We start from the raw sequence: 57,671 nt of genomic DNA, 5'->3' as shown, positions 1-57,671 counted from the left end.
GCATCGTATTATAACAAATTTCAATGCCGAAGCTGAAGGAAAGACGTCATCGCATGTTATAGACCAATTACTCGCCACTATCAAAGAGCATTCGAAATAAAAACACAGGACCAGTGAGTTGCATGAAGGCTAACCCTTTTGATCCCATAACGCTATCTAAAATCTCCAATATGGAGTTACGCGCAAGATATATTGTCGACGGCGTTTTGTCTGGTATACACAAAAGTCCATACGACGGTTCTAGTATCGAATTTCTGGAACACAAAGAATATTCTCCCGGTAATGAGATAAAACATATCGATTGGAAAGTACTGGCGAAGACCGACAAGTATTATGTCAAACAATTTGAAGAAGAAACAAATCTAAGATGTTATCTCTTTCTTGATGCCAGTGGGTCGATGGGTTACAAATCAACAGGCATCAGCAAGTTTGAATATGCCGCTACTCTGGCTGCATCATTGTCCTATTTATTCTTAAAACAATCCGACCTTGTTGGGCTAGTCAGTTTCAGCGACAGGGTGTTGCATTACACACCACCCAGATCCCGCATTACGCACCTCCACACTTTGCTCAAAGTCTTAGCAGAATTAAAAACTGCAGGAAAATCAGATACCAGTACCGTATTGAACAATTTTATCGAAAAGATTGGCCATCGTTCTTTAATTATTATCTTTTCTGATTTTTTCGATAAGGTAGAAAAAATAATCCATCGGCTACAACATTTTCAATTTAAAAAAAATGAGATTATTTTATTCCACATCCTCGACCCGTATGAACTGACGTTTCCTTTCGAGTCGGTAACTTTTTTTGAATCAATGGAAGACGAAAGACATATTCTAGCAGACCCAAAATCTATTAAGAGACACTATCTCTCTGAGATGAATTCCTTTCTTGAACAATTCAAACAATCCTGCTTTGAAAATAAAATTGATTACTGGCTTGTTGATTCGTCAGCACCGATGGATCAGGTATTAATCAAGTTTCTCGTCAGAAGAGAAAGTTCCCGACGACTGGTCAATAAGGCTTGATACGATCAGTTGTTATAGTTGCTATTCCTGCAGGCGCTTTAAAGGACAAGAGCAGCTTTCTCAGATATTTTTGTTTTTTCCTTTTTAATTTTTGACTTCAGCAAATAAGGCATGTTATCCTTCCTTAACCCTATTTTGTTGTTGGGTATCCTTGGTATAAGCATCCCCATCATCATCCATCTCATAAATAAAAAAAAGGCAGTATCTCATAAGTTTGCGGCTATTGACTTTTTATTAGAAACGAATAAGCGTATTTTAATAAAATACAAAATTCGTCAACGTATTCTTTTAATCCTGAGGGCTTGCTTGCTCCTGTTTCTTGCCCTGTCTCTTGCTAAGCCTTTTATAAAAAATTCTGGTGGAAGCGCTGAAGAAAAAAACATTCCTACGAGCAACGTCATTATTATTGATGATTCGTTCAGTATGCGATATTCCGATCGTCATGAGTCATTTTTTTTATCCGCTAAAACAGCTGCAAAACAGATCGTTGACGCCTTAAAAAAAGATGATGAAGCTGCAGTTATTACCTGTTCCAGCCAGGAATTTCAAATTCCCCAGGAACTCGAAAATGACAAAAAACATCTTTTAAACGTTATCGATCGATCTCAACCCAGTTTTATGACAACCCACATTGCTCATGCATTAGATACAGCAGTGGAAATTTTAGCGACTGCCAGGACATCTGTTAAACGGATATTTTTGCTTACCGATATGACACGAAATGGATGGGATCCTCATTGGTTCAAGAGCGGATATGAAAAACTACGGAGACATGTATCCAGAATGCACATCCTGGATATATCAGAAGGTAAGACACTAAAAAATATAGCTGTTACATACGTTAAACCCCAGATTACCTTATCCGAAAAAAATCTGGAAGCTCTTATCAAGGTAACCATTTCTAATTTTTCTTCGGTACCGGTGAAGGATCTCCCTGCAAGCATTTTTATTAATGGGAAAAAATTAAGTCAGGGATTTTTCAACATCGAAGCCAATGCGTCAGAAACAAAGGAATTTTTCATTACTGTTGAAAAAGGGAAAGATTATTACGGTTGGGTCGAAATCCCAGAAGATAATTTGTTTGTTGACAACAAACGATACTTCACGATCAATGCACCACAAACCATTGATGCCCTTCTGATTGATGGAGACCCCAAGACAAATATTTATGAAAGCGAGACCTTTTATTTGGAGAAGGCATTAAACCCCGGCCGTGAACACATATCTTCTATAAAGCCATCCATCTGTTCTGTCCACGAAATTAATAATATTACCTTTGCCAATTTCAATATTATTTTTTTATGTAATGTGGAAACTTTACCACCAGAAAAAATCCATGAGCTTGAAAAGTTTGTGCAAGAGGGAGGATCGGTTGTTTTTACCCTTGGCAACAAGGTGAATGCCGATTACTACAATAATGCATTGAGTTCTCTCCTTCCGCATCGGCTCCACTCGATAAGGACTTTTTCTAGTAACAGCTCCCTATCGGAAGAACAGCCTCTCCATTTAAAGGCCACTGAACGTGTACATCCTGTTGTACGCATTCTTTCAGAGACCCAGATAAATACTTTGTCCACGGTAAAGTTTTATCGGATATTTTATATCGACCCAAACCCCTTGGGAAGTTGTAAGACGATATTCTCATTTTCTAATGATACCCCTGCACTTATTGAACGACAAGTCGGGAGAGGAAAGTCAGTACTCTTTACTGCATCAATTGATCGGGATTGGACGGATTTTCCCGTAAAATCTTTTTTCCTGCCGATTATGCAACAATTATGCAGATATGTAACAGGAAGTATATCAGAGGAAATCTCTCAGGAAATTCTCGTTAAACAGGTCTGGCGATATCCCTGCCCATACGACATAAACACCATAGAAATAACAAATTCTGAAGGGACACAAACTATCGTTCAACCGCAATTTGATGATAATGAAAAATATTTTGAATACAAAGAAACAGATACACCAGGAATTTATGCCGTTACTGCTAATGGGAGATTGCATCCACAATTCCCAGCGTATTTCCCTGTAAATATAGATACTGCAGAGTCGAACCTTGAGAAAATAGACCAAAAGGAGATTACGGCATTTATGGGCGGTACAAAACTTAGCATGACAGCCGTTCGTGTGAGTAAAGAATCCGATGTGCTCTTAGGAGAAACAAAAAAAACATTTTGGGGATATTTATTATTTCTTACTTTTTGCATCCTTTTTGTCGAGTCTTTCGTTTCAAGAAAATAATCTTAACGACTATTTTTGCAACATCGTTGTCAAATATATATACACGTGTGTACAAATATTAAACACATAATGTCACTAATTGCGAGTAGAACTTTAACAATGAACCTTACAAACACCGCCTTCCTGAAAACAAAACTTTGTAAATTTAAGCAAAAATGATCAACAACAATCACAACCTATTGTATTATAATTATTTATGTATGATGTTACATAAATACATTATTCTAACAAAGGATTAGTTGATAATTTTTTTTATGAAATCAAAATATTTTGCAATTGGCACATTCAATGCTAATTATATCTTACGGTAAATCGGTAGTTAATAATCAAAACGCGGATACCGAATTACCTCTCCTCCTATCCTTCCTTCTTGCTGGGATGTCGTTATAATAATGATGACATCCCAGCAAAAGGTAGCCATGCGACTGTAATGCTTTTATGATAGTATGCTAACACCGCTTAACGACAACGGAATTGGGAGCCGATTGGATATAAAAGTTGGGTATAAGTTAAATTTCTAAACGGCTTAATGCATAATAATACGGTTGACAAGCATGCTTACATTGTAACCCTCGTGTCTTATTAGCGCTTTGCTCTGTGACGCTCACACTTGCAACCATTTTCTGCTTTTGATGCTATGTGTCCGCAATGATCACAAATTCTTTTTTCTGCCATGGTGGAACCAACAAAAACGGTATTTGCAACACCGGCACCAAACATTAACGTACTCATTACTGCAAAACTGTAACAAAATCCTTTCGACAATTTATCTCCTTCTATCTAAAAGACCATGTTGCGCGGCAGAGAACACTCTTAGTCTGACCGGTTCCTCAACATGCACTTTTGAGCATGCCTTTATTATTGATACGTTGTTCATGACAACTCATAAGCTGGCTTAATCTTAACAAGGCATTTTTTTCAATCTTTCTCACCCACTCACGACTAATGTTGAGCTTCTTACTTATTTCCCGAAGGGTCATGGGTTCAGCATTATCAAACCCGTAACGCATTTTTAACACCTTTGATTCTTGTTGATCAATTGTTTCAAGCAATTTTACTAATTTTTTTTTGTCATAAGATTCTATTAACTCCTCATCAGGCATTTTTACATTTACGTCAGGAATATGCTCACTTAGTTCCGCAGAGTCGTCTTTTGCTAAATTCGACTCTGCCTGAATATGAGCGTGCATTACTGCCCTTTCGACCCATCGGGCTTGTTTCTCATTAAGATTCAATGCTTGAGCAATTTCATTTCGATCCGGTGGCCTACGAAGGTTGTTTGTCAAACTTGATGATGTTTTTTTCCATTTTGAAACTCGCCCTGCCATATAAATGGGAATATGTATGGTCTTTGAATTGTTAATTAAAGCGCGCTGAATAGTCCATTTAATCCACCACGAAGCATACTTGCTAAATCGCTGGCCTAGCGTGTGGTCAAATCTTTCCATAGCACGGATAAGCCCGATATTCCCTTCACTAATTACATCCAAAAGTGAAGTGCCATAATAGATAAACCTACTGGCAATCTTTATAACCAAAGGAAGATGTGCCGTAACAACGGACTCCCTCGCTCTTAAATCGCCACAGATAATCTTTTCAAATAACACTCGTTCTTCTTCCATAGTAAGCGGAGATATTTTTTTCAGATCTTTTAGATAAAGCTGAAGCGCAAATTCCATTCTTCTATTTCCCTCCTGTGTCTTTATCAATTCAAGAGAAACATCAGGAAGGTATATGCCCCTGACTTCTCTCAATATGCAGATCATCAAAAAAAATATGAGAAAAAGTGATCTGCAGATAAATAAAATAAGATAATATGCAATAATGATTTATTATTGTGTCGAGATAAAGAGCAGATGCTATGCCACGAACCATTAATAAGCATACTATTTTATTTATGAGTTATAACATTATGTAACAATTAATGTTATGAACAATCTAAAAAATATGATGACATGAGACTTACAAAAAATTTGCATAACTAATAGTAACATTTTCTGAGTAGATTATGGTTAAATGATACGCAATTACTTGTAATAATAACTAAAACGAAGGAGTTACTTTTTGTGACGCAACGAATTTGTAACGATTGCACACACAATCATTCTATTAAATGAAAGTGTTTACAGAATTGACGTTAATGAAGATGTTTTTGGCAAAAAACGAGAAAAAAAATCTTTAAAACAGATGAGAAGGCTTGGAAATGAATATTTTTTAAAAAATTTGATTTGTCCTGACTCAAACAAGTAATGTCTTCGGTTGCCGGGTGGCATGGACAAACTTATTTGTCTATGTTATTTGAATATATACATGGATGTGGAATATATCATACTGACAAACAAAGTTTGTCAGTACCACCCTATAACCCGCTTAAATAAAATAAAAATTCCTATACCATTGAGTTAGAAAAAACTGAATCAGAAGCGCGAAATTCGTATACCAACCCCGTCAGGGTCAATTCCATTCATCATTATTGTTAACGATGCCGGAATTATCTTTAGAAGATGCTTATCATCTTCAAGCCAAAGATTTCTTGTGCCAGATTCGTCTTTTTATTCATGGCACGAACGATAGCTCCACTTTATGTGATTCATAGTCATTTTCTTCCAGAGGGATGACAAATCCATTTTGAGCAGCAAATTCCAAGGTGCCTTTGGGGAGAAACCGGTAGATAAGCCTGGCCGTAACAGTAATAGCATCGTTGTTCAGCGTTTGAAATTCATAGTGAGTTATATCCGTTTGGTTGGCCTTAATCCTCGTGTCATACAGCTCTTCAACTGCCTGGGCATACAGAATATCATAAAAGAAAGGAGCCAGTTCCTCGTTATCCACGAGCATCCTGTTGTGTTTCATAAAGATTTTGCCTGGTCTTCCAGCATAATCTCCCTCACCCTTGTAGTAGCCATTAGGGAAATTTCCACCGGGCGTGTCTATGGTCTGACCATTTTTCTGTGTAAGGATTGTTCCGGATTGTATGGCCTCCACGAGAAGGACGACGTTTCTCTGGGTCACTCCGGAAGGAAATGAGTGTCCTGTATGGGAGTTTGTTACGTTCACATCGAAGCTTAAGATGCCGCCTTCCTCGCTCTCATTGGTAATCTTCAGGTCAACTGCCCAATCTAAATACCGTTTTCTTTTTCCCGGCGGCAGATTCTGATTAGTTCCCTCAAAACGATGGGGATAAACGGTCCTGGGATCACGTTTGGTGGCATACTTACTTTTCTCTTTGGAAATAAGAAAAAATGGGTCCATTATTTCTGAATAATCTGCTATCGATTTGCCGGTGGATGGATCAGACGGCGGGTCTTTCATGTGACAATCCTGACATTGCAATACCTTTCCGGCATAGTTAGCGACCGGATACGCAGGCTCAAGTCCGCTATACCCACTAAAACGCCACTCACGATAGGTGTCCTCGCTCCATAAAATACGCTCAACCACATCACCGTTTTGCTGTCCATTTTCATCTACCGGTTGCAGATAGAGCTTTCTTGCATCCTGATGGCAAGGTGAACATATTTCACTTTTTGTAAATTGAGGAACAACGGATGCCTGCATTCCTTGATAGATAACGTCGTCGAAGGGTCCGAACATAACTTTTCCTTCAGGAGACGATCCCCGCAATAGATCGGGTCGTAAGAGATGTACCTTGTAATTCACACCCGGTTCCGTCCAGTATTCCTCTTCGTCGCGAACCTGACATATTTTATGGCAGAAATCACAGTGAACTCCCTGCTTGTCTATGACGGAAAGCCTATCGTCTTTTGTCAGTATGCCTGCCCTCATATCCCACTGAGGTGTAACACCATCTGCCTGAGTTTTTGAGGCGTGTGATGGGGAATGGCAATCGGCACAATCATGGATATGTCCTGCATCGCCCAGAATCTTGTACCTGCCCGTTGCGTCCTCGAATATCTTTCCCTTGTCTCCTACAAAAGGCGGATTTGGATTGTCAAAAATGGAACTGTCCATAAAATTGCTCCGGTCACCGGTAACGTACCATGATGTATAAAGGAAAAAGACAAGCTGGTTGACTGGATTAATGGCAGCGTGGGCCATATCACTTTCTTCCCATTCGTTGTAAAAATTGTTGTGACATTTTTTACACGACCCAGGTGACCGGTATTCATAGTCCTGATGGTCTTCCGCAGGAACTGAGATGAGGGTGATGCTAACATCTTTTTCCTGACCCAGGATGATTTTCTTCCCTGCGTTTTTAAAGCCTTCCTTGCCTGCGGTAACCGTAACAACATGACCGGAGATACCTTCATAATACATAGAAAATTTTCCCTGACCATCTGAAAGGGTAAATTTGTCGTCATCTTTGGGATGGTAACTGGTGTCTTCGGTGTTAATATCTGCCACCCCCTGAACCCGCACACGCGCATTTGCAAGTAATGTTGTACCCATATCTCCTTTTCCGGAGATGATGCCCTTCAATGACCATTTTCCAGCGCTACCAACAACAAACTGGTCAATCCTCGTAATTTCATTCTTCGCCTTCTTTCCCCGCAAGGTCATCTTGATGGTGATCTTATCGCCAACCGGGTAGTTTTCGAGGAGGGCAATTCCGGTAAACGCAATCAGATCGCTGTTCCAATATAACGGATATTTTGTTTTGCTTTTTGTTATGTGAGACCTTAAGGTAAAGAAGGGTCTCTTTATTTCCCGGTAGTCGAGAATATTCTGTGATACCTTAATGTACAGAGTATCTGCAGGAATAAGGGCTCGGTCATCGGTCGAATAGTCCGGATTCCTGCTAAGGGTATAGGACACTCCGGCAAAAGTTGCTCCCAAACTGGAGAATACTATCGCAACCAAGGAAATGATAGTGCATATTCTGAAAAAATAGTTCATAGTTTATGATTTATTAAAGTGATACGGATCGATCATTCAACAAGAGCGGCATGAACAAGCTGGAATTGTCCGCGTCACCCTTTATAGAATTCACATTTTTCGAGCATCTTAAGTACGTCTGTTCTGACTTTAAGACGATAAGGTAAAACACATGTCTTGCATATTAACATAAAAATGGTTTATTGTGGCATTAATGCAAAAGAACTTGTAATCCTACTTTTGCCAATTGTTTCCGGCATTCTCTCATTTTCTGATAAATGGAGGACCATGACCTTTTTGCGTATACAATGGGGATTTTTCTTTTCTCACCAAAATTCTTTATCTTGCTAGCGAGATTATGATTCACAAAGTCATAGAGTACGATAATAAAATCCATGGTCTCCGGAATTCCGTCACGAATCTTTTGCCCACTCCTCCCCGTTATGTGACGAATTTCTGTAACCCCGATTTTATCAAGTTCCCTGGGGATACTTCCTAAATGATCACCTCCTACAATAAGCACCGACATGTTCATCCTCCTGCAAAAATTTATATTGCAATTGAGACCAATTCTCAATTGGTTAATACTTTAAGAAATAATTTATGTAATGTCAATAAAAATATTTATATTTTTAATTACGATACGGACAAAGGGATTTAGCCCTGCAGGGCATGACTGGTATTGAACAAAATAGATGCTTGGCGGAAGTGTGCGTTTTGGAGGCAAGGCCGATTCGCGTATCGGTTGTCATGTTATGGCTGCTGGAAATAACCATGTATTTACCAGCAGCATAAAGTATTATTTTTATATCATAATTCTCTATAATGCCCCTCTGTTTTCTTGAAAACAAAGGCATGATTTTCAAAATTATGTAAGTGATAAAACTGTCCGAAATTTCTGTAGTATTCCAAGCGGAATCCAAGTTCCTTCATTTTTGCGAAAAGACAATCATCGACAATACCCCACTGCCAGATATTATGAATGTCCCGCCAGATACGGTTATGCTGCGGATGCATTTCATACATTTTTTCAAATACTTCTTTATAAAGCGGATCATCCTTGGCACGGGGAACATTTTGAAAAAATCCCTCGTATCCCAGGTCGAACAGTCTGACCGTCTTGTCCGATCCTATAAACTGCTGGTTGTAAATGATAAAGATGTCGGTGAAAGGGGCGTACATTTCCAGAACAGTATCCCAATCAGGATCCACCTGGTGGAGCAGCACGTCGAACAAGATTATGGCATCTACTTTGCCAATTCTCCTGGCAATGTCTTTCATGCCAAAGTTTTCATTGATAATAGTCAGGACAGGAAACCTTTTTGCTTTCAGACGCACTTCTTCGGTGACGTCCGTATCAACCAGAAACGCCCGTTTAATCCCATGCTTTTTCAATGCATAGAAGGTATATCCTCCGTTTACACCCCAAATCCCACCCAAATCAGCTAACGATTTAACATGGTAGTTTTGGCAGACAAGATCAATTAAATGCAATTTGTCTAATTTTAGTTTGTCTGCATTGCGAGTACGTTTCGTTCTGTTAAAAATACCAGCGATTTTCAAGGTTCTCCCCTTCCTCCATTTCCTGACAATGAGTATTCAATACTTCATATCTGATTTATTACAGTGCCCGTGAAATCTGTGGGTTTCAATCTTCAGAAACATTGTTCTGATAAATTTAAATCTCAAGCATAACTCCTGTAATCAAGGCGTGTCTTGTTACAGGACCAAGCCAGAAATGGTAGAATCTCCTGAGGATTTCAAGTTATGTCTTCGGTTACAAGGTGGCACTGACAAACTTTGTTTGTCAGCGTGATATATTCTAAATCCGTGTGTATATTCAAACAACATGGACAAACAAGTTTGTCCATGCCACCCTGTAATCCGCTTAAATAAAATGAAAATTCCTCAGTGTTGTCCGGTTAGAAATTTACGCGTCTTGTTTTATTGCTTTCGAGATGTCATTCCCGCATGTTTTTAGCGGGAATCCAGGAAGTTCAGGGTTCACTAGATACCCGATAAAAGCGTTCGAGTATGACAAAACCGTACCCGCAAATTTCTAACCGGACAATGTTGAAAATTCCTATACAATCAAGATATTTTGAGATCAAAAACACCGAAAAGTAGGTTTACCTTTTCTTTAAAGAATGTAGCACAAAATGAGATGCAAAAGCAAGGCATCGGCTTGTCGATACAATACAAATGGCAATAGAGTGGGAAAAGAGAGACCTGAGTAAAGAAAAGCCCTCTAGAAAGCGTCTGAACGATTTTTCACGCTACCCATCGTCCTTACTCTTACCTTCTCAGGTCCATGCATGATACTTAAGCCGTTGTAATCTATATCCTCCAGTTTATAATAATACGTCCCCCTTGCTGGTATCGTATCTATATAGCTGTAATCAGCCCCTGACACAGCATCGCCTTTCGCAAGTATGAGGCTATCGTTGATCTTTTTGTATTCGCCATCCCTGTGTCTGGAGCGATAAAGATTGAAGCCGGCATTTTTCGTCTCTGTCGCCGTTTCCCAGGAGAGAAAAACTTTGCCTCTCTTATCCGCTGAGACGGTGAAGGCAACTAATTCGACAGCAACGACTGGGTCAAGAAAGATGCTGGCTGTCATTGTATCACTATATGCAGAAATATTGTTTATATGAATATCGGTAGAAGTGCCATCCTTGAGTCTTGATCCCGGCGTAGTGGTGTCGGTAAAACGGTCGTTGTTTCCCTTAAAAAAAAACATATTGGTATGCGCCCTGGCAATCTTATTATCTAGCATACTGCTCCCGAAACTTCCCTCATTGGCCTCTTCCACATCTACACCCTTATTGTCCACGTCAGCATTTACCATATTGTAGTTTGGCCACATATTTGTTTTTAATGTATCAATATGGTAAATAGCCAGACCACCGTGACCCGACTCACCCGTCTTCTGTTGAAAACCTTTGTCGTATCCGGTAAATTGCCTGTTTTCTATAAGGAAGTATTGGTTCAAGTCTTTGGTGTTTATACGAAAGATGGAATTGCTATTGCCGTCTGTCTTCGGAATGGAAAGATTTTGGTCTGATGAAATGGTGGCTACATCCCCCCAAGAAAGATATTCCTTGTTCCATGCAGATAACTGGGTTGGGGATGATCCGGCGTTTGCACCTGACGCCGCACCCCAGCCCCCACTCCCCATTAAATCAAGATATCCCACACCTTCAGAATCGCCGTTGCTTTTGTCGGTATCATATAAATCCGGCAACGAGAACAACAAATGCCCCAATTCATGGGCCATGACACCAAAGGTGGCCATATGGTAATTATCGTCAGGATTGTAATGTGTTTCTCCAAACTGCGCATAAAATTTTATAGTTTTGTCATCGACCACCGGAAAACCAACAGCATTCATATTCCACTGATGAGCCCACACAGATGGCGTTTTGGCCCAATATGATGCCTCATTTCCAGCCACTATGATTATAATGGAAAGCTCTGTCGGCTCAATGACACCATTCGCATTTGTATCATAGTCAGCATAGTTAATATAAGGATCCGCGGCTATGATTGCATCCTTTGCAATTTGTTGATTTTTCGTATTGGTGGATGAACCTGTATTTGGATGACTTCCGCTCAACCGCAGCCATCCGATAAAGCCGTCATTGGATGTTCCGTAGGATTCTGACGCAGGAAGGATTTTTACAGCGGAATAGGACGTCCTGTCATAATAATCCGCAACGCTGTTGCTTGCTCCAAAAAGCTGCGGCTGTATTTCTGCATCTGTATACTTGGCAGTTGTCGTGGCATAATCTACGCCGATAACCAGGAGGTGACTGTCGGCGTTTTTTGCAGTTGTCCTGGCTAACCTGTATTCCGTGAGAAAAGCAGTCTGATGACGTCCCGGCTGGCGAACCCTTGATGGATGCAAACCCTTCGGAATACCAAGCAAGAAGGGATCAACCTCACCCACAACGGCGCCCGCCTTCCTGCCAGCGAGAGGTAGATTTCTTTTGGTTTCGGTATCATTACTATCGGAAACTTCTTCTGGCCCATAGTATTGCCAATCACCCGTCTGTGCATGCTGGTAAATCCCATAGCCATCGGTTGTCTCAATCCAGTTATGCCATTCATCTCCGAATTGTCTGGCAGAAAACGAATAACCCGAAGATTGCTTCAGCCCGAAGGTACCATCAAACGCCGGCATGGCAAATACCCCGAAGGGCAAAATCAACATGATCATTGCAAACAACAGTAAGCCGCACCAAAACAGACCTGTATATTTTTTGTCCATGAGCACTCCTTCCATCGTATGGAACCTTTCTTGCGCCGTACGAACGTATGCATTACCTGAAACCCTTGTTTTTATTGGCTGGGGAACTAGGATTCGAACCTAGACTAAATGATCCAGAGTCATTTGTGCTACCGTTACACTATTCCCCAATATTTGAAATGACGCATCATCCAGTCATTCGTCATTGTATGATGCCGCTCTTTGGCATGAAAAGAGAAATTTTGATAATTTGTTAAAGACTCCGATTCTATGGGCAACTGCATTCTCAAATCCTGCCTATCCTGCTAACCCTGTCTCCCTTAAATCTGAGTAATCATCCGACGAAACGCTCACGATGAAATCTGCATTTGTCAGCCTCCAACAGATACAGTACAGCATAATACAAAATCTTCTTGGTCGAGTCAAGCCTATTGATGTTTATTTAATTACGAGGTTTTCGACCAACATGAACGGTAACGATACCCAGTGTCTTTGCGTATATCTTCACATCTTCAAGACCACAGGATTCCATCTGTGCCCGGAGTCCATACCGGTCGGGAAAGTTTAATACCGATGATGGCAGATAGGAGTATGCATGGTACTTACTGCGAGAGATGAGTTTTCCGATAAGGGGAAGCATCTTTTTAAAATAAAAATAATAGACCGCTTTAAATAAGGAATTTACGGGTTGTGAAAATTCTAAGATTACCACACATCCACCCGGGGCGGTTATTCTCACCATTTCAGCAATGCCAGCCCGGAGGTCAGCTACATTCCTGATCCCAAATGCCACGGCAGAAATCTGAAAATAATTATTCTGAAAGGGCAAATGTAACGTATCAGCCTCGATTACTCTTATTTTATCCGAAAGCATCCTTTTTTTTAATTTGAAATCTGCTAGTCGCAACATCTCGTGACAAAAATCACTTCCAATAACCCTTCCGCTACTGTTTAAAACCCTGGAATAAGCAATTGCCAGGTCGCCCGTGCCGGTGCAAACGTCCAGCACCCTTGCATCCGGAGCGACATTGCTTACCTTTACGGCAAACTTGCGCCAGCTCTTGTCAAAGTTAAAGCTTAAAATAGTATTTAAGAGATCGTATACCTTTGCAATCGATCCAAACATTTGCTGAATATATACGCCTTTTTTCGTTAGCAAGTCACTTTGTGTAAGCATACCAAAAAACCATAAAAAATGTGCACATCCAGAAGCCATAATACCATAGAAAAGCAAAACACTATTAAAATACCGTTTCGTAAGGAAAAAAACAAATGATATTTATCATCTCTATGTTATAATTATGCAACAAAACCTTTTGAGTAAATCAACAAACTTTTCCTTTTAGAATGAAAATATAAGGCGCTCGGATGAATCCCAGTTTCTTTGTGCGAGATATTCCTATACACGGCGAATTAATCCTGTCCCCTATGGCAGGATTTTCAGATATTCCGTTTCGGCTTATCTGCAAGGAATATGGCATGGCAATGAGCTACACCGAGGTAATTTCGATGGATGGGGTGCTGTGGAAAAACAAAAAAACCTGCAAGCTCCTTGAGTTCAGGCAAAAAGAAAGACCTGTCATCTTCCAGATACTCGGTAATGATGAGGATAAAATTGTTGAGGCATGCCGTATGATAGAGCCTTTAGGTCCAGACATCATAGATGTTAATATGGGTTGTTCGGTATCAGATATTGCCGGCAAAGGAGCCGGCGCCGGTCTTCTGAAAAATCCAGCAAAGATCAGTCGTATTTTTCATAAACTTACCAAAACCTTGCGGGTTCCGGTAACAGGCAAGATTCGGCTGGGATGGGATGAAAAATCACGGAATTATCTGGAGGTTGCACGCATACTCGAAGACAATGGCGCTTCCCTCATTGCCGTTCACGGCAGAACGAGATCGCAATTTTTTTATGGCAGGGCTGACTGGAATGCAATTGCTGAGGTCAAGCAGGCTGTGAAGATTCCCGTTATCGGAAACGGCGATGTCAGATGTGTAGCTGATATTGCGCGTATCAAAAAAGATACGGGTTGCGATGGGGTAATGATTGGGCGTGCGGCCATAGGCCATCCATGGATCTTCCAGCGCAAGGACAGGGATCAGATAACGATCACTGACAAAATAGAACTTATTCAAAGGCATTTATCGCTTATGCTGGAATACTATGGTCAGGATATTGGCATTATCCTTTTCCGTAAACATGCAACAAAATACATTATGGGTATGCCTAACGCCTCAGAACTACGACCGCGCCTTGTAACCTGCGATAGTCCCGAAGAGATTATTGATCTTATTACCTCTCATTATAGCCGTATAAAAAAACACGTAGCTGCGTGATATAAAGTTCAGTGTAACATTCCGGATTTTTTTTACCTGTTCATACGTTTTAGGGAGGTATCTGTTTATCACGTTCATCCTGAGTTAGTCAAAAGATGAGGACGGGTGATCAAGATTTACTTTTGCTGTTTAGGCGCTATCATGGGTGTTTTACATAAGTACACTCGTAAATATCCCTGTGAGCAGAGCGAAACAACCTCTGCAGCAGAGATTGCTTCGGACTGTCGCCCCTGTAGTAACTTTTTTTGTCATCCATTATGTATGATCATCCGCATTTATCAGCAAAAAACAGCGTTCTCTACAAAAGGAACTAATAATGAAGACTGGCGTCATCTTAATTTCTCATGGCAGTAAATTGAGCAGCGGTAACGATGGATTATTTCAGGTGGCAGATATGCTCCGCTCGATGAACCGATGGGATATGGTGGAAGCGGCCTTTTTGCAACTGGCAGAACCAGAATTTTCCGAAGTTGTAAAAAAAACTGTATCGAGCGGTGCAAACCGGCTTGTTATCATGCCATTACTATTGTTTAAGGGAAATCATGTTTATAGAGACATTCCCGAAATGATTGAAGAAGAAAAAAGAAACTACCCTCAGGTCGAGTTTGTCTATTCTAACAACATCGGCGCTGATGAGCGGATTGCCCTCATTGCAGCCGACCGTATTCATGAGGTATTGGTAGAAAAACAGCATGGAAACAGAGAACGTATTGAACAACCTCAGGCGATCGTTAACGAGAGTTTTGAAATTATCGACAAATTGGTCAATTTAGACTCCGTGCCTGAATTGCACCGGCCAATTATCCAGCGTGCAATTCATGCCACCGGAGATACAGAATATGCGTATAATCTGGTCTTTCATCCACTTGCCGTTGAAACAGGCATCCGTGCAATAAAAAGTGGCAAGAACATTATTACCGATGTGAATATGGTAAAGGCGGGGATCACGAATGGCCCTGTTGAAAAATTCGGAGGAAAGATCATTTGTAAAATATCGGATAAATCTGTTGTCGACGAGGCAAATAGATTAGGAAAGACCCGTGCGATTGCAGCCATGCAACAGTCCATACACGAGATGCAAGATGGGATTGTCGCAATTGGCAATGCACCCACCGCTCTGTTTGAACTCATTGACCTGATAAAAAAGGGACTAGCACAGCCTGCCCTGGTAATCGGTATCCCTGTAGGCTTTGTTGGCGCGGTAGAGGCAAAATCCGCTCTGAAGAATACAACCATGCCCTATATAACCAATACCAACAGAAAGGGCGGCAGTGCCGTTGCCGTTTCTATCGTTAATGCTATAATAAAATTAGCAAAAGAAGGACAATAAGTAATGGATAAGACGCAATTTTGAGTACGATACCCCTGAAATAAACAAAACGTACTGTTAGATGTCTTACGTACAAAATTTAGGTTATGTGCGGAAACTTAATGAGTATTTAGTTTTATTATGCTCTCCGCTTTCAAAGATTACCTTTACCCAAAAAGCACTGATTAAAGATAAGTATGTACCTTACTACAGAGGGTGTTTAAGGAATCTGTGACAAAACCTGGTACTACAAAACAGGCATCCCGTGCATGCTTTAGGGTACAGCTTTGCCATTCCTCTTTTGTAGAATGAACGTGACACCAGGACAATTCAGGAGTTGTTCGGCAACTTGAATCTTCAAACCACCATGATATATACCCGTTTTGCTTCTAAAAATGTATTAGGATCTCAGAGCTCTCCCAATACTATAGCAGCCTGATGGTGCAGGAATTTTCATTGTATGTATACTGATTTTGGGGCAACACGGACAAACCGTATCCCTGTATGTCTTGAACAGTGACCGTTTGTCCGTGTTTAACTTGATTTTTTAGATAGCATATGAAATTTGGCTATACAACGGGAAGTTGTGCAACTGCCGCTGCCAAGGCGGCGGCAATCGGATTGTTACAGGGTGTAATTCCTGACGAGATAGAAATTAATACGCCCGCAGGCATTACGCTCAGACTTAAAATAACCGACAAACAATTATCCGACAGCTCTGCGGGTTGCGCTGTTCAAAAGGATGCCGGCGACGATCCTGATGTAACCCATGGCTGTAAAGTACATGCCCGGATTGAACGAATTTTTGGTGAAGCCATTGAGATTGATGGCGGTGAAGGCGTAGGTCGAGTAACAAAACCAGGGCTACAAGTGCCCATCGGCCATGCAGCAATTAACCCCGTACCGAGACGCATGATTGAGCATGCGGTGAGAGCAGTTATCGGCAAAAAAAAACGGAGCAAAGGTTGTAATTTCTGTGCCTAATGGAAGGGTTTTAGGTGAAAAAACATTCAACCCAAAACTCGGCATCCTGGGAGGCATATCCATAATTGGTACCACAGGGATTGTCAGGCCAATGTCAGAAGATGCCTTTAAGACCTCGCTTTTGTGCGGACTCGATATCGCTAAGGGAATTGGATACGAAACCGTAGTACTCGTGCCGGGCAGTTTGGGTGAGCGCTCCATATTGAATTTAGCTGACATTCCCAAAGATCAGATTATTCAGACCAGCAATTTTGTGGGCTTTATGCTGAATACCGCCGGAGAAAGACGCTTTAAAAAGATCATACTTGCTGGACATCCGGGTAAATTAGCAAAATTGTTGCGTGGTGATTTTCACACCCATAGCGCAGTCTCCAGGCCTGCAAACGATATCCTGATAGATATTATCAAACAACATGCGCAAAGCAGGGATCAGATGTCAGGGATCAGATGCCAGAAGCCTGAAACCAAAAATCTGCCTGTTGAAATCCAATCACCGGATCCTATAAATAAACATGATGAAAACAGGAATACTTTCGATGGTCATACCAATGACAAAAGTCTCCCCCTATCAGACGCTATGTTTAATAGTTTAAAAGAGGTTACTACCATAGAGGGAATGCTAGAATTGTTGCAAGAACACGGGAATTTGTCTATAATGGATAAAATTGCAGAGATGATTGAGGCTAAGGTATGTGCATTTTATAAGGATGGACAGCAGTTCTCTCCCCCAGAGGTTGGTGTAATATTATTTAATATGAAGGGTGTGATCGCAGGTATTTCAGATAGCGCACAATCATGGTTGAATCAAACAAAAACAAAGTCATTATTGTAGGTTGTGGGCCAGGGCTAAAAGCGTATATATCTCCAAAGGCCCTCTATAACATAAAAAAGGCTGATATCCTGGTAGGAAGCAGGCGCTTATTAAAACTTTTTCCTGGTGTTGATGCAGAAAAGATTGTTCTGGAGAAGAATTACCGTATTATGACACAAAAGATTGCCGAATGGAGCTGCTTAAGACAGGTTGTAATTCTCGTGAGCGGTGATCCGTGTTTCTTCAGTTATACACAAATGGTAGTCAGGGAGATGGGGCGCGAACGTTGTACCATTATTCCGGGCATTAGCAGTATACAGCTTGCCTTTGCAGCCGCAGGGGAAAGCTGGGACGATGCCTGTTTCATAAGTTTACATGGAAGAAATGATAAATATGAGCATCTCATTAAAAAGGTTCGCGAACATCACAAGGTCGGCATCCTGACAGATCATAAAAATACACCTGCCGTTATTGCACATCAGTTACTAAAAAATGGAATACAAAAGAGACAGATGTTTATCTGTAAAAACCTTTCCCTTCCTGAAGAATCTATTCATGAGACAGATTTAGCTTCAGCGACACAGGTACCAACCAGCGGCACAACAGTAGTTATTATAAAGAATACGAACCATGAAACCCGGTAACTTCCATGGAATTGGTTTAGGTCCAGGTGATCCTGAGCTTCTCACCTTAAAAGCGATTCACGTCATTCAAGGAGCTGACCGCATCTTTGTCCCAAAGTCTGATACCAAAGAAGAGAGCATGGCATTGGAGATCGTTAAGGATTACGTGGAAGAAAAGAAAATAATTGAACAGATTTATCCGATGACAAAGGACAAATCCCTGCTCAATACTGCATGGCGTAAGGCTGCGGAAGAAGTTTGCACAGAAATCAGAAACGGATACGATGTCGCTTATCTAACCTTAGGTGATCCCATGACATTCAGCACCTATATATATTTATTGCGTTATCTGCTTACGATGCTGCCAGAGCACGCCATCCATACCGTTCCCGGTATCACCTCGTATAATGCGGCTGCATGTATGGCCAACTATCCTTTATTGACAGGTGATGAACGAATGGCCGTGATCCCCATGCCAAAGGATATAACGGAATTGCGTCCCATCCTGGAAACCTTTGATACCGTGGTTTTGATGAAGGTAGCCAAAAAGCTGGATGAGGTGATTCAACTGCTCGAAGAAATAAACCTCACAGAACATGCCTTATTCGCCTCTTATATCGGACAAAAGAATGCGTATCTCACGTATGATCTTGTATCACTGAAGGGAAGCGGACGAGGCTACATGTCCGTGCTGATTGTAAAACGGAAGATGCCTTAGCGAAAGGCTTCACAACAATTTAGTTTTTTGAAAAAATCAAAATTCCTGGTTCGATCTGCAAGACCGAACCGGCATGAGCACAAGACAATGAAAAATGCCTTTACAATCCCCTTTTTCCCCATGTCTGACCGACATGGCAGGTTTTTTTATGGGAGGGGATTTAGTTGCGGTTATGCTGTGTTGTAGAAATCCTTACGTGAAAAAAATTGTACCAGATGAAACTCTCTCACATACCAATATATTTTGCATAAAGCCCTTTTGCGGTCGCAATATCATTTGTGCCTGAAATAACCGAACGTCCATCAGGAAATACGGTCATTTCATACTTCTCTGTCTTCAATCGTAATAAAAAACTGTTATAGGACACTTCTCCTGCCTTTGCCAACCGTTCGGCAAGTTTCGGCAGATCTAAGCTTGACCCGTCCGGATGGAGAATCTGTACGGCATTTCTGCCACACAGGGTTGTGGTCATTGAGTATCTATCCTTCGACAGGAATTCATAGTAGTTTTGATTACAAGTTATGCAATCGGTCTCTCCCTTGATTTCCTCTGTGTGCATCCTTTTTATTTCGTTACGCCAAAGGTCGATTCTTAGGAGTCCCTTGCTCAGGGCATCATGATTATTCGTGAGAATTTTCAGTGCTTCTGCCGCCTGAATAGAGGCAATCATACTGGCGATGGGTGCAATAATTCCTTCTGTATCACATGTTCCGTAAGTACCAAATAACGGAATAGTTCCAAGTATGCAGCGGAAACACGGGGTCTTTGACGGAATAATATTCATCGTTAAACCTGTACTTCCTATACAAGCACCATAGATCCATGGTATCCCATTTTTCACACAATAATCGTTGATGAGGAACCGCGTCTCAAAATTGTCGGTCCCGTCGACGACAAGATGTACCTGGCGCAGGAGGGTATCGATATTCGATGGATTCAGGTCTGCAACAAGAGATTCGATTTGAATGAGGGAATTGATTTTTTGAAGTTTTTTTTGTGCAGCAACAGCCTTTGGGAAGTTTTGTTTTATATCTTCTTCGTCAAATAAGGATTGGCGCTGGAGATTGCTTTCTTCAAGATAATCTCGGTCGATAATCCTTAAATGCTTTATTCCACTACGAACGAGAAGATTTGCTGAAGTGCATCCTAATGCACCGCAGCCTACCAGCACGGCAGTCTTCTCCATAAGTATTTTTTGACCTTCTTTACCTATGCCGTAAAACAGTTCCTGCCGTGCATAGCGTTCAGACATGCTAACTTTTTATTTTGAAAACACTCAGACAGGAGGGGTCTCCCGTAGCAAGGGCTTTTTCACGCTTGTATTCGATACAGGGATTTATTCCCTCACCAAAACCTGCAATCCATTCATTAACGACGTCACACATTGTTAAGAAATCCGCCCCTGCATCTTTCCAATAGGGCTCGTGTACACAGCTTTCGTGATCCCACGATGTACTTTTTTCAGATTCCGCCACGACCTGTGCACCCCGGTCGCATGGCATTCCATCACAAAGATATTCTCCCATTACCTCGAAAGCCTTTGCCGTATTATTACAATCTGCTGGTGTTAATCCATTTTTTTTGATTGCTTCTTTTCCGCAATTCACACCATGGTTATGAGCTGCTTCAGCCGCTATCTTTGCGGCGTCTTTATATTTCGCACAGAATGCGGCAATCGTCGCCGCTTCTCGTGTTTCCACTCCGACAATGAGGCTTTGAATGCCTTGATGAATGGGTTTGTTGGCTAATAATTCTTCAAGAGATTTGTGTGCATCCGATTTTGGGTATTTTTTATATACCTGATCAAGAATCTTGTCTGCCTCTGAACCATAGTTTGATTTAAATGCGGAAACAATGGCAGATTCCCGCGCCCCTGAAGTTTGAATTTTACCGTACATCCAATGATGGATTGGCCCTAATACTAAACTCATCCAAAAACTCCTCAGTGTGAAATATAAATAAAATTATACCTGCTTACCTATCACCAAGACAACAGACACTCCATCACACAAAATAGAATATGTTCTTTTTTTCTGTGAAAGATTCATCCGCACTTAGAATAATCGTTATGCAAGTTCTACGGACTTTACTTCCGGAATCTCTTCTTTGAGACGTTCTTCAACGCCATATTTCAGCGTCATGAGCGCACTTGGGCACGAACCACATGCGCCCCTTAAACGTACCTTTACAACACCGTCTTCGAAATCTACCAATTCTATGTCACCGCCATCCGCCTGTAGTGCGGGTCTGATATTTTTCAACGCCTCTTCTATTTTCTCTTTCATAAAAGTCCTCCTGATTTAAGGGTTAGTTTTTTTCTTTTCAATAACGTCGTTCAACTCTTTAATAATCACTTCCGGATCGATATTATGCATGGTGGCTCCGAATGCAATGTCTTCCGTTTTTGAACCTGGACAGGTAAAACAACCGGCCCCAAAATATTTTTTTACGACAGCCTCTGTTTCAGGATACTGCTTAATTACCTCTCCTATGCTCGTTTTTTTTTTAATTTTTTTTATATCTTCTGTCATACGTTTAGATTCCTCACAAAAAAATCTTGGGGTTAAAAGTCGTCAGACTTAACTACCCTTTTCTTTCATGTCAAAAAATAACGCAATAAATTTTTAAAATTAATAGATAAAGATCAAAACTTATCTATAGAAAATGCAATAAATAAACATACATGCCAGTGTCATTGCGTTCACTATAGTATTGATATAAAATTGCAAATTTGGTACAGCCTTTTCTCTTTCCATGAGTAGAGGAGGTTCGGTTTCGGCTTAGCTGTACAAAGATTTCACCTATCCTTTTTAGGTTATCGAGCAATGGGGTTTTTGTCAATTAAAAAAATACGATCACCGTATCTAAAAAGCGAAAATTACCGCTAAAAATTTCATTGATTAATCAATAGTTATTTTTTACACTTACTTGCCTATGATTATTTTCTCTCATATCCCATTTATCATTGCGATACTCTTATATTTTACTTCCTCCGTGTGGTCAATTGGCCACATTATAAAACCTGTCTTTTTCAACAAGACCGTGGGTAAGTGGTCAATGATGATGGGCTTTCTCATTCACAGCGGGTTTTTAATATTTTTGGGTCTTGAATCCGGTAATATCCCTATAACGAATGTTTATGAATCTTTCGTATTATTAATTTGGTGCATTTTGTTTGTTTATATCAATCTGGACTATCTTTATAGATTACCATTGCTAGATACTTTTTTAGTTCCCATTGTTACAGCACTCTCCATCTGGGCGCTTACGTTTGACGGTGGAAACTTGTTGATTACCGTAAGTCTTCAGAATTTCTGGCTCATAGCTCACATCATTCCTATATTTATTGGCTACGCTGCTTTTACGATATCTTTTAGCCTGAGTATCATGTATTTAACTCAGCAGAGGCAACTAAAACTTAAATTGTTTGGGCCACTTTTTACAAAATTACCATCTCTGGCGGAGATAGACAGACTCATGTGGAAAACAATTTCCTTTGGTTTCCCTCTCCTCACCCTTGGTTTGGTTTTTGGAACATTTTGGGTTAAGACGCAAAACATTTTAGGTGAACAGTGGTATCTGGACTACAAGGTTGTCTTGGGCCTCGCCACATGGCTTATTTATGCGGCACTCCTGCACATGCGGCTAGTTTCATCATTTCATGGCACAAAGATCGCATGTTTGACGATAGCAGGTTTTTGTCTCGTGCTTTTCACTTTCATAGGAACCTTCTTTATGGGTTCCAAACATGCCTTTCAAAAGATGAGCACACAAATACACGAAGAGTTTTGAATGTACGGTAAACAAGAATATATCTCCATTATGTAAGGATTCGTCATGAGTATTCTGGTTGTTGGACTCAATCACAAATCGGCCCCGGTAGAGGTTAGAGAAAAATTAGCCTTTAACGCTAGCAATATTTCCACGGCGTTATCTTTATTTCTCCACAGATATCAATCGGCAGAGACCGTTATTTTATCAACCTGCAATCGCGTAGAAATGTATGTATCGTCTCTGGACGGCGCCGTAAAAACGGAAGACATCCTTTCATTCTTTGCTGATTTTCATAAGATTGCTTTAAACGAATTTTCTCCTTATATGTATCACTATGCTGATGACCGTGCCGTGAATCATCTTTTCTTTGTCACAGCCAGTCTCGATTCCATGGTACTGGGTGAATCGCAAATCCTTTCGCAGGTGAAGGAAGCTTACACGATGGCATCCATGGATGAGGCAACGGGAAAGGTTATGAACCAGTTATTTCAGCAGGCGCTCAATGTCGCAAAAATCATCCATACGAGAACAAACATTGGGAAAAGAAAGGTTTCTATAAGCTCTGTCGCGGTAGAATTTGCCGAAAAGATATTTCAGGAGTTTACCGGTAAGACCGTCCTCGTGGTGGGCGCCGGGGAGATGTGTGAGCTTTTGCTGAAACATCTCTATGAAGAAGGCGCACGCACAATTGTAGTTGCAAATCGTACTTTTGAACGGGCACAGGAGATTGCCAACGCTTTTCAGGGACAGGCTATTAAATATGAACTACTGGGTGAGTATCTTGCAAAGGCCGATATTATTATTAGTTCAACCTCTGCCCCTCATTATGTAATTCATACAGATCAGGTAAAAGATGCTATCCGGCATCGAAGAGGCAATCCCATGTTCCTGATCGATATTGCTGTTCCTCGTGATATCGAACCTGAAATTGCCAATATTGACAATGTTTATCTCTACAATATCGATGACCTGCAGTCCGTTGTAAGCCAGAATATTGACGAAAGAACCAGAGAGGTGGAAAAATGCCGCTCCATTGTTGAAGAAGAGGTTGAACACTTCATGGCAAGACTTGAAGAAATGAAGATAGAACCCGCAATAACTCTCCTCCGCAACCATTTTCATGCCATTGGGAAAGAAGAGCTTGCCCGTTTAAAAACAAAGCTTAAAAATATTGATACTGGTGACTGGGAGCAAGTAATCTACACGGTGGAACGTACCATAAACAAACTGCTCCACCACCCTGCAAAAGTTGCCAAACAGGAAGCAAAGAACGGTGGTGGGTATCGGTATGTTGAAATAATCAGAAAATTATTTGGTATATTTCATCACACGGATCATTCCTAACATTTCCTGACGAATAGGCACTCCCTTCCTCTGTAACTTTTTATCCGCAGATTCTATTGCCACCTAATTTTTTAGCTTTATACATCGCCTTGTCCGCATGAACCAGCAATGACTTTATACTTAGGTTACTCTGTTGGCTAATTCCGGCAATACCAATGCTGATTGTTTTTTTTATTGCTTCATTTTTTCGTGGAATACGGAGTTTCATATTTCTGAAACCCTTAAGTATGCGATTGGCCACAATAAGGGCTCTGCCGTTTGAGGTCTCCGGCAATATTATGGTAAATTCCTCACCGCCATAACGGCACGGCACATCAATCCCCTTTCGTATGTGTGTTTGAATTAAGTTAGCCAGGTATTGCAATACCTTATCACCCATAGCGTGCCCATAGATATCATTGAAGTGCTTGAATTTATCTATATCAATAAAGAGGAGGCTTAAATCGTGACGAAGTCGCCTTGTCCTCACTACCTCTTTTTCTAAAACATCATCAAAATACCTTCGGTTGTACATGCCGGTAAGTTTGTCAGTAATAGACAATTTTTCAAGTTCATTCTGAAGCTGCTTCCTCCCCGTAATATCTCTTAAAACTTCCATCTTATAAAGATCCTTGTCACCATATACAAAAGGTGCGACCAATGAATCATATACCTTCCCTTTTATGGTTCTTTCCAGTTGTACCGCTTGTCCTTTGAAAACATTTTCCATACCATTTTGCTGACATAGCATTTCCTGATTACATATTACACGGTAACAATTTTTCCCCAGTGATTCTCCATACTCGTCTGACGCAGCTTTGTTCATGTACATAATCTTGTTTTCTTTATCCATGATAAAAATCATATCTTTCATGTTTGAAAGGATGGTATTGAATAAATCCTTTTGTTTATTAAGCATCGTGAATAATTGCAGGAGTTTGTCATACGATCTGCTTAATCCTGGAGTTATCGGCTCAAAGGCTTGAAAAAGACTATCCCAAACAGGTGGTGGTTTCTTGGTGATTTGTGACATATTACTCTTCACATATTTCTTTTTGTTCTCTTCGACAGTCTTCATGATCGTCCATATAACAGGTATATACAGTTATATCGTTGTATAACATTTAATGGTTTAAATGGCATATCTCATATCCTCTGGCAACAAGAATTTATTTTACCCTGCTTTTCAAATTTCCATTCAAACACAATAATTTTTTAAAATGTATAACCAGGAAAATAAATTAAATTTGACATACACAAACAATTATTTTAAATTATTCAGTTAACAGTGTCTTATATGTAAAAACACCAAAAGCCGTTCTGCAATTGAATGCCATGAATGATAACCAGAGACAAGAGGAGACAAATATCTGGAAAATACTTAATGAGTATGCAACACATAGCCCTTGCAGGCTCAATCCGGATGAGAAAATTGTTGAAAGAGTAGTCAAGGGTTTGACAATGCGCAAGATTAAATTCGGTTACGCATATTGCCCCTGTCGTTTTGTTACGGGAGACACGGAAAAAGACAGGAAAATTATTTGCCCGTGTGTTTATCATATTGATGAAATTGCGCGTGACGGAGAATGTCACTGCAATCTTTTTGTCGGTGCCAACTATCAAACAAAAAATGAAAAAGGAGAATGATTATGTCCGGAGATGTTATCGTTATAACCGATGCAAATTTTGATGGAGAGGTATTGAAATCGAGTATTCCGGTATTAGTTGACTTTTGGGCTTCCTGGTGCGGTCCTTGCCGGCAACTTGCCCCAATAATAGACGAACTGGCAACAGAATATAAGGGTAAAGCAAAGGTGGGAAAACTTGATACGGAGGAAAATAATGATACGCCAGCAAAGTTTGGGATTACTGCGATACCCACAATTATTTTATTTAAAAATGGGCAGGCTGTGAATAAGATGATTGGCGTTAAATCAAAGAAGGACTTAAAAGCCGCACTGGATGGTCAATTAAAATGATTACGCCTTTCCCAGAAGTTCGTGGAGCGTGGCTGGTATATTGTTGCTTTTCATTAAGGTTTCACCAATCAAAATAGCGTTGATTCCTTTATTGAACAACCGGAGTATTTCCGTACGCGATTTTATACCGCTCTCGCTGACAATAATTTTTCCGTCAGGAATCATGGGCCTAAGCCGCAACGTGGTTTCCAAATCAATCGTAAACGTTGCGAGATCACGATTGTTTATACCAATGATGCAGGCGCTTGTTTGTAAAACTTTTCGTAACTCTGATTCCGTATGCACTTCGACCAAACAATCCATTTCTAATTCTTTTGTCAGATCTAAAAAACGCTGAATCTCATCTTCTGAAAGAAGTGCGGCAATGAGCAGTATGGCATCTGCTCCGGCAGACCTGGCCTCATAAATTTGATACGGGTCAATTATAAAGTCCTTTCTCAGCACGGGCAAATCTACGATTGCCCTGACATCGGTCATGTACGATAATTTCCCCTGAAAATATTTTTCATCGGTTAGGACTGAAATGGCCGAGGCCCCCCCTTCTTTATAGAGAAGGGCAATCTTCATAGGATCAAAATCTTTTCTGATGATTCCCACAGAAGGCGATGCCTTCTTGATTTCTGCAATGACACTGATGTTCGTATCAGATTTCAGCGCCATGCAAAAAGATTTCGTTCCCTGCCTTTTTTGAATATCCTTCTCTAATATTCTGAGAGGAATACGTTTTTTATTTTTTGCAACTTCAGATAATTTATGCTGATAAATAGTGTCCAAAATAGTCATAGTCACTTCTGTTTCAATATAAGTTTCATAAAACGGTTGTTCTTATCGGGAAAGACATTTGTGGCAATGAGTATTTGCATTGAAGGAAGAGCATGAATGAGACGAAAGGACATCCAACAGCATAAAGCGAATCGGAAGATAAGATACATCGTATGCTGGATAAAGAATTTGAAAAAAAAAGTTGCATGAAAGCGTCACAAACAGGACCATGGTCGCATATAAACAATATTTAGAGCGGTAGCGAATACCATATCCCAAAGCCATCATGCATAATCCTATCGTAAGATAGCTGAATCCATAGCCTCGTTGAGCAAGCCCTTTACTTATCGTAAGCGCAAGAAAGCTGAGGATGATTCCCAAGATACCAAGAAAAATGGTCAGATTGGCCACCTTTCCTACACGTTGTGCATGATTTATCGGTTGTTTTCCATTCATCTTAAATTTTACCAAGTAAAATAAGAATACCAACAATAATAAATGCAATAGCCGCTCCCACCTTGATGAAATTGATGGGTAAATATCTGGTTATAACCGCACCCACTGCTACTCCAATAACCGTAACGACAGCAAACGCAAGCATAGTACCCAGGAAAACCAGTGTAGGTTTATTTGTCTTGCTGGTCATAAGTATGGAGGCGAGTTGTGTCTTGTCACCAAGTTCTGCCAAAAAAATAGTAATGAAGGTGCTTATGACGATCTTCCAATCCATAATGCCGTAACTCCTGTAACAAATTATTGCAATTCAATTCTGAAAACAAAGATATATCAGAATATGACCATAGAGTCAACGCTCAATCAAGTAATTCTTTCATGGCATTCGTCTGCTTTTTTGTTCAACCGACACTTTTTCTATCAGTTTGAGGTTCTTTATTATATTGAAAATAAAAAACCTCCCGTATTTTAAATATACAGGAGGTTTTATTGTATTTACCTTATGACAACGTTTTTCCAGCGAGTCTTTCAGTGCACTCTTATATTCCCCTTTGCAAAAAGTGAGAGAGCGCTTTCAAGCTTCGACTTAACTAGGCTAAGGAGGTCAACCTTTTAAAGAATAATCTTAGTGATGCTCTTCTTCGACAATAAATTCCACGGCATCCTCATAAGACTGTTTTCTGTAACCGAACAGTGAAACAATTGTTCCCGTAGCAAGGCCGGTAATCCATGCAATAATAAGGGTGATGAATACTCCCTTGATTTGTAACCCCGGCACAACATTTTGCGCCACAGCGATAGCTACCAGGCCTCCAAAAATGCCAGGCATTCCATGGAGATTGTGGACACCACAGGTATCAATCCCCTTTAATGCCCTTTGAACACGTGGCTGAATGATAGTGAAACCGATAACACTCAAAATGCCGGCGACAAAGCCCACGATGAGTGAAGCCTTCGGTGTTGTGTGAGCACATGAAGAACCAATTGCTACAGCGCCAGCAAGGGTAGCATTAGCCATATCTTCAATAGCGATTTTTTTCCGAATCATCGTGCTTGCAATATAGGTCGACACGGTTGCGCCACAGAGCGCAAGAACTGTGTTTACTGCTGCCAGAGGCATTTTTGATATTTCTGCTGGCGCGGAGCAGAAGGACGGCCAGAAGACCCACAGAACCATACTCCCTAACATGGAGAATTGATTACTGATCTTATCGGATTCGATTTTTTTATTAAAATCCTCACTTGTTGTCATTCTCACAATAACACCCAATCCAAAGTAGGCACCAAATTGATGAATAACAATGGAACCGCCCGTATCAATCAATTGTCCTTTTGGGATGAGGCCCATACCATTATCTAACATAATCCATTCGTTCAGCATATAAGATGGAACGAATATCAGCGTCATGATGATATATTGAGCCATCTTTAATCTGCCTAAGAATGCCCCAGTGGCAATCAGTACACTTACCGCACAAAACTCAGCAAGAATGAACTGATCCATGGTTAATTCAGCAGGCTCTCCGAAGATATGCATCTCCTTGAAAAACATATAATAGGGAATGGCTATGCTTACCGCAATATACGTTGCAGTAACAGCACCGTAACCGTATCTTTTTACAAAAACCATTAAAAAACCAAAACCGATCATCAACATGGCCAAGACATGAATGGCTTTGCCATATTTGAGTAATTCAAGAAAATCATTCATAACTATTCCCTGAGATTCACCTTGAGCAGACGGTAGCGCAGTCTTGATTGTCGTCTGAGTTTCTACGTTATTGCTGGCAAGGAGAATTCTATGATTTTCTGCATTTACCTCAGAACTCCGCTCTATGGATGACCATGCATATGAATCATCCAAGTCGTCATGAATCGCAAACTCCGCGTGATCCAATAATTGATTCTTTAAGACTTCTGCACCATAGCTGTGTCGCATTACCCCGCACAAAGAAATGCTTAAAAGACTAATACATACTACGACGGACAAATTCAAAAACTTTTTTACTGTCATCTGGTCACCCTCCTTCTCCTTATAATTAATACTGCATGAAATTAATACATGGTATTTCACAATGCGCAGAATAAAAAAATAACAGATTGCTTTGTAATTTCGACAGGTGCATGGTTTCAGCCATTTAGCAAGATTTTTTTCACTTCTTTCTTAGCTATCCGAAGAGCAATTTTATCTACATAACCATCATGAATCCAAAAGATACTGTAGTTTTATACGCCTCAAACCACTGCTTTGTATTGATATTTCTGGGAAATCTATAGCTTGTTCGGCTAAAAATATCAAGCGAAAAAGGCTCTGTTTGTGCTCGTACCTGAAAATAATAAATACTTCTATAGAAAACAGGAGCGAAATACATGCCAGAATCAATTTTGATGAGAACAACACGAAGGTGATTCGGAATCGACAGGAGAATGTCTGAAGAGATTGAGAATTATTGCTTGATAAAATGCTTGGGAGGACGCGTACCTATTTACCCATTAATTGCGACTTTTTAAACTCATAGTCTTCCTCTGAAATAACTCCTTCTTTCTTCAGTTCCTTTAATTCCGCAAGTTTGTCGTTTTCGGTTTCTTTTTCAGAGGAAATATCTGATGACTGGATCTTCTTTTCATCACCGATAAGTTCTTTGAGTTTGAAATTATAATCGTCTTCTGTAATAAGCCCCTGGTCATACAGTTCTTTAAGATCTTTTACTTTTTCGCTTTCTGTTACCGTATCAGATAATGACAAATCAGATCCCTTCTCATGCGAAGGAATCGTTAATGAACTATCCCCCGTTTGCAAAGAAGTAATTTCTTTCAGTTTATGCTGATAATCTTCTTTTGTTATAAGTTCCTGATCATATAGCTCTTTTAGTTCTGCTACCCGTTCATCTACGGAGATACTTTTAGACGTCACTGGCGCTGATTTCGTTTTCATGGCATCGGCCAGCTCTTTTACCTTGTTTCCAAAATCCTCTCCAGCAACTAAACTCTCTTGCTTCGCTTCTTCCAAAAACTTGAGATTGTCTTCTGATGGTAGTTCTTGAGCGGAATATTTATGTACATCTGCTTCCTTTTCATCAAACAAACCGGACATTCTGTTTGCCGCCTTATCAGAGAACTCTTTACCCGTAATCCTGGGCTTCTCAGACTCTTGTAAAACATCTGCGTCTTCGAATGAAATTTTCTTTTTTGTATAGCCTTTTGTTTCTGGAAGCGCACCAATCTCACCACCTCGTATAAGGGCATCTTTTTTTTCCTCATATTCATCAGCGGAGATTGTTCCTTCTTCTTTAAGTTGCAATAATTTGGTTAGTTTTTCATGCAAGTCGTTAATATTTACCGAAGACGTCTCAGAAATTATTGTCCCCTTTTGTTTCTTTTTCCTTTCTGAAGATGAGATTTTTTTAGGAAGTTCGGGAGGTTTTTCCATCGGGGAATTCATTTCTTCAGAAAGAGATTCTTCTTGTAAGTTCTCTGCAACTTTCTGCGATTTGGCTACCGCACTTTGGGTTTCTTCTTCAGCAACTGTTTCTCCTGATGATGCCTGATTTTGTTCAGAGGGCTTTTCCGATTTTTTTATCGCGAGCCTTTTTTCCTCTTTCCCGCCACGAGCCACCACCCTCTTTTCCTTGATAAATTTTTCATCTCTTCCGTCAAACGGCGGAGAAAAGATGGAAACCGCCATAAATGGTTCACCACCCGTATTAATAAATTTATGTACCGTTCTGCTAGGAATTTGCAAGATGGAACCAGATTTTATCAGATATCTCGTTCCATCAAGTGTGGCAATTCCGCTTCCTTTTTTCACATAGATAACCTCATCATGCCGCTTGTGGTAATGAGGTTGGAATTCTCCATTTTCACGAACCTGAATGAGATGCATGCTTGAATTTTTGTTTTCGCCCACATTTGTGATCTTTACATCTTCATCTTTACCAAGAGGGTTCTTACTCGCAACTTCTTCAATGTTTTGTACGTTAGCCGAAAAGACTTCAGGGAATTTTGTAGGATGCTGGAGTGATTCAACAAAATTACCAGGATAATACTTTACGGTGGTACACCCAAGAAACGCGGCAGGCAAGAGGGAAATTAACAGACGGGGAAAGGAGGTTCTCTTCATCACTATTTAAAACAATTTACAAAAAACCATGCTTATCCAGAGATAACGTGTATTTTATAATCCTCTCTATATACTCATCAGCCAATTAAAGCAAAAGATATATATTATTGCAAGTGCGTATTTTAAATTACCCAAGTTTTTTCCTGACAATCAACGTTTCCAAAACAAATAACTTGATTGACAATTTCACAGTTTATTTTTATCATAAGTTTTATGAAGATAAACAAGGATCGAAGACTATTTTTTAAAAAAGCACTGTCCACAGGAAGTGGCGTTTGCACTTCGACTTTCGTTGGAAAGCATCGCATAAATTATTCCCTTCCGATCAGCCGGGGAGGAGATAATCTCACATTTGACCCTTCCACGGTAATCATTGCACATAATGACAATTTGTTTGAAGCAATGGGCGTGGTAAAAGAGATACCGGTTGCATATTTACTTCATAAAGATCTCATGCAATTGACTAACACCACCTCAAAGGAAAAGGCATGGCAGTCTCTTTTTAAGCTACATGATATTGTCGGTATAAAATTGAACTGTTAATCGGAGACCTAAATATATCTCCACTGCCGCTACCGGGTTTGGCCATAGAAGAACCATCAAAAATAAATTTGATACAGATATAAAAGTATAATACATACAAACTTACTAAGGAAATACGATGTCATCACCATTTACAGAAGAACAGATAAAACGGTACTCACGGCATATTATCCTTCCAGAGATAGGTGGAAAGGGACAGCAAAAGCTTCTCAACGCAAAGGTGTTCTTGGTGGGTGCCGGAGGCCTGGGATCTCCTGCGGCATTTTACCTTGCCGCAGCAGGCATAGGAAAGATTGGTATTGCCGACAGTGATTGTGTTGACCATTCTAATCTGCAACGGCAAATCTTGCACTCTACCAAAGATGTCGGTCGTTCCAAGGCGATCTCTGCCAAGGAGACCCTGGAGGCATTAAATCCGGACGTGGAGGTAATTCCTTATACGGAACGCTTAAATTCAGAGAATATTTTGCAAATTATCAAGGACTATGACGTAATCCTTGATGGGGCAGATAATTTTCCTACGAGATATCTTGTGAACGATGCCTGTGTCTTCCTCAAGAAACCACTGTCACACGGTTCTATCTTCAGGTTTGAAGGGCAAGTCACAACCATTATACCATTTGAAGGTCCCTGTTACCGATGTCTTTATGAAACCCCTCCCCCGCCTGGCCTGGTACCTTCGTGCCAGGAAGCAGGAGTCCTGGGTGTATTACCCGGCGTGGTTGGCTCTCTTCAGGCAACGGAGGCAGTGAAACTTATTTTGGGCAAGGGAGAGATTTTAAAAGGAAAGTTGCTTATGTACGATTCCTTAGCAATGGACTTTAAAAAGGTCAAAATACACAAAAATCCTACCTGCCCGGTATGCAGCGAAAAGGCTACGATCAGAGAACTTATTGATTATGAGGAATTTTGTCAGGTTCGCAATTCATAGATTACAACGGAATTTTCGTAATAACTCAATTTTTAAGTAAAAAATGAAAGGGATGGTGGGATGAGTATACCGCAAAATTCATCAGATATTCTCATTTTGACATGGTTTGCTGGTATAATTTTCTTTTTACATACTGCAACAGGTACCTACAACTCCGGAAAACTCTATGCAGCGGAAGGATGTGCGCAAACACGAGCTGCAGTAAAGAACATATCTGCAAAACGGGCCAGGGAGATTATGGGTATATCAAATGACGTATTCATCCTTGATGTGAGAACAAAAGAGGAATACAATGAATGTCATATTAAGGGAGCGAATCTGATTCCAATCCAGGATCTCGAACAAAACGTCAATAAGATACCCAAAGATAAAACCGTGATTGTTCATTGTGCAAAGGGAAAGCGAAGTGCTAAGGCATGCGGGATGCTGGAAGACAAGGGGCTAAAAGAATTGTATAACATGGAGGGGGGCATTAATCAGTGGAAAGCCGAAGGATTTCCTGTTGAAAAACCCTACTAATTTTATAAACGGTTTGTGGACATTATCGCTGGATAGAAATGGAAGACCTGATGTGCTGTTCTCTCTTTCTCAAAATTTAATTCATGAATAATCTTTCCAAGACGAAGATCGTTTGTACCATTGGTCCTGCCTGCAATTCCCCCAATGTGATAGAAGAGATGATAACAGCAGGGATGAATGTAGCCCGCTTGAACTTTTCTCACGGCACCCTATTGGACCATGAACAAAATATCAAAAACATACGTCTTATTTCGACACGGTTAAAAAAACCTGTTGCCATTATTCAGGATTTATCCGGTCCGAAAATTAGAATAAAAACCTTCTATAAAGAATCCGTCATCTTAAAAGCTGGTGACCAATTTACCTTAACGAGCAAGGTCATAAAAGGAAATGAAAAGATCGCGTCCGTTACTTATCCACTTTTACCCGATTATGTATTTGCAGGTGATCCCATATTACTTTGTGATGGGGAGATTGAATTAAATGTGCTTCATAAAGACAACACGGATATTGTCTGCCAGGTCATTGTCGGTGGTGAGCTGTCTGCCCACAAGGGCATCAACATACCTACAAGAAGTCTGCCAATACCTTCTCTTACAGAAAAGGACAAGGGAGACCTCGACTTTGGAATTGAGCATGACGTAGATTACGTAGCGCTGTCTTTTGTGAAAAATGCAGATGACGTCTTGCAGCTTAAGGAACTTTTGCAGCAAAAAAATAAAGACATACCGGTTATCGCCAAGATTGAAAAGCATGAAGCACTCAGTCGGCTTGAAGATATCATAAAAACTGCAGATGCCATTATGGTTGCCAGAGGTGATTTAGGAGTAGAAATACCTTTGGAGCAAATTCCCCTCGTTCAAAAGCGGATCATACACCTCGCCAACAGATATTGTAAGCCTGTTATTACTGCCACTCAAATGCTGGAATCTATGGTCAACAACTACAGACCTACCCGTGCAGAAACTACCGATGTAGCCAATGCCATTTTTGACGGTAGTGACGCCGTCATGTTGTCAGAAGAGACTGCCAAAGGCCGTTACCCCGTACAGGCCATTCGTATGCTATCGAAAATTGCCAGAGAAGTCGAACCAAATTTGATCCGAGAAAAAGACTTTGAATCCGTACATTCCCCAGAAGATCCAACAGCGGTACCTAATGCTATAAGCATTGCGACTTGCCAGGTAGCTGACAACCTTAATATAAATGCCATTATAACATCCACACGAACAGGAAGTACGGCACGTTTTATTTCCAGGCATCGTTCCAAACAGCTTATTCTTGCCGTTACCCCCTCGTTACATACTTACAGAAGACTTGCCTTGGTATGGGGAGTTATCCCCATTCTTACGGAACTCACACAAAATACCGACGACATGATGAAGAAGAGCATTGAAGCCGCGAAGGAGGCCGGTTACATTCATGAAGGAGAAAAGGTCGTTATTACCGGTGGGATCCCTGTCTGGGAGCCGGGCTCCACAAACCTCCTGAGGGTCTACTAAATCAAATCCAAAAATCCTTTTCAACTCAAATCCGAAGCACCCCTTTATTATGAAAAAAGCTTTAACCCGTGAAGAGATGCGGGAATTGGATAAGAAGGCTATTGAAGAATATAAAATTCCAGGCGTCATTCTTATGGAAAACGCTGGAAGGAATGTAGCCGAAGAGGTCTTAAAAATGATAAATACCCATCGGCAAACGAGAGTAGCAATCCTGTGTGGGAAAGGGAATAACGGTGGAGATGGGTTTGTTGTAGCACGGCATCTTTACAATAACAATATTCCTGTAACTGTTTTTCTCGTTGCAAAGATTTCCGATATTTTAAAGTACGGAGATACAGGCACAAACCTGCAAATACTCCTTCATATGAGAATCCCTGTCAGAGAAGCCCTTGATACCACCGCGGTAAACGGCGTCTTGAAGGAATTGAATAATTGCGATATCATCATCGATGCACTGTTTGGAACGGGACTTTCCGGCGAGGTGCGAGAACCGTTTAAAACTCTTATTCATGGTGTTAACAAGCTCAACAAACTCATTATATCGGTGGATATACCCTCGGGACTTGACTGCAACGATGGCAAGATATTAGGTAGTGCAATAAAAGCATATAAAACAGTAACCTTTGCGGTAAATAAGAGAGGATTTTATCTGGAAAGTGGGCCAACACACACAGGAGAAATTATTGTAACGGATATCAGCATCCCGAGAGAAATATTACCGTAAGACGTAATTATTTATCATGCCTTATGATTTACATTGCGCCGATCTTTATACCGACACACAATTCTTGCCGGAGGACTTCGCCTGATGCATCAAGTGGTTTATTCTTTTTAATAAAGAATCGACTGTATCTTTTGATTGTGCAACCGTGGCCGACACGGATACCGTCACGCGAATAGCATCAGACCCCACAAAAAAGCCTGACTGTTCATTAAGAACACGAATTTTATTTGCAATGGTGTACAGATGATTCTCGGCAACATTCATGGCGATTACCATAAATTCTTCCCCCCCCCACCGACCTACCATATCCGACGCCCTTACGCTATGTAAAATCGTCTTTGACACCATTTTTATTACTGCATCCCCAATTTCAGAACCATACAAATCATTCACCCTTTTTAATCCATCGATATCAACTAAAAAAACCCCGTATGACCAGCCGTACCTATGCATAATATCAAACATGGTTCGCAAGTTCATTTCCAACCCGCGTCTTTTCACTAATCCGGTGAGAGAGTCAAGCAAGGCGCATTTCTCGAGTTCTTCAATCTTGCGGACATACTCGAGCTTTGAAGAATTGTCATGAAGTTCCTCAATAGCACCGATAATCTGCCCATCTATATTTTTCAGAGGTAATATGCGAACCAAGACCGGCACACGATAACCCTTTTTATGATGAGCATATACTTCCATACTCCGCGGGCTACCGTCATTCATTGTTCCCGTTGCCATACATTCGTTTTCACAAACACCCCTCCCCTGCTCATCTACATACATCAAAATATCATCTCTGCAACACTTTCCCATGGTATCAGAATTCTTGTGTCCGGTAAGAGTTTCCGTAGTTTTATTCCAGTAAGTGATTACCCTGTCCCTGTCAATAGCACAAATTCCCCCAGACAAGCTATCCAATAAGCTTTTATGTATATCTGCGTCTGCCATCACTGCCATTTCCCTGATTTAAAAACCCCGACACCGATTAAAAAACGTTATAATATTTTTGTATTATCGGCCAACCATAAAAATACTAAAGACGAAAAACATCTAAAATGTCGATTTGTCTATGAGGTCAAAATCTTGCAGGATTGCATGTGCGCATGATAGGAACTCCGTACAAGCGGCCCTGATTCAATAGAATGGAATCCCATCCTTTCCCCTTCCAACCGGAGTCTTTCGAATTCTTCTGGTTTATAATAACGATGTACCGTCAGGGCATTTTTGTGGGGGCTCAGATATTGTCCAATCGTAAGCATATCACATTGTGCATTCTTTATATCACCCATGACGTCAATTATTTCGTCCCAGGTCTCACCCAGCCCTACCATAAATCCTGATTTTGTTATTAACGAGGGATTTTTCTTGCGTATATCTTTCAACAATTTTAATGAATACCCATAGTTGGCCATTGGCCTTACGAGGGAATAAAGGCGGGGCACCGTTTCTATGTTATGATTAACGATGTCGGGTCTGGCATGAATTACCATATCTAATGCGTCTGGTGAGTTGCAAAAATCAGGTATTAATACTTCGATTCTACAGTTTTTAATGTACTCCCGAATGAGAGTGATTGCCTCGGCATAAATGGATGCACCACCATCGGGGAGGTCGTCTCTCGTTACTGAAGTAAGTACTACATATTCCAGCCCTATTTTCTGTATAGCTTCCGCAATCCGACGCGGCTCTTCCTTGTCTACTCCAGAAGGGCTTCCCTTCTTTACAGCACAAAATCCACACGATCTTGTACAGGTATTGCCGAGCATCAAAAATGTTACGGTTCGTCGTTCAAAGCATTCACCGATATTCGGACACATTGCCTCCACGCAAACGGTATGAAGCCGATTTTCCTGTAAAATACCTCGTATCTCATTGAAATTTTTACCACTGGGTAACTTTATTCTTAACCAGTTTGGGCGCATATGTCTTTTAATACTAAATTATGATAAATATCAAATAACAAGCGCCGGATATTTACTTTCTTTTTTTGAGTATATCTTGTATTTCTTCTTGCAACCCTTTTCTCCATTCCCTATATTTCCTGGAAAACGGTCTATCCCTCTTTAGCATATTATGCAGATAATTAATTCTTGACTCCACCATAAGCTTAGCCAGTTCTGTATTATCGTGTATGTATTTATCTATCAAATTTAATATCATATCTTTACTGTAATAAAACTTTTCTATAAATTCTACAATATGAGGCATATCATGAACAACGTGCCTGCTAAAGAAATGTATTATTGAATCTGAAAATGACAAAATATCCTCGTCTTTTTCAATAATAAGGCATGCACCATTATCTATAGCATGTAACTTATCGTCACCGGTAAACAAGACATTTCCCAGGTGCCTGTCGCTATTTCCAATAACGAAATCAAAAATCTTTAGTTGTTCAAAAATTTTTTTTTCTTCGTACGTAAATCTTTCTATCTGGTAGCCATCTTTAGCGCCTTTAATCCACTCCTGGACCGAACCGTCATATCGTACGTTATCGATCATGTCATCAATTACCATCGTCTTGGGCACTGCTCCAAGCCCCACAATTTTATCGATTTGATAAACAATCGCTTCCCGAATCGGGGTATCAGGATTTTGCGCCTTCCAGTAACGTCTGACATCACACTTAAATATTACAGCGCTTCCGTCTTTAAATATTATCTTTTCAGGACCGCGCGGTCCTCCCATCAATCGATCACGGACTACCTGATCGACTTCCCCCCTGTCTTTTATACTGCCAAAGATTCCTGCTTTTATCCCTTCCTCACGAATGCTATCACTATCATTTTTTTTATTTGTAATTTCCTGTTTATCCATAAATAATGATATTTATACCCTCACATAATTTCCTGCAAGGCCAATACCTTGCATTAATGTCTTCATCTCAACAGGTATCAATCGTACCTGAAACACATCTGAATAAAGATTTGCGAGTTTATCATAAACCTCTTTTACGCTGATACTTTCGTTTAGCAATTCCTGGATAGAAGTAATTCTCACCCCTTGAATTCCGCAGGGAGTGATGAAATTGAAAGGCGTTAAATCATTGTTTACGTTAAGAGAAAATCCATGCATGGTGTAACCCAATGCGACCCGAACACCAACAAACCCAATCTTTGCCTTATTTACCCAAACTCCTGTATATCCTTCATTCCGTTCTGCAACAATACCAAAGCATGACAATGTTCTTATAATCACATCTTCCAACATCCGTAGATATTGATAGTAATCATTTGTGTATGTGGACATTTTCATGATGGAATAACCAACTGCCTGACCAGGACCGTGATAAGTTGCTAACCCACCCCGATCAGTTTTATAAATAGAGAAACCATTATTCTCGTAATATTCACGGTTTGCTATTAAGTCGTCTTCTTTGTATCTACGTCCGTAGGTAAAGGTGGGCGGATGTTGAAGCAAAATAAGACAATCTCCTGTCGTATCAGAAATTCTTGCCTCAAGCAGCGCCTTTTGTAATTCCCAGGCCTCACCATACTCCACCGTATCCAGTTGAAGAAGAAGACCGCTTCGTATCATAAGCTAAAACCTCCCATTTTTCTAACCTCTCTTTTATTGCACGAAGAAATGCATCGGCGTTGGCACCATCCATGACCCGATGATCAAACGAAAGAGCGAGATACATCATCGGTCGAATCGCAATCGCATCATCTACGACGACTGGCCTTTTGACGACTGTACCGACACCCAGGATTGCGACCTGCGGAAGTAAGATAACTGGTGTCCCAAACAGGCTTCCATTAATACCATAGTTCGTAATAGTAAACGTCCCTTCCTGGACATCTTCTGGTTTTAACTTTTTAGCACGTGCACGCCGGGCAATGCCTTGAATATCTTTTGCCAATTGCAACAGATCTTTCTTGTCAGCATCTTTTATTACCGGAACGATTAATCCGTCTTCAAGAGATACCGCAATTCCAATATTGATATTGTTCTTCTGGACAATACCTTCTTCCGTCCACGAGGCATTCATGATAGGGTGTTCCTTGAGGGTGCGCGCCGTAGCTATAGTTATAAAAGGAAGATACGTAAGATGAATGTCCTCACGTTTCATACCGTCCTTGTTCATCTCCCGACACTTTATAATCTTTGTCATATCGACCTCAAATACCGTTGTCACATGAGCAGCTGTCCGTTTGCTCTGGATCATCTTGTCCGCGGTAATTTTTCGTTTCGGGCTTAATGGAATAAGCACATCCTTCTCAAAAACCTTTTCTTCAGTTACCGGCGGGGGTGCAATAGCGCCCGATTTTGCTGCGACATAGTCCATAATGTTTTTTTTGGTCACCCGACCACCTTCACCCGTACCCTGTATCTCTTCTAAATTAACCTCGTATTCCTGAGCCAATTTTTTTACCAGGGGCGAGTATCGTTTTTCTCTCTCTTCTGCTCCTTCAATTTCTTTTGTCGCCTCAACTGTTTCAATCTTCTTTGTGGTTTCAAGCAGGGGCGAATAACCACTCGCTCCTCCAGCATTGACCACGCCTTCTTTTGCTTCAATGGACTCAATTTGAGCAATCACTTCCTGAACAGGAAGCGTCTTTCCCCCGGGATAAAATATTTTTTTTACAATGCCACTTGCTGGAGAAGGTACCTCGGTATCAATCTTGTCTGTACTGATTTCAACAAGGGGTTGTTCTTTTTCAACCCTATCTCCTTCATGTACCAACCATCGAATAATGGTCCCTTCTGCAACACTTTCACCCATCTGCGGCATGATTACATTCACAAACATACGAAAAACCTCTTTATTAATAACGCATTAATTTCTCTACTGCCGTGATAAGATCCTTTGGCTGGGGTATAAAGGCCTCTTCCATCTGAGCACTATAGGGCACCGGGGTATCCGGAGCAGCTATGCGAATAATTGGTCCATCTAAATAATCAAAACAGGATTCGCTGATTAAGGCAGAGATCTCGGCACCAACACCGCCCGTTTTCGTTTGTTCATGCAATACAACGACCTTGTTCGTCTTCTTTACCGTAGTAAGAATTGATTTTCTGTCCAATGGTAAGATTGTCCTTAAATCAATAATTTCGCAGGAAACACCACTTTCTTTAAGCGTTTGTGCAGCCTCAATTGCAGTATGAACCATTGCCCCGTAGGTAATAATTGATACGTCATTTCCCTCAATAGCAATTCGTGCCTTTCCTATTGGCACGGCATAATCTTCTTCAGGAATGTGATCTTTAATGCGCCTGTAGAGATATTTATGTTCGCAATAAATAACAGGGTCGTTATCGCGAATAGCAGCCTTTAACAGACCTTTGGCATCATATGCCGTTGAAGGGGCAACGATTTTAAGTCCGGGCACATTAAAAAAGAACCCTTCGATACATTGTGAATGAAATGCCCCGCCATGCACATTTCCTCCATACGGCGCCCGCACAACAAGGGGAGTAGCAGCACCCCATCGGTAATGATTCTTTGCTGCCACATTTACCAATTGATCAAAGGCACAGGAGACAAAATCGGCAAACTGCATCTCGACGACAGGCCGCATTCCCACAAGTGCTGCACCAATGGCAGCACCGGTAAAACCGGATTCCGATAACGGGGTATCAAAGACACGCCATTCACCATACTTCTCTGAAAGGCCTTCCGTAACACGAAATGCACCACCATATACCCCTACGTCTTCACCCAAAATAAATACGTCTGGATCTCGTGCCATTTCTTCATCCAATGCCTCTTTGATCGCCTCAAGATAGGTCGTTTCTTTCATGACATCTACTCCTCTACTGGTGTTGCATAAAGACCCTTCAAAACATCTTCTGGTTCAGAATACGGGCTTTCCTCAGCAAACACCTCCGCCTCTTCAATCTCTTTTTTCACCCGTAAATCGATACTATCCAGTTCCTCCTTTTTAGCGATCTGATTTCCCACCAAATATGTCTCCATGTACAAGATAGGATCCTTTTTCTTCCATTCTTCCAGGAGTTCGCGGGGAACGTATTTGGCGCTATCGTGTTCTGAATGACCATGCATCCTCATGGTCTTACATTCGATAAAGGTAGGTCCACCCCCGTTTCTCGCCACCTCGTATGCTTCTTTTGCCGCCGCGTATACTTCCACCACATTATTTCCGTCTACGATCTTGCTGGGCATGCCGTAAGCCAGGGCACGTTCAGCAACATTTTTGATAGCCATCTGGAGTTTTAGCGGGGTAGAATAGGCGTATTGATTATTGTTGCAAATAAATACAATGGGCAATTTTCTTACCGCTGCGATATTCATTCCTTCATGGAAATCACCGCGACTCGTTCCCCCATCCCCAGTACATGCAGCAACAACCCTTTTTTCACCGCGCATTTTAAAGGCAAGAGCGGCGCCTGCTCCTACAGGATAATTATCCGTCAGATGGCTGGGAAAACCAAATACACCAAAATGTAAATCACCCACGTGGACATTTCCTTCCTTACCACCGGTAACGCCTGTTTTTTTGCCGAGATACTGTGCCATAATCCGTTTTGCCGTAATACCCCGAATTAAGAAAACCCCCATATCCCGAAAGTATGGTGCCGCAATATCATTTTTTTCAAGGGCGTAGCCGTACCCGACGGAAACGGCCTCTGTACCGTTGCTCGTCCAGACACCTCCCAATATCTTACCCTGATGATAGAGTGATGTAGCACGGTCTTCTAATCTTCGAGTCAATTTAAGGTAATAATATAGTTGTAATAAATCTTCCCGTTTAATATCCATCATTTTTCCGACTTTAATTCAAAAGAAAACATGGAATTCAGCCGTTTAAGCGGTACAAACAGTTGAATCGGCTTAAACAGCTTGAGCAATCTCATCTCTTGTTTCACCTGTATTCTTTATCGAGACACGGCATGCTTCTCAGGAATAGGATACTTACAAACCTCCGGTAATAGCCCGATCGATCTCTTTCTGGGACTTAAGTTCCAAAACATGTTTGGTTAACTCAGCGATATGTCCCTTTTCCCATTCCGCAAGGGTAAGTAACATTTTACGCGTGGCAGGCTTCGCCGCCTGCAATGCCGCCCGATAGTAATAATCATATGATTCTTGTTCCCGCTTGATTGCCTCAATGAGCACATCCATTATGATGGTGCCTGGTTCTGATGCTTGATCAATCTTCATATCAACCCTCCTTCCGAATGAAAATACATACTATCCCTGACGAGAACCTCCGGAAATAGAAAATCCCAACCTACTTTTACATTTAACCGTGATATTAAGCATTTTTCCGTGGTTAACGGGTACTCATGATTACCGATTGTAACGGCCTTAAACCGGTTAGCTGGGGATTTTTGATATTCTTGTGCTGAATGAGCACTTTGAAAATCTCTCCCATCGCCTCAGGATGAAGAAGGTTTTTTAGTTTCAGTGTTGTATCAGTATTATATTTTGTCTCCTGGAATCTTTCTAGAATACCCAAAGCAATCAGAAAATGGGCTTGTTGTATAAAACCCGTCTCTTCTAACTGTACGGATCTTCCTGCGTTTATCAGGTTCGAAAAATCCACATGTGCAGTAATGTCTTGTTCACCCGGCCGTTCATAGTAATCACGGTTGACCGTATGGCTATGATAGCATCGCAGTGTTCCTTCACGCATATTTTCATGATATAGCCTGTCCCGGGTATCACCGTAATCAATCGTTATCATAAATCCTTTGTCCAATTTTTCCGAAACATGTTTTAGCCAATCTGCAGCGCCCAAATTTATCTCACATACCTGGCCTTCATCGAGATTTATATTATTCGTTTCGAGATAACAGTGTAACGCCGGTAACGATACATCATCATCTATTTCGCAAAATTTCTTCCCATTATAACCCACATAGATCTCTTTTAAAACCTTATTTTCTAGCTTTAACCGATGTACCGGCAGGGCATCTACAAATTCATTGGACAAAAAACATCCGTGGATCTTGTCAAACGAAAATCCATCTTCTGTGTAAGTGTGCCATGACACCTTCTCGTCCGCTACTTCAATAGATTCTAAAAGCAATCTCTGTTTTTCCCTTGCATAAGGATTCGATTCAACGATAATGTAATGAAATTTGTTATAAAATTCCGGGTATGCATTCATAATATATTGAATGATGTCGCAGCATAACCACCCTTTGTTCGCACCTATTTCCACAACGGCAAATGGCTCTTTCTCCATAAGCCTCCACATCTCTTCCAATTGTCTTGCGAGGAGTTCTCCAAAGATCCTGTAGACGGTAGGGCCTGTGTAATAATCACCCTGTTTTCCAACTTGTTCCCGTTTCGAGTTATAATAACCATATTCAGGATGATAGAGTGCCGTTTGCATAAACTCTGCAAAGGTAATCCTTCCTTTCTCCTTTATGCTTTCTATAAGCAAGTGTTTCAATGATTGCATAAATAATGCTTGTACTATTGTTAAATTGCCCTTTTGACAATCTTCCTGATTTATGGATACGATAGCCCCCTTCCGACGACAGAAGGAGAAGAAAAAGAGCATCTCTTAAACACGATCAATCAGTTCCCGAACGTATTGCATTAAACCCGGCATACCCGCATAATGTATACCTAATGTCTGAGACCGGGCGTTGTCAATTGTGTGAATGGGTTGTTTGGGGGTACCACTGATGTTGGATTTAGAGGAACAGATATCCTTGGCTATCCGCGCCACGCTTAGGTTGTCCACATAAAAATCTGAGAGATTACAAATCTTCCCTGATGCTTCTTTGTTGCCAATCGCCAAATCTATGGCCTGCGCTACGTCTTCCACATGCACTACCTTCCCACCGCCTGAAACTTCAACATTTGCTCCGTGTTTGATGTCCTTCACTATATTATACCAGGCGGAATGGGCAAGATGTGGATTTATACCGTAGATACCCACTGGACGGAAGATGGTGATATCAAAAACCTTTGACAAAAAGTACGAATGACAAAACGCCTCTACCGATGCCTTGTAAGCGCCATAATTTGAATCTGGCATGAGGGGATGCAATTCATCCAATGGGATATGAGGAAAGATGTATCCGTAAACTGCACAGGAACTGATAAAGATGAATTGTTTGACACCCGCCTGTTTTGAGGCATCTAACAATTCTATGCTCCCTAAGAGATTTGCCTCTACAAACCGTTTGGTGTCTTTATTGGCTGCTTCACGGAAAGAAGCACCGTTCCTTTCATAGGCCATGTGGATGACCACATCGGCTCCCAGCACAAATTTCTTCAAGGTCTCTTTATCGGTCATGTCACCTTTGATAAAGGTTATCTTTTTTTCATAATCTTTGAAGAGCAAAATATTACTGGTAGTCCGTATAAGGGACTGGATTGTGACATTTCTTTTAAAAAGCTTTTTAGCCAAATAATGGCCTAAAAAACCCGTCAAACCTGTAATAGCAATTTTCATCATATACTTTCCTTAGTTTAAAAAACTAAGAAGATACTCCGAAACAGTAAAGGGTAACCCATATAACACGTTTTATAATAGTATTAATTTATACTTATCAGCAGATGAATTGCAACGCTTTTCTCAAGAAAAATTTAGTGATCATTTGCCAAGCCTTGTTTCAGATCATTTTTATTCATTAGCAAACAAAAACGGATGGACAGAATTAGCACTTCCAAACTAAATTTTATTGACATCACAAAATAAATATAGTATGTTTTAAATCTTCTATTGAGAAATTTTGAATATTTAATCCTAGACATATTTCCTTCACATTTATCATGCCCCCATCGTCTAGCGGCCCAGGATGCCAGGTTCTCAGCCTGGAGACAGGGGTTCAAATCCCCTTGGGGGTACTTATGGAACAGATGATAATGCAAGGGACACTCCAGTCATTTTGCAAAAAACGATTAATCACGCTTTTAGCAATTTTCAATCAGATCTCCATACACAAATCTCTTGTGAATCAAGACAGATAGAGGTACATGCAGGGGTTTTGAAAATGAACCGTATAACATACAAATTATGGTTTTTGTCAACTTCAGTTATACTTTCCTTTTTACTTCATCCAGATGTCTTTTGTGAAACAGGAGAAGTAAACCGCTGGAATATTCAGGGATACGCCCTGAAAAATATTGCTCCCCAAAAAAAATCGAAATCGAACTCCGTGATTATCATGGGAGCTTTTGCCAGTACAGACGAACCCACAACGGAGCCGATTCCTCTTACTTATGAATTTTCAACATTCAGCAAATTTTATGTCGGTGTTGTTATCGTCAATCCGAGTGATAAAGACAAGAATATTACCGTAACCTTTGAACTTTCCGGTATCCGGAATGGAAAAGAAAATGCAGAATTTACCATTCCGGGAAAAAGTACTTTTTTAGCATATATTGACGATACGCTTGGCAGGATGGGATTTTATACTTACAAAATAGGTATCAAGAACCTAAATAGTGCAACGATAACCCTAATGCTGACGGAATAACCTCTCTCTCTTCTTCCCTCTCCTCTCTAAAACCATTTGCGTTATCTTCCCAAGCTCACAATAAGGCCCTCTTTTTTTAGGAGGATTGGCTGTGACTTTGCTGCGTTATGAATATCAATAGGAGAAGACTCTTAGCCCGACTTTCGCAATTCGCACATAAAAACGGTTGTTTTTGGGCATGTATCACCGGGAAACCCCTGACATGAAAGGGGTGAATTCTCAAAATGGCTTGTAGTGCCGACCTACTGCTTTTTGTAAATACTGCAATTGGGGCATATAGTTATTCTCTGGTGTCAATTTGACTGTCAAAGAGTAGGAGCGCTCAGTTTGAATGGTATCGTTAGCCTTTTCGGAATAGATTTGTTAAATTCCACAGCAATTTTTTTATTGTTGTCGAGTATTGATAATCGCCATATTGGAAAAGTTAATTTGCGGTTGAGTGTCATTTTGCCTTCTTTCTGGAGACAGCCTTAAAAATCCTCAACAAACTTGAAACATCTCCGCAAATCGTCAAGTCAAAGGTAACCAATATCCAGTATGTCTTTCTGCTGAAAAAACTAACCGCCATCTATGAATTCTGGCTTATCTACATTTATCCTCGGCTCCACCTATTATTCGGTAACATGCAGGTAATGACGGCAGATATCCCCTAAAACCCCTTGTCATCATATTGTTTGTCTGGTTGACGCCTTCCTATCCATCTATCTTATAGAACAAAGGGCATTTTGCCGGTGTATATGCCCCATGGGCGCCACTGTTTGCAATTTTGATAATTTCAGCGTTGATGCATCCGAAAAGTTCAGAAATACAAGGACTGTATGCATTGCACGTGGAGTTATACGATGGAAATTCTAGTCCATGACGAAATTGTTCATCATAGTATTGCGGTAAACACAAATGCCTTCGCCACTTTGCATATACAAATGCATGTCAAAACGACACGTTACACTACCGATGGGATTTCAATGTACTTCCGATAACCTGCAGATTCAAATGGTGTATTCCAGATATCTCGGGATATTTCTGGCATTACAACTTTTTGCTGGTCGCTTGCGGATTATTATAGTTACATATTTTACTCAAAGAGGATTTCGTCGTTATAATTAGACAGGTCACTCAGAAGGAATATTGCGATAATGCCTATTGAAATGGTCGGGGCGAGAGGATTTGAACCTCCGACCTCCTGCTCCCAAGGCAGGCGCGCTAGCCAAACTGCGCTACGCCCCGTTATAAAACTTAACATTCTTCAGGAAAATAGTTTGGATCATTATAACGACACAAATATTCAAATACAAGTAAAAACAATCTGCTGTGAACAAAATATCTGGTGTAGTACAATAATTTAAAAAATAATGAAATCCGACTAAAACACTTAAAAAGACAATAATAACTAACCCTGTATTTTATGGAGGTTGGTACCGTTCGATGTTTTATAAAATTTTTCCTTGACAGAAAATTTTATAAAATTAAAATAACAAAAAAATTAACATTAGCTTAAAATAATAATTCATATTCAGACAAAGGCAAACCCTGGGCAACCAGGGGACGCAAAGTAAAGGGTCTTAATAAAGACAGCCTTACTGCCGAAGATATGTAAGAAAATATCTTTGCAGTAAGGTTTTTTTATTTAAGGGCGGAATGTAAAAAAACTCGAATATTTGGAACCATAATGGATCTGGTTTTGTTTTTTAAAGGCAGTTAAATTACTTGTCAACATATTCAGGAGTTCACTATGAATGTTCAACAAAAAGTAAAGCCGAAACGTAAGAATCAAAAAAAATACAGCGAAAAAAACCTTTCCCTGAAAAACATTTATGCTGATAAAGCGGAAAGGAGTTGCCTCATGTGTGGGAAAAAATTTATTAGTCGCGGACCACACAACAGAAGATGTCCAAAGTGTAACCAAAAGATTGATCAGGCTGCAGAAAACACATTTTATATGCCAACAGTGTATAACAACGACGGGGGCACGGCGGGAGATTTTATACAGATTCCTTATTAAAAATAACCATATCTTTGTAAAAAGGGTTGCGTAATGAGTTATTATGCAACCCTCTTTGTTCCTTAAAAAAAACCTGCTTGTTTCTCTTATCTTTGTCTGGCCTATCCCTTTATGACAGGTCTTTATTCTTCCGTCTCAACTTCCTGCTCTTTTAGCAATTTATACTCAATACTGTCCACAAGGGCATACCAGCTTGCTTCAATAACATTTTCCGAAACTCCAACGGTATTCCAGATATTTTCCTTATCCTGGGACTCAATAATCACCCTGACCTTAGCCGCAGTCCCCGAACGGGGATTAATGACGCGCACTTTATAATCCACAAGCTTCATATCTTTTAATGAAGGATAGAATCGTTCCAGTGCCTTGCGCAGAGCGGAATCAAGGGCATTTACAGGACCTGATCCTTCACTTGCAGAAAGTTCCTGGATATTGTTCACTTTGACCTTAACCGTTGCCTCCGTCACCGGCAATCCATTTTCCCTTTTTTCTACAATCACCCGAAACCCTTCCAGATCGAAAAAGGTTTTATATCGTCCGATCTTCTTTCTCACCAGTAATTCAAACGAGGCTTCGGCCGATTCAAACTGATACCCTTCATTTTCAAGATTTTGCACCTCTTCAAGAATATCCTTCATGAACTTACGATCATGTGTCAGATGAAATTTTTCTACCTTGGCAAGGATCGTAGAACTACCAGAAAGTTCGGAGATGAGAATCTTCCTTTCATTTCCCACCGATTCTGGCGGAATATGTTCATAGGTACCTTTATCTTTCTGAATGGCATTTATATGCAATCCACCTTTGTGAGCAAAGGCACTGACCCCCACAAAGGGCTGATTGGAGCGTAAAAGCAAATTGGCCGTCTCATAAATATATCTGGACACCTCGGTCAACTTTCTCAACCCCTTATCTTCTAAACAGCGATATCCCATCTTCAAGACAAGATTGGGAATAATAGAACAGAGATCGGCGTTCCCGCATCGTTCACCGATCCCATTGATTGTGCCCTGCACTTGCCTTACCCCCTGATTCACAGATGCAAGGGTATTTGCCACGGCAAGGTCACCATCATTGTGAACGTGAATACCAAGCATACCCTTTATCTTTTCCCTGATAGCTCCGACAATCTCAGCTATCTCCACAGGCAAACTTCCCCCATTCGTATCGCAAAGCACCATGGCATCAGCGCCTGATGCCTGAGCTTCCTGTAATACCTTTAATGCATATTCCCTGTTTTTCTTATATCCATCAAAAAAATGTTCCGCATCAAAAAAGACCTCCCTACCTTTTGATTTAAGGTAAGCAATAGTATCGGAAATCATCTTCAGATTTTCATCAAGTGAAACTTTTAACACATTTTTTACCTGAGAATCCCAGCTCTTTCCAACAATAGTCACCACGGGTGTCTCCGCCAGTAAGAGCGCTTTTACATTTTTATCTTCCTCGATCCGCACCTCCGCCTTCCGTGTGCTTCCAAAAGCAGCAATTTTGGCGTGCCGAAGCTTTAAGGATTTCACTTCCTTAAAGTAGGATTCATCCTTGGGATTCGCTATCGGGTAACCGCCTTCTATGTAGTCCACTCCAAGATCATCTAATTTCAAGGTAATAGCAAGTTTGTCCTGCAAAGAAAATGAAATTCCCTCGCCCTGACTACCGTCCCGCAATGTCGTGTCGTAAATAAATATCCTGTTCATTTCAACAAAATTTAAAAGTAATCCAAATCAATCCATAAAAATTTTGACAGATAATCCCTAACCAGCGAAGCCGCAACTAAACCTGCCCTATTAAGAGAGGACAAAACGGGTGGGTAAAAAGCTTGGTAAAAAGCAGCACATAAATCGCATGGAAAAGTCATTCAAATTCGTAATGTTATCAATGGCATTATCCGTTGTCAAGCTTAAAGAATCCTGCAGAAAGGATGACATCATGAAGCAATATCATTTTGCAAAAAAGACTATCAGAAAAGATTGTTTTATTAATTGACCAAACACTGAACATTCATTTATAATATAAAAATATTAGATTTTAACTATTTTTACCACAGAGGATTATAGTAGAGAAACCACAAAAGTATTCCCAGGTTATTCACAGGAACTGCTTGTGGTCTACTTCTTTATTAATGGAAATCGGAGGAGAACATGTCACAACACGGTAAACATCCGGATAGCCATCCAATGTCACACCTGCATGGTGGCCACCTTGCATCACACGAACACGGCGGTCATCCTGAAACAATTAGAGAAACCTATTCACGTATCAAAGACGATACTTCCGGTAAATCTGCCATAGAATATATGAAAAATATGAAAAATCAGCTTCGCCTGGTTTTCTGGGAAACTACTGTTGGATGCAATCTGGAATGTATCCACTGCCGAAGACTCGATGTGAGTACGACTCTTGCCAAGGACGATATGACCACACAGGAAGCCTTGGCCTTTGTAGATGCCATTGTTGAGGCAGGCAGACCCATTCTGGTACTCAGCGGGGGTGAACCACTCTTCAGACCTGATATTTTTGAGATTGCAAAATATGCGGTCAGCAAAGGCTTGAGCGTTGCCCTGGCAACGAATGGAACTCTCGTAGATGACGAAACTGCAAAAAAAATTGTTGAAGCAGGTATTGCCAGGGTTTCAATCAGTTTTGATGGCGCAGATGCCAAGACCCACGATGAATTCAGAAAAATCCCCGGCTCGTTTGAACGATCTATTGCCGGATTCAAACGACTGAAAGGCCTGGGCATGAGTATGCAAATCAACTGTACCATTGCAAAACATAACGTTCATCAGGTCGACGACCTCTACAACCTTGCCTTGCAACTGGGCGCTGATGCATTGCATATTTTTATGCTGGTACCGGTGGGATGCGGGGTTCAGATTGCCGATGACCAGATGCTTCATCCCAAGAAATATGAAGAGGTGCTCAATCATTTCTACGATCTATCAAAAGAAGCAAAGATTCAAACCAAGGCTACCTGTGCCCCTCACTATTTCCGTATCATGCGTGAACGTGCAAAAGAGGAAGGAATCACCATCTCACCTAAGACACACGGCATGGCAGCCATGACGAAAGGATGTCTGGCAGGCACCGGCGTGTGTTTCGTATCACACAAAGGAGAAGTCTTCCCCTGCGGTTACTTGCCGGTTGAGGCAGGCCACGTAAAGAAACAAAAATTTGCAGATATCTGGAATAATTCTCCGGTCTTTCAGAAATTACGCGACCCCGATTTACTGGAAGGCAAGTGCGGCGAGTGCGAATACAAAAAGGTTTGCGAGGGATGCAGGGCACGGGCATTTTATGATACGGGCAACTATTTGGCTGAAGAGCCCTATTGTATCTATCAGCCGAAAATGGCCAGGGCAGACAAGGAATAACATTGCAGAAAGAAAAAAGTTTGTAGTGAATTGTCAGACATGCCCCAGGGTAAGAGATTTCAGGGAAGAACCTCATGAAACATCCTGCCGCGACATTTTACAAGGCAATATAAAAAACATCATTTCACTACAAGTAAAATTCCAATTGAGTACCGTTACAACCGGCTCCTTCTTCGATACATTTTTGCGCAAGGAAGGAACTTCTTCATGACGGTACAACAAAGATATGCTGAGTTTGTGGAAGTCGTAAATGTAATAGTTTCACTGTTTCTTCAAAAATTTCTTAATAATTTCTCAGGTATATCGGCAGCATGTACCTTGTTCGCATTTAAAAAACCCATTTTTTTATGCATCTCTACGAAATCATTTCGCTTATCGGCTTCATCCTTGGTACCATCCTGCACATAGTTCTCTCCATTCTTATCGTGCAGCGAAAGCATAAGACACGAAGTGAACTTATCTTCCTCTTTCTTGTTATCAGTGTGGCTATGTGGCACTTCGGGAATACGATTTCCCTTTTTAGCTTTCTCTTGTTTGGGAAAAATCTGTTCCTGGTAAATTGTATTGCTGAAGCGATTTCCTACGCAGGAATTGGTTTCATGCCCAGCTTACTCCTTCATACGGTAGTTTCCTTCCTTTTTGAGAACAGCCCTCATATTAAAAAATCTTACCAATGGTTTATTGTTACGGGTATTTATCTTCCTGTTATTCTTTTTACAAGAGTTATAAAAACCTTCATCGAGTTTACAAATTTCTCTTTGCCAGCGCCTGTAACCAATTATGTAAAACCTTTTGTGTTTTGGCTGATCCTTTCGCTATTCATTGCCGCGGGTATTTCCCGTTGGCTTTTAAAAATGGTAGATGAAAAGGAAGAACGCAAATTTCATCTGGCTATCTTTTGGGTGGTGACGACTATTGCAGTTTTTATCGGATTTACCGTGCTCCTTAACGGCTATAAGATTCCCTATGTTGGAGATTACCTGATACTGGTTTCCATGTTATCATCCATATTCCCCAGTATCGTTTTTGCCTATTATGTTTACCGGTATAATTATATGGAGTTTGTCCTCCGGCGCAGCGCCTTTTATTCATTTCTCACCCTTATCTTAATTTGTCTCTATTACTTCGGAATCAAGCAATTAAGTAAATTTCTGGAGCATCACTATCTGGTAAACGCCAAGATATTGGAGGCAGTCTTTGTCATCAACCTGGTATTCTGGTTCCCAACGCTCAAGGGAAGTATACAAAAAGTTTTACGAAAGCTGATGTTTTACCGTACCGTGGACAGTGAGTATCTCCTGAACGAACTGAGCCACGTTATTAGCACTGACCCGCTCATTCACTTCACAAAACTTCTGAAACAGGTCGTCGAATCGATAATAAAAGCCACTGCTATAAAATCTACAAATCTCCTTCTTTTTAAGAGCGAACGGATTCAAATTACCGGGGCCAAGCAAAACGTGCCCATTTCCCTGGGAGATATAAACCATATTATCCAGTTTTTTGCAAATGGGGAATTTATCGTATTAAACCGATATGAGATAAAAGATGTTTCTGTCATTAACGAAATGAGGCTCCTTGATGCTATTTTCATTTTCCCGATCTTTGTCAATCGAAAACTTACTGGCATTCTGAGCATCGGGAGGGCGAAAAGAGGTATACAGATTGCCTCTGATAATCTGGATCAACTGATGATTATCGCCAATGAAATTGGTTCTGCAGTTGAAAAATCAAAAATCATCGAGGAAAAACTTGCGCTGGAAAGAAAGATGTATGAAAATGAAAAATTATCCAGTCTCGGCCGTCTCTCAACCAGCGTGGCTCATGAGGTAAAAAACCCACTGAGCTCAATAAAAGCAATTGTACAGGTTATGCGGGAAGATATAACAAAAAATGATCCCTTACAGGAGGATCTCGCCATTATCGTAGACGAAATAGACCGCCTGACAAAAGTTGTCAATCAATTACTGCAATTTGCAAAACCAAGCAGCGACACAAAAACCAGTGTCAGGCTCGGAGACGTTATCCGTTCAACCCTTATTGTACTCAATCACGAAGCAAAGCAGAATAAGATTACGACCTTTTGCCAAATCTCCCATGACCTTCCGGCAATTACTGCGGATGAGGGGGCATTAAAGGAGATTTTTTTTAATCTGTTCCATAATGCCATCCAGGCAATGCCATCCGGTGGAAAGATACGTATTCATGCCCACTGTCCGCCTGAAAGAAATGTAATCCAGGTAACAGTTGCCGATACGGGCCCCGGCATACCCAAGGAGTCATTCCGAAAAATATTCGAACCCTTTTATACCACGAAACAAACGGGAACGGGTTTAGGTCTTTCTATTGTAAAGAAAAAACTCGAAGATATAGAAGCTACCATCGATGTAGAAAGTGATGGGCAGGGAGCGGCATTTGTAATAAACTTTCCTCTTCACGAACCGGTATTCATGCAAACCTAAGGTATGTTCAAACCATCAATATTAATAGTTGACGACGAAAAGGCCGCACGCTATGGGATGAAAAAAATACTCCTGAAAGATAACTATAGCGTATATGAGGCAAAAGATAGCACGGAGGCGCTCCATATGATAAAAACCCTGCGTCCTTCTCTGGTTCTTTTAGATATTAATATGCCTCAACTTGATGGCATGAAAACCCTTGAAATGATTAACGCCATACCTAATCCGCCCCTGGTGGTTATCGTTACCGCCTATGGCTCTGAAAAAATTGCTGTAGATGCCATGAAAAAGGGTGCGTATGATTATATAGCAAAACCCTACGAAATAGACGAACTTCGAATTATTGCAAAAAATGCCTTTGACCGGCTTGCGTTACAGGAAGAAAACGCCAGACTTCGGATAGAGATTGGCAGGCTGGAGGGTATGGGCGAACTCATCGGCCAAAGTGAAGCTATGAAGGAGGTATTCGATAAGATTGAAAAGGTCGGCACTACAGACGTTACGGTGCTTATCCAGGGTGAAAGTGGCAGCGGAAAGGAACTTGTAGCCAGGGAAATTCACAGACGCAGCAAACGCAGGAATGAACCTCTCATTATTATGAACTGCGCCGCTGTCCCTGAGACATTGGTTGAAAGCGAACTCTTTGGACATGAAAAAGGCGCATTCACTGGCGCAGCAGAGAGACGATTAGGAAAATTCGAATTGGCAAACAAAGGCACGATATTTCTTGATGAAATCGGCGATATGAGCACCAGCACCCAGTCAAAACTTCTCCGCATATTGCAGGAACAAAAATTTGAACGTCTCGGCGGAATTGAAACACTCACCGTGGATACTCGTATTATCAGCGCAACCCATTGTGACCTTGAAGAGGAAATCGAGGAAAACAGATTTCGTGAAGACCTGTACTATCGGATAAAAGTAGTAAGCATAAAACTCCCTCCTTTGAGGCACAGGAAAGAAGACATTCCCTTGCTCGTAAACCGCTTTTTGCACCATTTTTCTGAAAAACATCAGAAACGAATGGCATCGATTTCCCACGATGCGATGAAATATTTAATATCGTATGATTGGCCAGGTAACGTTCGTCAACTGAAAAATGCCCTTGAGAGCGCCGTAGTGCTTTCCAATGGGGAAATTCTTGATACAACAGATCTGCCGGAGGAAATAAAACATCCCAGTGACAACACCTTACCCTCCGGAAGCATTGATTACAACCTTACGTTCCGGGATGCAAAAAAGATCTTAATAGAAAATTTTGAACGCGATTTTATCAAAAAGAAACTGGAAGAATGTGACGGAAATATTAGCCGTACAGCGGAAGCGCTCGATATGCATCGGCAAAACCTCCAGCAAAAGATCCGCGAACTCCGAATCACGAAAGAAAGGAATTATCATGAATAAACGAACAATATCTCTTTTATGTTTGCTTTTAATCGCCTTGCAACCCTGTACATTCTCTGCAGAAAAAGAGCAACTCAAAAATATTGTTGCAACCGTAAACGGCAAACCTATAACACAGGAGATGTTACTAAAAAGACTGAAAAATGTTGCAAACACGGACACGGAAACCCTGAAGACAATGAAACAAGAAATTATCGATCAGATGATTACTGACATCCTGCTAGAGGAATTCATTGACAAGCAGGGTTTAATCGTTACCCCTGAGGAGATCGAAAAGGAAATCAGGCAGATCAAAAATACGATCTCGGGCAATGAGAACAATGACATTCAATCGCTAGAGCGCGTCCTCACATTTATAGGCTCTGATATAGACGAATTTAAACGAAACATAAAATATTCTATTGCACTGGAAAAGTATTTTGATAAAAAGCTTGACGATGCAACTTTGAAAAAATACTTCGAGGAGAATCTATGCGTCTTTAACGGTGAGACCGTAAAAGTGAGCCATATTCTTATTGACACAAGAAATATGAAAACGGAAAAGGCGTTTGCGCAAGCACTGGAACGTATGAAAGACATCAAGAAAGAAATCGAACATGGAGCGGCTTTTGAAGAGATTGCGAGAAAGTATTCAGACTGCCCCTCTGCACAAAATGGCGGGGATTTAGGATTTATCCAGAAAAAGGGAAATTTTGCGAAGGCTTTTTTGGATACGGCATTTTCACTCAAGGTAGGGCAGTTAAGCGGACCAGTTCAGACGGAATATGGTTATCATCTGATAAAAGTTACCGAGAAAAACGAAGGGGCACAAATTCGATTTGATGATGCTAAAAAAAAAGTGCGTTTAGAGGTTTTAGATGCAGAGATACTTAAATTACTTGAACACCTTCGTCGGGAGGCAAAAATAGCCCTGAATCAATGATCTGTTATCTTTTCTCTTTGTGAATATAAGCGAGGATTTCTTTCGATGTGGTAATCTTCTGGGCAAGCTCGTAGGTTATCTGCTGGATCGAATCATCTACAGCTGGTCCAAATCGTGGGCCCGTTGTCATCCACCATTCCTGCTCAACCCTGCTTGTTACAAAATCAAGACCTTTTCCTTCCACAGCAATATCGGATTCCCATATTTTGTTTTGTTTTGGATCTAAAAATGTCGCGGTGATGGAAAGATTATGTCGGCCTATTGCCCTCCATACAGATTGTTCAATATAAAGTTCAATATCAGAATTCTTTAAGGCAACCGTCAAAATTCCATCCAAAGCCTCACTCATTTCATACGCCTTATTTTGCAAATTATCCAGTACTACAATCTTTTTAAATATAATTTTTGACATCTCTTCAATCTTTAAAGAAAGAGGTTCCCCAAAAGGAAATACAAAGTTTGGAAAAGTGTAGAACTGTGCACCGGCCTCATGTTGTTTTATCGGCGCTTCCTGAACATAGCTCCGCAAACGAGGTTCTATGTAAAGGCCCACATTTATGGGTAATTGGGTTTCCTGGTAAACCCTTTTGTCCAACTTTGGAGAAATCGACACTGGTGGTCTTTGTCCGCTAAGACATCCCGATAAGGCAAGAATGGAGAGAAAAACAGAGATGTATTTACTGGTAAATGATTTCATAAAAACCCATAAAGCAGCAAAACCGCAACCAAGTACCCTGTATAAAGAGACTATACTGGAATTAAGGATTTTGCTAAAAATACCTTTTCTTGTTTAAATTGAAAATTTTTCACACGGTTCTTTATTCTACCAATTTTATAGGATTTAAGGCTCTCTCTTGTTTCAAATTCTTATTTACAATGGCGTTTCCCCAACCATGGTGTATTGTTGTCTTTATTTGTAAGGGATTCTCGACGCTCATATTATATAGTGAACGCAAAAAAGTTATCATTGCATGCTAAACAATTAAGGTGGTTTTTGTCAATATCTATTTTTATTAATGAGGTTAACTTTTTAAAAGAGTAATGTTAGTTTTTATTTTCAGCTTGACACAAAGAAAAAATCAATGTATTTTACCCGCATTAGTGCAATGAAAAACACATTACGATAAAGGCAAATCCAGAGTGATCTGGGGACGCAAAGTAACAGGGTCTTTTAAACACATAGGGATGTGGTTTAAGACGATCTCTTATCCTTGTAGTGAAAAAGATAGCCTTACTGCCGAAGATGTTTTCTGAAAAATCTTTGCAGTAAGGCTTTTTTATTGTAACTATTCAGCGAAACGGATGGTGAGAGAGAATATTTTCTCAGAATAGTTAGG

Annotated in this window: 52 protein-coding genes, 3 tRNA genes and 2 riboswitches (1 of these 57 running past the window's edge); of the genes, 24 read left to right on the top strand and 31 right to left on the bottom strand. The window is 40.7% G+C overall.

Annotated elements, in window-relative coordinates; all coding sequences use genetic code 11:
• The 3 genes from BIY37_RS09765 to BIY37_RS09755 form a co-directional block, all read left to right on the top strand.
• A protein-coding gene (locus BIY37_RS09765; RefSeq protein WP_070067653.1) for an AAA family ATPase crosses the window boundary here: on the top strand, positions 1–100 show its final stretch. 914 nt of this gene lie to the left of the window's left edge; 100 of the gene's 1,014 nt are visible here — the last part of the coding sequence; its start codon lies off the left edge, out of view; it ends in the stop codon at positions 98–100.
• Positions 101–122: 22 nt separating this feature from the next.
• On the top strand, positions 123–1,028 hold the full coding sequence (locus BIY37_RS09760; RefSeq protein WP_070067652.1) for a DUF58 domain-containing protein: 906 nt from the start codon (positions 123–125) through the stop codon (positions 1,026–1,028).
• Between the two features lie 111 nt (positions 1,029–1,139).
• The gene (locus tag BIY37_RS09755; RefSeq protein WP_070067651.1) at positions 1,140–3,272 is read left to right on the top strand and encodes a vWA domain-containing protein; all 2,133 of its coding nucleotides are present in this window, start codon (positions 1,140–1,142) and stop codon (positions 3,270–3,272) included.
• Positions 3,273–3,854: 582 nt separating this feature from the next.
• On the opposite strand, the gene BIY37_RS09750 is transcribed toward BIY37_RS09755, so the two are convergent.
• The 8 genes from BIY37_RS09750 to ubiE all read right to left on the bottom strand — a co-directional run bounded on the left by BIY37_RS09750 (position 3,855) and on the right by ubiE (position 13,534).
• Positions 3,855–4,037, bottom strand: a complete 183-nt coding sequence (locus BIY37_RS09750; protein WP_070067650.1) for a hypothetical protein — start codon at positions 4,035–4,037, stop codon at positions 3,855–3,857.
• A gap of 65 nt (positions 4,038–4,102) precedes the next feature.
• Complete coding sequence (locus tag BIY37_RS09745; RefSeq protein WP_070067649.1) at positions 4,103–4,951, bottom strand: sigma-70 family RNA polymerase sigma factor; 849 nt, start codon at positions 4,949–4,951, stop codon at positions 4,103–4,105.
• Between the two features lie 877 nt (positions 4,952–5,828).
• Entirely contained in the window at positions 5,829–8,129 is a 2,301-nt protein-coding gene (locus BIY37_RS09740) for a hypothetical protein (RefSeq protein ID WP_070067648.1), read from the bottom strand.
• A 190-nt stretch (positions 8,130–8,319) separates the two neighbouring features.
• The gene (locus BIY37_RS09735; protein WP_070067647.1) at positions 8,320–8,637 is read right to left on the bottom strand and encodes a DUF2325 domain-containing protein; all 318 of its coding nucleotides are present in this window, start codon (positions 8,635–8,637) and stop codon (positions 8,320–8,322) included.
• Between the two features lie 281 nt (positions 8,638–8,918).
• Positions 8,919–9,671 carry a hypothetical protein gene (locus BIY37_RS09730; RefSeq protein WP_201789422.1) on the bottom strand — a complete coding sequence of 251 codons (753 nt, stop codon included), beginning with the start codon at positions 9,669–9,671 and terminating at the stop codon, positions 8,919–8,921.
• A gap of 685 nt (positions 9,672–10,356) precedes the next feature.
• Positions 10,357–12,378, bottom strand: a complete 2,022-nt coding sequence (locus tag BIY37_RS09725; RefSeq protein WP_070067646.1) for a M6 family metalloprotease domain-containing protein — start codon at positions 12,376–12,378, stop codon at positions 10,357–10,359.
• 75 nt (positions 12,379–12,453) lie between these two features.
• Positions 12,454–12,527, bottom strand: a tRNA-Gln gene (locus BIY37_RS09720).
• A 272-nt stretch (positions 12,528–12,799) separates the two neighbouring features.
• Positions 12,800–13,534 carry a bifunctional demethylmenaquinone methyltransferase/2-methoxy-6-polyprenyl-1,4-benzoquinol methylase UbiE gene (ubiE, locus tag BIY37_RS09715; RefSeq protein WP_070067662.1) on the bottom strand — a complete coding sequence of 245 codons (735 nt, stop codon included), beginning with the start codon at positions 13,532–13,534 and terminating at the stop codon, positions 12,800–12,802.
• 191 nt (positions 13,535–13,725) lie between these two features.
• Here ubiE and dusB point away from each other — a divergent pair, with 191 nt between their 5' ends.
• The 6 genes from dusB (at position 13,726) to cobI (ending at position 19,139) form a co-directional block, all read left to right on the top strand.
• Positions 13,726–14,694, top strand: a complete 969-nt coding sequence (gene dusB, locus BIY37_RS09710; RefSeq protein ID WP_070067645.1) for a tRNA dihydrouridine synthase DusB — start codon at positions 13,726–13,728, stop codon at positions 14,692–14,694.
• Between the two features lie 316 nt (positions 14,695–15,010).
• Positions 15,011–16,024: a precorrin-8X methylmutase gene (locus tag BIY37_RS09705; protein ID WP_201789421.1), complete on the top strand. Its 1,014-nt coding sequence runs from the start codon at positions 15,011–15,013 to the stop codon at positions 16,022–16,024.
• 537 nt (positions 16,025–16,561) lie between these two features.
• A complete protein-coding gene (locus BIY37_RS09700) occupies positions 16,562–16,987 on the top strand; it encodes a cobalt-precorrin-5B (C(1))-methyltransferase (RefSeq protein ID WP_070067644.1) in 426 nt (141 codons plus the stop codon).
• Positions 16,980–17,819, top strand: a complete 840-nt coding sequence (locus BIY37_RS09695; RefSeq protein ID WP_070067643.1) for a cobalt-precorrin-5B (C(1))-methyltransferase — start codon at positions 16,980–16,982, stop codon at positions 17,817–17,819. The genes BIY37_RS09700 and BIY37_RS09695 overlap by 8 nt, the downstream gene beginning before the upstream one ends.
• A complete protein-coding gene (gene cbiE / locus BIY37_RS09690) occupies positions 17,783–18,442 on the top strand; it encodes a precorrin-6y C5,15-methyltransferase (decarboxylating) subunit CbiE (RefSeq protein WP_070067642.1) in 660 nt (219 codons plus the stop codon). Before BIY37_RS09695 ends, cbiE begins: the two co-directional genes overlap by 37 nt.
• A complete protein-coding gene (gene cobI, locus BIY37_RS09685; RefSeq protein ID WP_070067641.1) occupies positions 18,429–19,139 on the top strand; it encodes a precorrin-2 C(20)-methyltransferase in 711 nt (236 codons plus the stop codon). The genes cbiE and cobI overlap by 14 nt, the downstream gene beginning before the upstream one ends.
• Positions 19,140–19,365: 226 nt before the next feature.
• Here cobI and BIY37_RS09680 read toward each other — a convergent pair whose 3' ends face one another.
• The 4 genes from BIY37_RS09680 to BIY37_RS09665 all read right to left on the bottom strand — a co-directional run bounded on the left by BIY37_RS09680 (position 19,366) and on the right by BIY37_RS09665 (position 21,670).
• Complete coding sequence (locus BIY37_RS09680) at positions 19,366–20,391, bottom strand: ThiF family adenylyltransferase (protein WP_070067640.1); 1,026 nt, start codon at positions 20,389–20,391, stop codon at positions 19,366–19,368.
• A gap of 1 nt (position 20,392) precedes the next feature.
• The gene (locus BIY37_RS09675) at positions 20,393–21,070 is read right to left on the bottom strand and encodes a hypothetical protein (protein WP_070067639.1); all 678 of its coding nucleotides are present in this window, start codon (positions 21,068–21,070) and stop codon (positions 20,393–20,395) included.
• Positions 21,071–21,205: 135 nt separating this feature from the next.
• A complete protein-coding gene (locus tag BIY37_RS09670) occupies positions 21,206–21,424 on the bottom strand; it encodes a NifU family protein (RefSeq protein WP_070067638.1) in 219 nt (72 codons plus the stop codon).
• A gap of 15 nt (positions 21,425–21,439) precedes the next feature.
• A complete protein-coding gene (locus BIY37_RS09665; protein ID WP_070067637.1) occupies positions 21,440–21,670 on the bottom strand; it encodes a DUF1858 domain-containing protein in 231 nt (76 codons plus the stop codon).
• A gap of 403 nt (positions 21,671–22,073) precedes the next feature.
• On the opposite strand from BIY37_RS09665, the gene BIY37_RS09660 reads away from it, so the two are divergent.
• Together BIY37_RS09660 and hemA are read left to right on the top strand one after the other, a co-directional pair.
• Entirely contained in the window at positions 22,074–22,931 is an 858-nt protein-coding gene (locus BIY37_RS09660; protein WP_080324996.1) for a cytochrome C assembly family protein, read from the top strand.
• A 45-nt stretch (positions 22,932–22,976) separates the two neighbouring features.
• Positions 22,977–24,257, top strand: coding sequence for a glutamyl-tRNA reductase (gene hemA, locus BIY37_RS09655; RefSeq protein WP_070067635.1), 1,281 nt, complete (start codon positions 22,977–22,979; stop codon positions 24,255–24,257).
• 40 nt (positions 24,258–24,297) lie between these two features.
• Here the strand turns inward: hemA and BIY37_RS09650 are convergent, their stop codons facing one another.
• Positions 24,298–25,314, bottom strand: coding sequence for a sensor domain-containing diguanylate cyclase (locus BIY37_RS09650; RefSeq protein ID WP_070067634.1), 1,017 nt, complete (start codon positions 25,312–25,314; stop codon positions 24,298–24,300).
• A 257-nt stretch (positions 25,315–25,571) separates the two neighbouring features.
• On the opposite strand from BIY37_RS09650, the gene BIY37_RS09645 reads away from it, so the two are divergent.
• Positions 25,572–25,883, top strand: coding sequence for a ferredoxin-thioredoxin reductase catalytic domain-containing protein (locus BIY37_RS09645; RefSeq protein WP_070067633.1), 312 nt, complete (start codon positions 25,572–25,574; stop codon positions 25,881–25,883).
• 2 nt (positions 25,884–25,885) lie between these two features.
• Entirely contained in the window at positions 25,886–26,215 is a 330-nt protein-coding gene (gene trxA, locus BIY37_RS09640) for a thioredoxin (RefSeq protein WP_070067632.1), read from the top strand.
• On the opposite strand, the gene trpC is transcribed toward trxA, so the two are convergent.
• From trpC to BIY37_RS09615, 5 genes are all read right to left on the bottom strand, one after another.
• Entirely contained in the window at positions 26,216–26,998 is a 783-nt protein-coding gene (gene trpC / locus BIY37_RS09635) for an indole-3-glycerol phosphate synthase TrpC (protein WP_070067631.1), read from the bottom strand. It abuts the gene before it with no gap.
• Positions 26,999–27,040: 42 nt separating this feature from the next.
• The gene (locus BIY37_RS09630) at positions 27,041–27,433 is read right to left on the bottom strand and encodes a hypothetical protein (protein ID WP_070067630.1); all 393 of its coding nucleotides are present in this window, start codon (positions 27,431–27,433) and stop codon (positions 27,041–27,043) included.
• Between the two features lies 1 nt (position 27,434).
• The gene (locus tag BIY37_RS09625; RefSeq protein ID WP_070067629.1) at positions 27,435–27,707 is read right to left on the bottom strand and encodes a TMEM165/GDT1 family protein; all 273 of its coding nucleotides are present in this window, start codon (positions 27,705–27,707) and stop codon (positions 27,435–27,437) included.
• Positions 27,708–28,055: 348 nt separating this feature from the next.
• On the bottom strand, positions 28,056–29,444 hold the full coding sequence (locus BIY37_RS09620; protein ID WP_143299238.1) for an ammonium transporter family protein: 1,389 nt from the start codon (positions 29,442–29,444) through the stop codon (positions 28,056–28,058).
• A gap of 468 nt (positions 29,445–29,912) precedes the next feature.
• Positions 29,913–31,550, bottom strand: coding sequence for a cupin domain-containing protein (locus BIY37_RS09615; protein WP_070067628.1), 1,638 nt, complete (start codon positions 31,548–31,550; stop codon positions 29,913–29,915).
• A 213-nt stretch (positions 31,551–31,763) separates the two neighbouring features.
• Here BIY37_RS09615 and BIY37_RS09610 point away from each other — a divergent pair, with 213 nt between their 5' ends.
• The 5 genes from BIY37_RS09610 (at position 31,764) to BIY37_RS09590 (ending at position 35,769) form a co-directional block, all read left to right on the top strand.
• On the top strand, positions 31,764–32,093 hold the full coding sequence (locus BIY37_RS09610; protein ID WP_143299237.1) for a hypothetical protein: 330 nt from the start codon (positions 31,764–31,766) through the stop codon (positions 32,091–32,093).
• 118 nt (positions 32,094–32,211) lie between these two features.
• Positions 32,212–33,024: a molybdopterin-synthase adenylyltransferase MoeB gene (gene moeB, locus BIY37_RS09605; protein WP_070067626.1), complete on the top strand. Its 813-nt coding sequence runs from the start codon at positions 32,212–32,214 to the stop codon at positions 33,022–33,024.
• A gap of 60 nt (positions 33,025–33,084) precedes the next feature.
• Entirely contained in the window at positions 33,085–33,543 is a 459-nt protein-coding gene (locus BIY37_RS09600) for a rhodanese-like domain-containing protein (RefSeq protein ID WP_080324995.1), read from the top strand.
• 83 nt (positions 33,544–33,626) lie between these two features.
• The gene (gene pyk, locus BIY37_RS09595) at positions 33,627–35,045 is read left to right on the top strand and encodes a pyruvate kinase (protein WP_070067625.1); all 1,419 of its coding nucleotides are present in this window, start codon (positions 33,627–33,629) and stop codon (positions 35,043–35,045) included.
• Between the two features lie 49 nt (positions 35,046–35,094).
• Positions 35,095–35,769, top strand: a complete 675-nt coding sequence (locus BIY37_RS09590; RefSeq protein ID WP_070067624.1) for an NAD(P)H-hydrate epimerase — start codon at positions 35,095–35,097, stop codon at positions 35,767–35,769.
• Positions 35,770–35,814: 45 nt separating this feature from the next.
• On the opposite strand, the gene BIY37_RS09585 is transcribed toward BIY37_RS09590, so the two are convergent.
• The 10 genes from BIY37_RS09585 to BIY37_RS09540 form a co-directional block, all read right to left on the bottom strand.
• Positions 35,815–36,711, bottom strand: a complete 897-nt coding sequence (locus tag BIY37_RS09585; protein WP_070067623.1) for a GGDEF domain-containing protein — start codon at positions 36,709–36,711, stop codon at positions 35,815–35,817.
• A 119-nt stretch (positions 36,712–36,830) separates the two neighbouring features.
• A complete protein-coding gene (gene lipA / locus BIY37_RS09580) occupies positions 36,831–37,685 on the bottom strand; it encodes a lipoyl synthase (RefSeq protein WP_070067622.1) in 855 nt (284 codons plus the stop codon).
• A gap of 52 nt (positions 37,686–37,737) precedes the next feature.
• Positions 37,738–38,580, bottom strand: a complete 843-nt coding sequence (locus BIY37_RS09575) for a protein kinase family protein (protein WP_070067621.1) — start codon at positions 38,578–38,580, stop codon at positions 37,738–37,740.
• A gap of 12 nt (positions 38,581–38,592) precedes the next feature.
• Complete coding sequence (gene lipB / locus BIY37_RS09570; protein ID WP_070067620.1) at positions 38,593–39,300, bottom strand: lipoyl(octanoyl) transferase LipB; 708 nt, start codon at positions 39,298–39,300, stop codon at positions 38,593–38,595.
• Positions 39,251–40,516, bottom strand: coding sequence for a dihydrolipoamide acetyltransferase family protein (locus BIY37_RS09565; protein WP_070067619.1), 1,266 nt, complete (start codon positions 40,514–40,516; stop codon positions 39,251–39,253). The genes lipB and BIY37_RS09565 overlap by 50 nt, the downstream gene beginning before the upstream one ends.
• 16 nt (positions 40,517–40,532) lie before the next feature.
• Positions 40,533–41,507 carry an alpha-ketoacid dehydrogenase subunit beta gene (locus BIY37_RS09560; protein ID WP_070067618.1) on the bottom strand — a complete coding sequence of 325 codons (975 nt, stop codon included), beginning with the start codon at positions 41,505–41,507 and terminating at the stop codon, positions 40,533–40,535.
• Positions 41,508–41,512: 5 nt separating this feature from the next.
• Positions 41,513–42,490 carry a thiamine pyrophosphate-dependent dehydrogenase E1 component subunit alpha gene (locus BIY37_RS09555; RefSeq protein ID WP_070067617.1) on the bottom strand — a complete coding sequence of 326 codons (978 nt, stop codon included), beginning with the start codon at positions 42,488–42,490 and terminating at the stop codon, positions 41,513–41,515.
• Positions 42,491–42,640: 150 nt separating this feature from the next.
• Positions 42,641–42,889, bottom strand: coding sequence for a ferritin family protein (locus tag BIY37_RS09550; protein WP_070067616.1), 249 nt, complete (start codon positions 42,887–42,889; stop codon positions 42,641–42,643).
• Between the two features lie 112 nt (positions 42,890–43,001).
• Entirely contained in the window at positions 43,002–44,138 is a 1,137-nt protein-coding gene (locus BIY37_RS09545; RefSeq protein WP_070067615.1) for a class I SAM-dependent methyltransferase, read from the bottom strand.
• A gap of 105 nt (positions 44,139–44,243) precedes the next feature.
• The gene (locus BIY37_RS09540) at positions 44,244–45,146 is read right to left on the bottom strand and encodes an NAD-dependent epimerase/dehydratase family protein (RefSeq protein ID WP_080324992.1); all 903 of its coding nucleotides are present in this window, start codon (positions 45,144–45,146) and stop codon (positions 44,244–44,246) included.
• Between the two features lie 319 nt (positions 45,147–45,465).
• Between BIY37_RS09540 and BIY37_RS09535 the strand changes: the two genes are divergently transcribed.
• Together BIY37_RS09535 and BIY37_RS09530 are read left to right on the top strand one after the other, a co-directional pair.
• A tRNA-Glu gene (locus BIY37_RS09535) sits at positions 45,466–45,538 on the top strand.
• Between the two features lie 146 nt (positions 45,539–45,684).
• The gene (locus BIY37_RS09530; RefSeq protein ID WP_070067613.1) at positions 45,685–46,170 is read left to right on the top strand and encodes a hypothetical protein; all 486 of its coding nucleotides are present in this window, start codon (positions 45,685–45,687) and stop codon (positions 46,168–46,170) included.
• Positions 46,171–47,319: 1,149 nt separating this feature from the next.
• On the opposite strand, the gene BIY37_RS09525 is transcribed toward BIY37_RS09530, so the two are convergent.
• Both BIY37_RS09525 and cimA read right to left on the bottom strand, forming a co-directional pair.
• Positions 47,320–47,397 (bottom strand) — tRNA-Pro (locus BIY37_RS09525).
• Positions 47,398–47,682: 285 nt separating this feature from the next.
• Positions 47,683–47,758: riboswitch (cyclic di-GMP riboswitch) on the top strand.
• Between the two features lie 536 nt (positions 47,759–48,294).
• Positions 48,295–49,869 (bottom strand): citramalate synthase, encoded by a 1,575-nt coding sequence (gene cimA, locus BIY37_RS09515; protein WP_070067611.1) that lies wholly within the window; start codon positions 49,867–49,869, stop codon positions 48,295–48,297.
• Positions 49,870–50,469: 600 nt separating this feature from the next.
• Between cimA and ahbD the strand changes: the two genes are divergently transcribed.
• The 4 genes from ahbD to BIY37_RS09490 all read left to right on the top strand — a co-directional run bounded on the left by ahbD (position 50,470) and on the right by BIY37_RS09490 (position 56,334).
• Positions 50,470–51,546, top strand: a complete 1,077-nt coding sequence (ahbD, locus tag BIY37_RS09505; RefSeq protein WP_070067658.1) for a heme b synthase — start codon at positions 50,470–50,472, stop codon at positions 51,544–51,546.
• Positions 51,547–51,893: 347 nt separating this feature from the next.
• Positions 51,894–54,008, top strand: coding sequence for a sensor histidine kinase (locus BIY37_RS09500; protein ID WP_080324991.1), 2,115 nt, complete (start codon positions 51,894–51,896; stop codon positions 54,006–54,008).
• A gap of 3 nt (positions 54,009–54,011) precedes the next feature.
• The gene (locus BIY37_RS09495; protein ID WP_070067608.1) at positions 54,012–55,412 is read left to right on the top strand and encodes a sigma-54-dependent transcriptional regulator; all 1,401 of its coding nucleotides are present in this window, start codon (positions 54,012–54,014) and stop codon (positions 55,410–55,412) included.
• On the top strand, positions 55,405–56,334 hold the full coding sequence (locus BIY37_RS09490; RefSeq protein ID WP_070067607.1) for a peptidylprolyl isomerase: 930 nt from the start codon (positions 55,405–55,407) through the stop codon (positions 56,332–56,334). Before BIY37_RS09495 ends, BIY37_RS09490 begins: the two co-directional genes overlap by 8 nt.
• 4 nt (positions 56,335–56,338) lie before the next feature.
• Here BIY37_RS09490 and BIY37_RS09485 read toward each other — a convergent pair whose 3' ends face one another.
• Positions 56,339–57,031 carry a hypothetical protein gene (locus tag BIY37_RS09485; protein WP_143299236.1) on the bottom strand — a complete coding sequence of 231 codons (693 nt, stop codon included), beginning with the start codon at positions 57,029–57,031 and terminating at the stop codon, positions 56,339–56,341.
• 421 nt (positions 57,032–57,452) lie between these two features.
• Positions 57,453–57,576, top strand: a riboswitch (cyclic di-GMP riboswitch).
• Positions 57,577–57,671 lie beyond the last annotated feature (95 nt).

It is taken from the genome of Candidatus Brocadia sapporoensis (assembly GCF_001753675.2).
In the GTDB taxonomy this organism is placed as follows: Bacteria; Planctomycetota; Brocadiia; order Brocadiales; family Brocadiaceae; genus Brocadia; species Brocadia sapporoensis.
The sequence above is the reverse complement of the archived record's forward strand: the minus strand, read 5'-3'. Positions and strand labels throughout refer to the sequence as shown.

What these genes read in the sequence shown, in the direction of transcription:
- BIY37_RS09575 (WP_070067621.1), bottom strand. Translation starts at nt 38,580, where the DNA reads ATGGATAAACAGGAAATTACAAATAAAAAAAATGATAGTGATAGCATT.
- BIY37_RS09650 (WP_070067634.1), bottom strand. Translation starts at nt 25,314, where the DNA reads ATGAAGACTGTCGAAGAGAACAAAAAGAAATATGTGAAGAGTAATATG.
- BIY37_RS09740 (WP_070067648.1), bottom strand. Translation starts at nt 8,129, where the DNA reads ATGAACTATTTTTTCAGAATATGCACTATCATTTCCTTGGTTGCGATA.
- ubiE (WP_070067662.1), bottom strand. Translation starts at nt 13,534, where the DNA reads ATGCTTACACAAAGTGACTTGCTAACGAAAAAAGGCGTATATATTCAG.
- BIY37_RS09700 (WP_070067644.1), top strand. Translation starts at nt 16,562, where the DNA reads ATGAAATTTGGCTATACAACGGGAAGTTGTGCAACTGCCGCTGCCAAG.
- trxA (WP_070067632.1), top strand. Translation starts at nt 25,886, where the DNA reads ATGTCCGGAGATGTTATCGTTATAACCGATGCAAATTTTGATGGAGAG.
- hemA (WP_070067635.1), top strand. Translation starts at nt 22,977, where the DNA reads ATGAGTATTCTGGTTGTTGGACTCAATCACAAATCGGCCCCGGTAGAG.
- lipA (WP_070067622.1), bottom strand. Translation starts at nt 37,685, where the DNA reads ATGCGCCCAAACTGGTTAAGAATAAAGTTACCCAGTGGTAAAAATTTC.
- BIY37_RS09485 (WP_143299236.1), bottom strand. Translation starts at nt 57,031, where the DNA reads ATGAAATCATTTACCAGTAAATACATCTCTGTTTTTCTCTCCATTCTT.
- BIY37_RS09585 (WP_070067623.1), bottom strand. Translation starts at nt 36,711, where the DNA reads ATGGCAGACGCAGATATACATAAAAGCTTATTGGATAGCTTGTCTGGG.
- pyk (WP_070067625.1), top strand. Translation starts at nt 33,627, where the DNA reads ATGAATAATCTTTCCAAGACGAAGATCGTTTGTACCATTGGTCCTGCC.
- trpC (WP_070067631.1), bottom strand. Translation starts at nt 26,998, where the DNA reads ATGACTATTTTGGACACTATTTATCAGCATAAATTATCTGAAGTTGCA.
- BIY37_RS09725 (WP_070067646.1), bottom strand. Translation starts at nt 12,378, where the DNA reads ATGGACAAAAAATATACAGGTCTGTTTTGGTGCGGCTTACTGTTGTTT.
- BIY37_RS09660 (WP_080324996.1), top strand. Translation starts at nt 22,074, where the DNA reads ATGATTATTTTCTCTCATATCCCATTTATCATTGCGATACTCTTATAT.
- BIY37_RS09540 (WP_080324992.1), bottom strand. Translation starts at nt 45,146, where the DNA reads ATGATGAAAATTGCTATTACAGGTTTGACGGGTTTTTTAGGCCATTAT.
- BIY37_RS09590 (WP_070067624.1), top strand. Translation starts at nt 35,095, where the DNA reads ATGAAAAAAGCTTTAACCCGTGAAGAGATGCGGGAATTGGATAAGAAG.
- cobI (WP_070067641.1), top strand. Translation starts at nt 18,429, where the DNA reads ATGAAACCCGGTAACTTCCATGGAATTGGTTTAGGTCCAGGTGATCCT.
- BIY37_RS09735 (WP_070067647.1), bottom strand. Translation starts at nt 8,637, where the DNA reads ATGTCGGTGCTTATTGTAGGAGGTGATCATTTAGGAAGTATCCCCAGG.
- BIY37_RS09620 (WP_143299238.1), bottom strand. Translation starts at nt 29,444, where the DNA reads ATGACAGTAAAAAAGTTTTTGAATTTGTCCGTCGTAGTATGTATTAGT.
- BIY37_RS09600 (WP_080324995.1), top strand. Translation starts at nt 33,085, where the DNA reads ATGAGTATACCGCAAAATTCATCAGATATTCTCATTTTGACATGGTTT.
- BIY37_RS09675 (WP_070067639.1), bottom strand. Translation starts at nt 21,070, where the DNA reads ATGAGTTTAGTATTAGGGCCAATCCATCATTGGATGTACGGTAAAATT.
- BIY37_RS09745 (WP_070067649.1), bottom strand. Translation starts at nt 4,951, where the DNA reads ATGGAATTTGCGCTTCAGCTTTATCTAAAAGATCTGAAAAAAATATCT.
- BIY37_RS09545 (WP_070067615.1), bottom strand. Translation starts at nt 44,138, where the DNA reads ATGCAATCATTGAAACACTTGCTTATAGAAAGCATAAAGGAGAAAGGA.
- BIY37_RS09760 (WP_070067652.1), top strand. Translation starts at nt 123, where the DNA reads ATGAAGGCTAACCCTTTTGATCCCATAACGCTATCTAAAATCTCCAAT.
- BIY37_RS09495 (WP_070067608.1), top strand. Translation starts at nt 54,012, where the DNA reads ATGTTCAAACCATCAATATTAATAGTTGACGACGAAAAGGCCGCACGC.
- dusB (WP_070067645.1), top strand. Translation starts at nt 13,726, where the DNA reads ATGAATCCCAGTTTCTTTGTGCGAGATATTCCTATACACGGCGAATTA.
- BIY37_RS09550 (WP_070067616.1), bottom strand. Translation starts at nt 42,889, where the DNA reads ATGAAGATTGATCAAGCATCAGAACCAGGCACCATCATAATGGATGTG.
- cbiE (WP_070067642.1), top strand. Translation starts at nt 17,783, where the DNA reads ATGGTTGAATCAAACAAAAACAAAGTCATTATTGTAGGTTGTGGGCCA.
- BIY37_RS09560 (WP_070067618.1), bottom strand. Translation starts at nt 41,507, where the DNA reads ATGAAAGAAACGACCTATCTTGAGGCGATCAAAGAGGCATTGGATGAA.
- BIY37_RS09530 (WP_070067613.1), top strand. Translation starts at nt 45,685, where the DNA reads ATGAACCGTATAACATACAAATTATGGTTTTTGTCAACTTCAGTTATA.
- BIY37_RS09645 (WP_070067633.1), top strand. Translation starts at nt 25,572, where the DNA reads ATGAATGATAACCAGAGACAAGAGGAGACAAATATCTGGAAAATACTT.
- BIY37_RS09610 (WP_143299237.1), top strand. Translation starts at nt 31,764, where the DNA reads ATGAAGATAAACAAGGATCGAAGACTATTTTTTAAAAAAGCACTGTCC.
- BIY37_RS09680 (WP_070067640.1), bottom strand. Translation starts at nt 20,391, where the DNA reads ATGTCTGAACGCTATGCACGGCAGGAACTGTTTTACGGCATAGGTAAA.
- BIY37_RS09565 (WP_070067619.1), bottom strand. Translation starts at nt 40,516, where the DNA reads ATGTTTGTGAATGTAATCATGCCGCAGATGGGTGAAAGTGTTGCAGAA.
- BIY37_RS09705 (WP_201789421.1), top strand. Translation starts at nt 15,011, where the DNA reads ATGAAGACTGGCGTCATCTTAATTTCTCATGGCAGTAAATTGAGCAGC.
- cimA (WP_070067611.1), bottom strand. Translation starts at nt 49,869, where the DNA reads ATGAACAGGATATTTATTTACGACACGACATTGCGGGACGGTAGTCAG.
- lipB (WP_070067620.1), bottom strand. Translation starts at nt 39,300, where the DNA reads ATGATACGAAGCGGTCTTCTTCTTCAACTGGATACGGTGGAGTATGGT.
- BIY37_RS09625 (WP_070067629.1), bottom strand. Translation starts at nt 27,707, where the DNA reads ATGGATTGGAAGATCGTCATAAGCACCTTCATTACTATTTTTTTGGCA.
- BIY37_RS09615 (WP_070067628.1), bottom strand. Translation starts at nt 31,550, where the DNA reads ATGAAGAGAACCTCCTTTCCCCGTCTGTTAATTTCCCTCTTGCCTGCC.
- BIY37_RS09555 (WP_070067617.1), bottom strand. Translation starts at nt 42,490, where the DNA reads ATGATGGATATTAAACGGGAAGATTTATTACAACTATATTATTACCTT.
- BIY37_RS09755 (WP_070067651.1), top strand. Translation starts at nt 1,140, where the DNA reads ATGTTATCCTTCCTTAACCCTATTTTGTTGTTGGGTATCCTTGGTATA.
- moeB (WP_070067626.1), top strand. Translation starts at nt 32,212, where the DNA reads ATGTCATCACCATTTACAGAAGAACAGATAAAACGGTACTCACGGCAT.
- BIY37_RS09500 (WP_080324991.1), top strand. Translation starts at nt 51,894, where the DNA reads ATGCATCTCTACGAAATCATTTCGCTTATCGGCTTCATCCTTGGTACC.
- BIY37_RS09630 (WP_070067630.1), bottom strand. Translation starts at nt 27,433, where the DNA reads ATGAATGGAAAACAACCGATAAATCATGCACAACGTGTAGGAAAGGTG.
- BIY37_RS09665 (WP_070067637.1), bottom strand. Translation starts at nt 21,670, where the DNA reads ATGACAGAAGATATAAAAAAAATTAAAAAAAAAACGAGCATAGGAGAG.
- ahbD (WP_070067658.1), top strand. Translation starts at nt 50,470, where the DNA reads ATGAAAAATATGAAAAATCAGCTTCGCCTGGTTTTCTGGGAAACTACT.
- BIY37_RS09490 (WP_070067607.1), top strand. Translation starts at nt 55,405, where the DNA reads ATGAATAAACGAACAATATCTCTTTTATGTTTGCTTTTAATCGCCTTG.
- BIY37_RS09670 (WP_070067638.1), bottom strand. Translation starts at nt 21,424, where the DNA reads ATGAAAGAGAAAATAGAAGAGGCGTTGAAAAATATCAGACCCGCACTA.